We start from the raw sequence: 55,431 nt of genomic DNA, 5'->3' as shown, positions 1-55,431 counted from the left end.
GCGACCTTCTTCGCCAGCCTCGGCGCCGCCGAACCTGCTGTTCCGCGGGGTGCTCGGCTTCCCGGCCTTCGACGCGAACGTGGTGCTCTTCGCGTTCCTGTTCCTCGTGGCGCTGGGCGTCGACTACAACATCTTCCTCGTCACACGGGCCCGGGAGGAGCGGGCGGGCCGCCGCACGCGCGAGGGCATGGTGCGCGCGCTCGCCTCGACCGGCGGCGTCATCACCAGCGCCGGGATCCTCCTCGCCGCGGTGTTCGCGGTGCTCGGAGTGCTGCCGGTGGTCGCGCTGACCCAGATCGGCGTGATCGTCTGCATCGGAGTGCTGCTGGACACCCTGGTGGTGCGCACGGTGCTGGTGCCGGCGCTCGTGTTCCTCACCGGGGACGCGTTCCTGGTGGCCGGGAGTGCGCCGCGGGGAGCACGGGCGCTCGCGAGGCCGCCCTCCAGCACTGGGCGGAAGGCCGCCCAGCGGGAGGCCGCCGCACAGGGAAGCGGACGGTGCGGGGCCGCACGCGACAGCCCGCACCGTCCGCTGATCGTGGTCCGCGGAGGCGGAGGTCAGGTCGACGGCAGCGCGACGGCGCCGGTCCGCAGCGGCCGGCGCTCCCTCGACCGGCGGGGCCGAGGCGGGCTCGACATCGGTGTACCGGCCGACGATCGGCGCGTTCGCCGATCCGCTCGACACGTAGGAGCCCCACAGGGGCGCGGGCACGTACTCTGAAGATCGTTCGGTGGTCATCTCTCGTCTTTCACGGTCGGGTATCTCATCCGGACTCGCGCGGTGCCGGGGTCCAGCCCGGCACCGCGCACTCGTTCGGGCGGCGGGGTCAGGCCCCGATGCCCACTTCCTCCGGGGCCACACCGGCACCCGGCGCGGACGGCTCGAGCGCCTCGGCGACGCGCTGCGACAGCGAGCTGTCGACGTTCGCCCAGTACTGCAGCACCCGCTGGCGGAGCTCGGGGCGCGTGACCTTCGACACGTGCCCGGCGATGTTCGCGACGAGACGCGCACGGGCGGCGTCGTCGAGGACCTCGCGGTAGAGCGTGCCCGCCTGGCCGAAGTCGTCGTCCTCCGGGTGCAGGGTCGCCGCCGCGCGCGTCAGCTCGCCGTCGCTCTCCCAGCCGGTGGACTCCGCCGCACGAGCGGGTCGGCGTGCGCGCCGCCCATCGTGTTGGGCGCGTAGACCGGGACCTCGGACTTCTGGAAGTCGAAGCGCATGGCCCCGTCCTTCGAGTACGAGTGCACCGGCGACTTCGGAGCGTTGACCGGGAGCTGCGCGTGGTTCGCGCCCACGCGGTAGCGGTGCGCGTCGGCGTAGCTGAAGATGCGCGCGAGCAGCATCTTGTCCGGGGCTCGCCGCGATGCCGGGCACGAAGTTCGACGGGGCGAACGCGGCCTGCTCGATCTGCGCGAAGTAGTTCTCGGGGTTGCGGTCGAGGATCATCGTGCCGACCTCGATCAGCGGGTAGTCCGCGTGCGGCCAGACCTTGGTGAGGTCGAACGGGTTGAACCGGTACGACTTCGCGTCCTCGTAGGGCATGACCTGCACGGACAGGGTCCAGGTCGGGTAGTCGCCGCTGTCGATCGCGGTGGACAGGTCGCGGATGTGGAAGTCGGCGTCCTCTCCGGCGATCTGGTCGGCCTGCTCCTGGCTGAGGATCTCGACGCCCTGGTCGGTCTTGAAGTGGTACTTCACCCAGAAGCGCTCGCCGGCCGCGTTGATCCACTGGTAGGTGTGCGATCCGAAGCCGTCCATGTGGCGCCACGAGCTCGGCAGACCGCGGTCGCCCACGAGCCACGTGACCTGGTGGGCCGACTCCGGGGACAGCGTCCAGAAGTCCCACTGCATGTCGTGATCGCGCAGGTGCGTGCCGGGGAGGCGCTTCTGCGAGCGGATGAAGTCGGGGAACTTGATGCCGTCGCGGAGGAAGAACACCGGGGTGTTGTTGCCCACGAGGTCGTAGTTGCCCTCGCTCGTGTAGAACTTCAGCGCGAAGCCGCGGGAGTCGCGCCACGTGTCGGGCGAGCCCTGCTCACCGGCGACGGTGGAGAAGCGCGCGAGCATCTCGGTCTCGACGCCGGGCTGGAAGAGCGCGGCACGGGTGTAGGCGCTGACGTCGGCCGTGGTGATGAAGCGTCCGAACGCTCCGCCGCCCTTGGCGTGGACGACGCGCTCCGGGATGCGCTCGCGGTTGAACTGGGCGAGCTTCTCGAGGAGGTAGTGGTCGTGGAGCGCGAGGGGGCCGTCGGCCCCGACGCTCAGGGAGTGCTGGTCGCTCGCGACCGGCGCTCCGGAGTTCGTCGTCGTGAATCGTTCCTCGGTCATGTTCCTCCTGTCGGCGGCGGGCCTTCCGGCGCGCCGCTGCGGTGATGGTGTCGGGTCAGTTCGCGGATGCCCGGAGGCAGTCGGGGCAGGTGCCCCAGAACGTACCTCGGCCGTGTCGACGGTGAAGCCGCTCGACGTGGACGGGTGCAGGCACGGTGCTGCTCCGACGACGACAGTCGACGTCGGCGACGGCTCCGCACGCGCGGCAGACGACGTGGTGGTGGTTGTCGCCGACGCGCAGCTCGAAGCGGCGCGGATGCCCCTCCGGCTCGATGCGGCGGGTGAGGCCGGCGTCGGTGAAGGCGGACAGCACTCCGTAGACCGCCTGCGCGGACGTGTCGGGGAGCTCGGCACGCACTCGCGCCAGCACCTCGTCGACCCCGGAGTGCGGATGCTCCTCGAGTGCGTGCAGGACGGCCCGCCGCGTGGCGGTGGCCTTGAGCCCAGAGGCTCGGAGGCGGTCGTCCGGTGTCGTCATGCCGGTGACACTACCGGAGTTGTGTTGAGTGAGTCAAAACAACGCGGCGGGTCGAGCGGGGCGGATGTGCGATCTGCAGGTGATCCGGCCGGGAATGCCCCTTCCGCCGCAAGCGCGGAACGCGTGCGGGCCGGATCCCTCCAGATCGCACAAGTGCCTGCAGATCGTGCGGATGCACGAGCGTGCCGGAAGGACGGACGGCCTCCCGCGGAGGTCAGGCGACGGGGCCCTCGGTGAGGATGACGGGGGCGGAGTGGGCGGTGCCGGAGGCGTCGGTCCAGGAGAGGGTGACGGACTCGCCGGGCTCGCGTTCGGCCAGCGCCGCCGAGAGCGCGTCGGCCGAGGCGACCGGAGTGCCGTCGACGGCCGTGACCACGTCGCCGGCGGCGAGGCCGGCCGACGCGGCCGGGGTGCCCTCGATCGCTCCGCCGATCACGGCGCCCGCGGCATCGGACGCGTACGGGCTCGCGCCCGACGAGAGCGCGACTCCGAGGAACGCCGGGTAGCCGATCTCGATGGTGGCGGTGTCGGCTCCGGCCTCGATCTGCGCGACGATGTCGAGCGCGGTGGCGATCGGGATCGCGAAGCCGGTGATGTCCGCCGATCCGCTCGACGCCGCGGTGTCGATCCCGACGACCGCGCCGGAGGCGTCCACCAGGGGTCCGCCGGAGTCGCCCGAGACGATGTCGGCGTCGACCTGGATCAGCCCTGCGAGGGTCTCCCCGCGATGCCGGTCTCGGACTGCGTCGTGATGCTCTGGCCGAGAGCGGTCACGGTGCCGGCGGCGGCGACGAGGTCGCCGGTCCCCTCCGCATTGCCGACCGCGGTCACGGCGTCGCCGATCGCGACGCCGTCGGTGTCGAGGGTCGCGGGAGTGAGGCCGGAGGCGTCCTCCAGCTGCAGCACGGCGACGTCGTTCGTCGCGTCGGTGCCCACCACCCGGGCGGTGTAGGTCTCGCCGGTCGACTCGACGGTGACGGCGATGCTCGTCGAGCCCTCGACGACGTGGTTGTTGGTCAGGATCATGCCGTCCGAGGTGAGGATCACGCCGGTCCCGGCCGAGCGCGCTCCCTCGTAGGTCAGGTCGGACACGATCGTGACGACTCCCGCGGTCTGCGCGGTCGAGGCGGGGACGGCGTCGGTCGAGGTGGCCGCGCCGGCGCTCGACGAGGACCCGGACCCGTAGCCCGACCCGCTGCCGTAAGGGGAGATCGTGGAGCCGCCGCCGAAGGATCCGCGGGAGCCGCCCGGGTAGACGATCGTCGCCGTGCTCGAGGAGGACGACGACGCGGCCTCGGCGGCGCCGGCGTACGAGACCCCGCCCGCCGCGACGGCGATCAGCACGGCGAGCCCGGCGCCGCCGGCGATCAGCGCGCGACGGCGGCGGCGCCGGTCGTCGAGGCGGGAGCGCCGTGCGGTCCTCGACCGGCTCCGGTGCCGGCGCCGTCTCGGGCCCGTGCTCTGCTCCATCGGGTGCGTGCGTCTCGTTCATGGTTCGTCCTCCAGCCGGTGCCGCCCTTCTCGGCGGCAGGACCCAGTGGACGCCCGCGCGTTCGGGGCGGGCTGGACGGATCCGATGAGCCGCCTATGAGACAGACGTCGCGTCGGGGAAATAGTTGTGGCTACAACTGAGTTGGGTCTAGCGTGAACACGATGGACACCGTCTCCCCCGACCTGCTCGCTCCCGACACCACGATGGGCGCGGTCACGCTGCGCGTCGCCGACCTCGACGGCATGGTCGCGTACTACCGCGACGCCGTGACCCTCGACGTCCTCTCGCAGGACGGCTCCGTCGCCGTGCTCGGGCGCGGAGGCACCGCCGCCGTGATCCTGCAGCACGCGCCGGAGCTGCGCCACGCGGGCCCCGCGCCGCCGGGCTCTTCCACACCGCGATCCTCTTCGAGTCGGAGGCGGCACTCGCGGCCGCGGTCTACAGCGTCGCCACCCGCCACCCCGGCTCCTTCACCGGCAGCTCCGACCACCTGGTCAGCAAGGCCTTCTACTTCGACGACCCCGAGCACAACGGCGTCGAGCTCTACTGGGACCGCGACCGCACCCAGTGGTCGTGGACGCACGGACGGATCGAGATGGGCACCGTGTTCCTGGACCCGAACACGTTCCTCCAGGAGCACCTCACCGAGCAGTCGATCGCGCAGCCGCGCCTGGGCGGCGCCTCGGTGGGCCACGTGCACCTCAGCGTCGGCGACGTGGCGACGGCGAAGGAGTTCTACGTCGACCGGCTCGGCTTCGAGACGACGATCGCGTACGGCGGTCAGGCGCTCTTCGTCTCGGCCGGCGGCTACCACCACCACATGGCCATGAACACGTGGAACTCGCTCGGCGCGGGTCGGCGGCAGCTCGCGCTCGGACTCGGGCAGGTCGAGATCGTGGTGCCGGGAGCCGACGACGTCGGAGCGCTCGAGGAGCGGCTCCGTCACGCGCGCGTCGCGACGCAGGACGACGGGCGGACGCTGGGGTTCGAGGACCCGTGGGCGAACGCGATCCGGGTGACGGCCGCTGGTCGCTGACGGCACCGCCTCGGGATTCGACGGGCGGTACCATGGGCGCGCGGACTCCCGCACACTCCCCCGACACTCCGGAGAGACACGATGCCCACGATCGTCGTTGAGGTCATGCCCAAGGCAGAGCTGCTCGACCCCCAGGGGAAGGCCGTCGCCGGCGCCCTCTCGCGCCTCGGCCACTCGTCGGTGAGCGGCGTCCGCGTCGGCAAGCGCTTCGAGATCACGGTCGACGAGGTCACCGACGAGGTGCGCACCGCGATCGCCCGCATCGCCGACGAGATGCTCTCGAACTCGGTCATCGAGGACGTCGTCGGCATCCACTACCCGGAGGTCTGACCGACATGCGGATCGGCGTCATCACGTTCCCCGGCTCCCTCGACGACCGCGACGCGCAGCGCGCGATCCGGTTCGCCGATGCCGAGCCCGTCGCGCTCTGGCACGGCGACCACGACCTGCAGGGCGTCGACGCGATCGTGCTGCCCGGCGGGTTCTCGTACGGCGACTACCTGCGCTGCGGAGCGATCGCCTCGCACTCGCCGATCATGCGCGAGGTCATCGATGCGGCGAACGCCGGCACCCCGGTGCTCGGCATCTGCAACGGCTTCCAGATGCTGACCGAGGCGCACCTGCTGCCCGGCGGCCTCATCCGCAACGACGCCGGATCCTTCGTCTGCCGCGACCAGCGCCTGATGGTCGCGAGCACCGCGACCGCCTGGACCAACGGTTTCGAGCCCGGTCAGGAGATCACGATCCCGCTGAAGAACGGCGAGGGCGGCTACATCGCCTCGGCCGACACGCTGCTGCGGCTCGAGGCGGAGGGGCGCGTCGTCGTCCGCTACCTCGGCGAGAACCCGAACGGCTCGATGAACAACATCGCCGGCATCAGCAACGCCCGCGGCAACGTCGTCGGCCTGATGCCGCACCCCGAGCACGCGGTCGAGGCGGGCTTCGGTCCGGACACCCGCGCCGCGATGCGCTCGGGCGTGGACGGGTTGACGTTCTTCACGTCGGCGGTCCGCGCGCTGGTCGCGGCGGCGTAGCGCTCGACGCTCCACCGGAACGGCCGGGATCCTTCGGGGTCCCGGCCGTTCGTCGTTCCCCGGGGGCGCTGCTGGCCGACGGGGATCTCGATACGCCCGCTGCGCGGGCTACTCGATCAGCAGGAAGGAGCCCTCTCCGAGGGCTGCTCGATCAGCGGAGGCCTACGGGCCGGTCAGGACCTCGGGCTCCGGGGTCATCGAGATGGTGGGGATGGACGCCGTGATGACCGTGCCGTCCGAGCGACGGGTGCCCTCGATGTCGGACGTGGTCGGCGCTCCCGTGAGGCGCGGGCCCTGGTGCCCCAGGGCGACGCGGACGGGGTTGCCGGCCTCGACGTGCACGCGCTCGTCGCGGACGGTGATCGCCGCGGCGTCGCCCTCCTCGACCGTGAGCAGCACCGCGTCCTGCGTGACCTCGACCCGCACGCGCGTGCCGTGCAGCGTGATGCGGAAGGTCAGCCGCTCCCAGTCGCCGGGCAGTCGCGGGTCGAACGTGATCCGTCCGCCGTGGTCGCGCATGCCGCCGAAGCCGTAGACGAGGGCGCTCCAGACGCCGCCGGTCGAGGCGACGTGGATGCCGTCGGCGGTGTTGCGGTGCAGATCGGCCAGGTCGACGAACAGGGCCGACAGGAAGTAGTGCTTCGAGAGCTCGTGGTAGCCGACCTCGGCCGCGATGATCGACTGCACGACCGCCGACAGCGTCGAGTCGCCCGTGGTGAGCGCGTCGTAGTACTCGAAGTCGGCGCGCTTCTGCTCGGCGGTGAACTCGTTGCCCTGCAGGAGGAGCGCCAGCACGACGTCGGCCTGCTTGAGGACCTGGAAGCGGTAGATCACCAGCGGGTGGAAGTGCAGCAGCAGCGGCCGCTTGCTCGCCGGCGTGTTCTCGAGGTCCCACAGCTCCTTCTCGAGGAACGCGGCGTCCTGCGGGTGGATCCCGGCGCGCTGGTCGAACGGGATGTGCATCTTGTCGGCCGCGCGGGCCCACTCGAGGACCTCGTCCTCGTCGAGGGCGAGACGCGACGCCATCCGCTCGAACGCGGCGGGCTCGACCGCCTTGAGCAGCTCCACCGCACGGGCCGCGGCACGCAGGTTCGAGCGCGCCATGACGTTCGTGTAGAGGTTGTCGTTGACGACCGTCGTGTACTCGTCCGGCCCCGTCACTCCGTGGATGTGGAAGTGGTCGTCGCCGTTGCTGCGCCAGAAGCCGAGATCGGCCCACATGCGCGCGGTCTCGACGAGGATGTCGATGGCCCCCCGGGCGAGGAAGTCGTCGTCGCCCGTCGCGGCCACGTACTGCATCAGGGCGTACGAGATGTCGGCGTCGATGTGGTACTGCGCGGTGCCGGCGGCGTAGTACGCCGACGACTCCTGCCCGTTGATGGTGCGCCACGGGAAGAGCGCGCCGCGCTGGTTGAGCTCGGCCGCGCGAGAGCGGGCCGCCTCGAGCATGTTCTGCCGGAAGCGCAGGGCGTTCCGCGCCACCAGCGGGGCGGTGTAGCTGAGGAACGGGAGGACGTAGACCTCGGTGTCCCAGAAGTAGTGGCCGCCGTAGCCCGACCCCGAGACGCCCTTGGCCGCGACTCCGCCGCCGTCGGTGCGCGCGGTGGACTGCGCGAGCTGGAAGAGGTTCCAGCGGGTGGCCTGCTGGATCGCGGCCTGACCGTCGATCTGCACGTCGGAGCGGGCCCAGTAGTCGTCGAGCCACTCGCGCTGCTTGACGAACTGCTCCTCGACCGGGGTCTCGCGGGCGCGGTCGAGCGTGCGGTCGCGGCGGTCGGCGAGCTCGCGCACCGGCACGCCGCGGGACGTGTGATAGGTCAGGGTCTTGACCAGGCGGATCGGACGGCCGGCCTTCGCCTTGACGCGGTAGACGTGCTTGGCCAGGTCGTCGTCGATCTGGGAGGTCTGGTCCCACTCGTTCTCGGTCTCGAGGACGTGCTCGGCGCCGCACGCGACCGTCATCTGCGAGTTGGTGGTGCGGTAGCCCAGCAGGTAGCGGGTGCCGTTCACGCGCTTGAGGCGCGGCTGGAGCACGCGGTCCTCGAAGGACTCGGCCTTGCGCGGGTCGAAGCCGGCCGCCTCGCTGCCGGAGGGCGCGTGGTACTCGTCCACGCCGTCCTGACGGTTGAGGATCTGGCTCGAGATGAGCACGGACGCGTCGCCGTCGAGCAGCTCGACCTCGTAGTCGAGGATCGCGAGGTGGCGGTCGGTGAACGACACGAGCCGACGCGAGCGGATGAGCACCCGCTTGCCCGAGGGCGTGCGCCACTCGGGCTCGCGGTGCAGCACGCCGTTCGCGAAGTCGAGGCGCCGCGAGTACGAGAGGATGTCGGCCTCGCTGAGCACGAACGGCTCGTCGTCGACGTAGAGGCGGATGATCTTGGCGTCCGGCACGTTGACGATCGTCTGGCCGACGCGGGCGAAGCCGAACGCTCCTCGGCGTGGCGGATCGGCCAGGTCTCGTGGAAGCCGTTGATGAAGGAGCCGTAGGCGTAGCCGTCGCGGCCCTCCTCGACGTTCCCGCGGAGGCCGAGGTAGCCGTTGCCGGTCGCGAAGAGCGTCTCGGTGCGGCCCTGCAGCTCGCTCGCGAACTCGGTCTCGACGAGGGCCCACTCGTCGACCGGGAAGCGGTTGCGGTCGAGCGGGTCGGAGGTGATGGGGTTCATGCGGCGTCCTCGGGGATGGAGACGGGGAGGAAGGGGAGGAGCTCGGCGAGGTCGTCGACGACGATGTCGGCTCCGTGCTCGAGGAGGGTCTCGGCGCCGACTCCGCGGTCGACGCCCACGACCAGGCCGAAGGCGCCCGCGCGGCCGGCGGCGACTCCGGAGTGGGCGTCCTCGACGACGGCGCACTCGGCCGCGGTGAGGCCCAGCAGTTCGGCCGCGTAGAGGTAGGTGTCGGGGGCGGGCTTGCCGGCGATGGAGCGCTCGGCGGCGAGGAGTCCGTCGACGACGATCTCGAAGCGGTCGCGGATGCCGGCCGCGACGAGCACGGGCACGCCGTTGCGCGAGGAGGTCACGACGGCGACCTCGACGCCCGCCGCGATGGCGGCGTCGAGGAACGCGAGCGAGCCCGGGTACGGTGCCACTCGTCGGCCGCGAGCACGGCGTTGAAGGCGTCGTTCTTGCGGTTGCCGAGACCGCACACGGTCTCGAGCGCGGGATCGTCGCTCGGATCGCCGTCGGGCAGGACGATGCCGCGCGACGCCAGCAGCGCCCGGACGCCGTCGTAGCGCGGGCGGCCGTCGATGTAGCGGAAGTAGTCGGCGTCGGTGTAGCCCTCGGTGATGCCCTTCGACTCCAGGTACGGAGTGAAGAGCCGCGCCCAGGCGTGCATGTGCGCGTCGGCGGTCGGCGTCAGCACGCCGTCGAGGTCGAACAGGAGCGCACGGAGCCCGCGGAGAGCGGAGGCGTCGGGGCGCGCGGAGGGAGCAGACACGGCGGGGGACCTCTGGTCGGGGGCAGGCTGGCGGGGGCGTCGACCGACGACGGCCATCCGACGCGGACTGGAAAGAATCGTATACGCCGCCCGGGCGCCGTGTGGAACCGTTTACACGTCCGTCATGTGCGCGCCGTCCGGCACGGCGTTCTACACCGGGACCGGCGCGAATCGCCGAGCTCGCGTCACGCGATCCGTCGTCATCGCACCCGGCACCCGTCCGCCGTCCCGAGGCGCACCGCAGGAGAAGGCCGGATCGCTCCCCGAGGCGGTTCTCGGCGCTTCGGGCCGACGGGCCTTACTTCTGCGGGACCGAGGCGTCCTCCCCGTGCGGCGCGAGCCGGTGCCGCCCGAGCGGGAGCATCAGCGGCGTGCCGGAGGTCGGGTCGGTGATGATGCGGCTGTCGAGGCCGAACACGGCGCGCACCGTGTCCTCGGTGAGCACGTCGACCGGGGCGCCCGAGGCGTGCACCGTGCCGCCGGCCAGGGCGACCAGGTGGTCGGCGTACCGAGCGGCGAGGTTGAGGTCGTGCAGCACCATGACGACGGTCGTGCCGCGCGTGCGGTTGAGATCGACGAGGAGGTCGAGCACCTCGACCTGGTGGCTGACGTCGAGGAACGTGGTCGGCTCGTCCAGCAGCAGCAGGTCGGTCTCCTGCGCGAGGGCCATCGCGATCCAGACCCGCTGGCGCTGCCCGCCCGAGAGCTCGTCGACGGCGCGGTCGGCGAGGGCGGCGGTGTCGGTCGCGTCCAGCGCCGTCGCGACGGCCTCGTCGTCGTGCGCGTTCCAGCGGCTCAGGATGCCCTGGTGCGGATGGCGTCCACGACCGACGAGATCGGCGACGGTGATCCCCTCCGGTGCGATCGGCGACTGCGGGAGGAGGCCGAGCGTGCGCGCGAGCTGCTTCGCGGGCATCCGGTGCACGGCCTTGCCGTCGAGCAGCACGGTGCCGGCGCGCGGGGCGAGCAGGCGCGACATCGAGCGCAGGAGCGTCGACTTGCCGCAGGCGTTCGCGCCGACGATCGCGGTGATGCGGCCGGGCGGGACGACGAGGTCGAGGCCGTCGACCACGGTGCGGTCGCCGTAGCCGAGCGTCAGGTGCTCGACGGTCAGGGTGTGCTCGGCGCTCACAGGGAGCCTCCCGATCGGTTGCTGCGGACGATGAGGTAGATCAGGTACGGGGCGCCGAGGACCCCGGTCACGACTCCGACCGGGTAGCGCAGCCCCAGCGCGTACTGGCCGACCAGATCGGCGACGAGCACGAGCAGGGCTCCGACCAGGGCCGACGGCACCAGGAGGGAGGCGCCCGGGCCGATCAGGCGCGCGGCGATGGGTCCGGAGAGGAACGCGACGAAGGCGATCGGCCCGGCGGCCGCGGTGGCGAAGGCGATGAGGCCGACGGCCGCCACGATCACCACGAGGCGCGTTCGGTTCACCCGGATGCCCAGGGCCGAGGCGGTGTCGTCGCCGAGCTGCGTGCCGGCGAGGTCGCGGGAGCTGAGCAGCAGCACCGGGGTCAGCACGACCACGGCGACGAGGACCGGGACGACCTCCTCCCAGCGCGCGCCGTTAAGGCTGCCGGTGAGCCAGCGGCTCGCCTCCTGGAAGTCGAAGGCGGCGGCGCGGGACAGGACGTAGGCGGTGACGCTGTCGAGCATGGCGGCGACGCCGATGCCGATGAGGATGAGCCGGGTGCCCGCGACTCCGCTGCGGTACGCGAGCGCGTAGACGACCAGGGCGACCGCGAGGCCGGCGGTGATCGCGAGGACGGACACCTGTGTGGATCCCAGCGACAGCGTCACGATGGCGAACGCCGCGGCGGCCGAGGCGCCCGCGCTGATGCCGATGATGTCGGGGCTCGCGAGGGGGTTCCGCAGCATGGTCTGGAAGCTGACGCCGCCGAGGCCGAAGCAGAGGCCGACGAGCACGGCGAGCACCGCGCGCGGGAGGCGGAGGCGCCCGACGGTGAAGGAGGCGCCGGGCACCTGCTCCCCGAGGATCACGCGCAGCACCTCGTCGGGGGTGTAGACGGTCTGGCCGAAGACGAGCGAGAGCGCGAAGGCGAGGACGACCGAGACGGCGAGCACGGCGACGACCGTGCGGCGGCGGGCCCCGCGGCGACGGCGGCCGGACGCGACGGCGGCGGCGGTGGCGGAGTGGCTCCGCTCGAGCACGGCGGTCACAGCTCGCGCACCTTCTGGCGGCGGACGATCGCGATGAAGACGGGAGCGCCGATCAGCGCGGTGATGATGCCGACGTCGATCTCGCTCGGGCGGGCGACGATGCGGCCCACGACATCGGCGCCGGTGAGCAGGATCGCGCCGGTGACCGCGGAGAAGGAGCAGCCAGCGGTGGTCGACGCCGACGATCAGGCGGCAGGCATGCGGGACGACCAGGCCGACGAAGCCGATCGGGCCGGTGATCGCGGTGGTCGCTCCGCAGAGGATCACGGCGCCCAGGGCGGCCGCACCGCGCGCCACCGCCACGCGGCTCGCCGAGGCCCGCGGCCAGCTCGTCGCCGAGCGCGAGGGTGTTGAGGCTCTTCGCCGACAGCACGCAGATCGCGAGTCCCGCGGCGAGGAACGGCAGCACCTGGCCCAGGCTCGCGAAGGTGGCGCCGCCCACTCCGCCGATCTGCCACGAGCGGATGCCGCCCGACAGGTCGGCGCGCGGCAGGACGATCGCGCTGATCACCGAGACGAGGGCGGCCGACGTCGCGGCCCCGGCGAGCGCGAGTTTGAGCGGAGTCGCTCCCCCGCGGCCGAGGGATCCGACGACGTAGACGAAGACGGCCGCGACGGCGGCGCCTCCGATCGCGACCCAGATGAAGCCGGTGGCGGTGCTCAGGCCGAAGAAGACGATGCCGGTGACGACGGCGAGCGAGGCGCCGGTGTTGACGCCGAGGATGCCGGGGTCGGCCAGCGGATTGCGGGTGACGCCCTGCATGAGCACGCCGGCGACGCCCAGGGCGGCCCCGGCGATCATCGCGAGCACGGTGCGCGGGAGGCGCTTGGCCACCGCGGCCTGCTCGAAGCCGTCGGTCGATCCTCCGAACGCCGCGACCACGTCGCTCCACGAGACGTCGCGCGAGCCGATCATGACCGAGAGCACGCCCGCGCCGACGAGCGCCGCGATCGCGACGAGCAGCCAGAGCGCGCGAAGACGCCTCGGACGTCGCACGGCGGCGACGCCCGAGGCGGCAGGAGGGGCGGTGAGGGTCACTTCGCCTTGTCGGCGGCCTCGGCCAGGAGGCCCAGGTAGTCGTCGAGGACGTACGAGATCGACAGCGGAGTCGGGTTCGCGGCGGTGCCCAGCGGGGTGGAGGAGGCGGACGATGGCGTCGTTCGCGACGGCCGGGATCTGCGAGAGCAGCGGGTCGGCCTTGAGGGTGTTCACGAGCTCGTCGTCGCCGTAGGTCACGATGACGTCGACGTCGTCGAACGCATCGGCCTGCTCGGCGCTCTGCGTGAGCGAGAACGCGTCGGTGGTCGCCGAGGCGGTCTCGATGCTGCCGGGAGTGATGAGGCCGAGGTCCGCGAAGAACGCGGGACGGGTGTCGTGGGTCGTGTAGAAGCTGACCTGGCTGAGATCGGTCGGGTCGACGTGCGTGAGGAACATCGCCGAGGTGCCCTCCAGCTGCGGGTAGGCGGCGGCGGCCTCCTCGATCTCGCCCTCGAGCTCGGTGACGAGCTCCTCGCCCTCGGCGGCCATGCCCATGGCCTCGCTGTTGAAGGTGATGGTGTCGCGCCATGAGGTGCCCCACGCGGTCTCGGGGTAGGCGACGACGGGAGCGATCTCGCTCAGGGTGTCGTAGTCCTCCTGCGTGAGGCCGGAGTAGGCGGCGAGGATCACGTCGGGCTGCGTGTCGGCCACGGCCTCGAAGTCGATGCCGTCGGTCTCGTCGAAGAGGACGGGGGTCTCGCCGCCGAGCTCCTCGAGCTTCTCGGAGACCCACGGGAGCAGCCCGTCGCCGTCGTCGTCGCCGAAGTTCGCGGCGGCCATGCCCACGGGGACGACGCCCAGTGCGAGCAGGACCTCGTGGTTGGCCCAGTTGACCGTGGCGACGCGCTCGGGCTGCGACTCGATGGTCGTCGTGCCGAGGGCGTGCTCGATGGTGATGGGCGTGAAGTCGCTGTCAGTGCCCTCGGACCCGGTCGCGGCCGACGAGCAGCCGGCGAGGCCGACGGTGAGCAGTGCGGTCGCGAGCAGGGCGATCGGCTGGGTGACGCGGGGCATTGTTCCCTTTCGGAAGACGGATCCTGGAGTGTCGGTCGGGAGGACCGAGAGTAAGGATAGCCTAACCAATATGTGAGGGATTCTTCAGGCGGAGGCGAGCTTCTCGACGGTGCGCAGATTCCGGGTGGTCGTGGTGGAGCGGTAGGCGGCGCGGGCCAGGATCCTCGCGGCGGGGGTGTCGGTCGACGAGCCCCGAGGGCAGCGCCAGTAGAGGACTCCGGCGCCGCGCTGCAGGAGATCGACGGGGCTCTCGCCGACCGCCTCGAGCACGGCGTCGAGGGCGGCGTCGCTCGAGCCGAAGACGACGTACGGATGCGCGACCGCGTCGATCCGCTCGAACGGGTACGCGCGGGCCACCGCGGCGAGCGCCTCCTGCTCGACCAGCACGATCCACGCGTCGTAGCCGAAGCGCTCGCCGAGGGCGGCCTCGAGCGCCGGCTTCAGCTCGGCGGGGGCGCGATCGGAGTCGAAGGCGGCGTTGCCGCTCGCGAGCACGGTCTGGACCCGGGCGCCCCGACGCTCTCGACGACCGCGGCGAGATCCGCGCTGCGGACGGTGCGGCCGTTGACGTTCACCTCGCGCAGCAGCGCCAGGTAGCGGGACATGCCGCGACGGTAGCGTGACGGCATGGTGCTGGGAAGCGGACGACGACGCGCGGAGCCGACTCTCGAGGACGCGATCCTGCAGGCGAGCACGCGCGGGCCGGGGCGCGGACCCGCGCGGAGCTCACCCTCCCTCGGGTCGCCATCTCGTGATGCCGCCCGAGGTCTCGGGAACGGTGCTCGCGATCGACGTCGACGCGCTCGTCGCGCTCGCGGCGCGGGAGGACCTGTTCGTCGCGCTGGAGCGGCGGGCGGGCGAGTTCGCCGTAGCCGCGACTCCGCTGCTCTCGTGGTGGTCGGCCGTCGGGACGGTGCCCGACGAGGCACAGGAGCGGCGGATCGACGCGGCGGCGCTCGCCGCGGTCGCGCTCGGACCGGGGCCCGGTCCGGACATCGACACCCGGTTGAGGGCGCTCGCTGCGGCCGGGAATCTCGACGCGCTGGCCTCGGCCCTCGCGCTGCTCGCGCGGGTGCCGGATCCGCCGGCGGCGTTCCAGGATCCGGAGGGGTTCCTCCGGGTGATCGCGCCGGAGTCGCCGTTCGAGCGACGCCTGTCGGTGCTCTCGCGCGTCGCGGCGCCGGCGGAGGAGCTGCTGCTGGTGCTGCGGGACTGCGCGTTCACGGCGACGCTTCCCCGGCGGCGCACGGCGATCGCGGCGGCGGCGGAGCGGATCCGGGCGGCGGACGGATCGGCGCGCGTGGAGGAGCTGGCCGTCGCGGTGGACGCGGCGCTGGAGAAGCGGTGGGGGGTGCTCTGAGGCGTGGTCGTCGCGCGCCCGCCGAGCGGACCCGCAGGCCGGGTGAATAGGCTGGACGGATGTCCCTCCCCGGTCTCGAGTTCCGCCACTTCCCCGCCGCCCTGACCGCCGAGGGCGGCCCCGACGCCGCCACGGCCGCCTGGGGCGCCGCGATCAACGCGGGGTTCCACGAGAAGGAGTACACGCCCGCTCAGTGGCGCGACTGGGCCGAGCACATGGTCGCCGACCAGCGCTTCCTGACGGCGGTGCACGACTCCTCCTCCCCCGAGGGCCTCGACGGAGCGGCGGTGCCCGTCGCCACGTACGCCGCGTTCCCCGGCACCCTGCAGGTCGGCCGCGGGCGAACGCTCGACGCTCACCTCGTCTCGCAGGTCACGGTGCGGGCGACCCACCGGCGCCGCGGGATCCTGCGCGCCATGATCACCGACGACCTCGATCGCGCCCGCGAGTCGGGAGCCGCCGTCGCGCTGCTCACCGCGAGCGAGGCCTCGATCTACCGCCGCTTCGGCTTCGGCCGCTCGGCGTTCACGCGCTCGATCCGCGTCGACACCGGTCCGCGCTTCGCCCTGCAGGCAGAGCCGGCCGGGCGCGTCGAGGTCGTCACGACCTCGTGGCTGCAGTCGCACGCGGAGGAGGTCTTCGCGGCCTTCCACGCGCGCACCCCCGGCTCGATCACGCGGCAGTCGCGCGCGGCGGGCAACGCGGTGGGCATGGAGACGGGCGAGACCGAGCCCGGACGCTCCGTCCGCTCGGCGGTGCACCTCGACTCCGACGGCGTGCTCGACGGCTACGTCACCTACCGCGCGACCGGTCCGGACGACGACGACCGCACGCTCGCTGTCGTCGACCTCGTCGCCGCGACCGAGGACGCGTACCTCGGGCTCTGGGGCTTCCTCGGCGCCGTCGACCTCGCCTCGACCGTGACGTGGGACATGGCTCCGCTGGACGACCCGCTGACCTGGGCGCTGCGCGACGCGCGCGTGGTGCAGGTCACCACCGTCGGCGACCTCATCTGGACCCGCGTGCTGGACGTGGCCGCGGCGTCTCGGCGCTCGGCCGTGGACGAGCGACGGCGAGCTGGTGATCGCGGTCCGCGACGCGCTCGGACTCGTCGACGGCGGCTACCGCATCACGGTCGAGGGCGGAGAGGGGCGCGTCGAGCGCACCGACGACTCCCCGGTGCTCGAGCTCGACGTGGCCGATCTCGGCACCCTGCTGCTCGGCTCGGCCCGCCCGTCGACGCTCGCCCGCGCGGGCGCCGTCGTCCGGCTCCCGAGGACCGCGAGCGGGTCGACCGCTTCTTCGCGCCGGTCGCGGAGCCGTACTGCATCTCGTTCTTCTGATCCGGAGAGTCGTTCCACCGGAGAGTCGTCTCTCCGGTGGGCGTCTCCGCGCCAGGAGGATCGCCTCCGCGCCCGCGGAAGTGAGGCTGACAGCCCGAACGGGTCGCGATCCGCTCGATCCGCTCGCTGAGCCTTCGTTCCGTGGGCCTCGCGACTCGCAGGCTCCTCCGGGCGTCCGCGCATGCGGCGTCGGTCATGCTGGAGGACCCCCAACCTGGAGGTCCGTGTGGGCGCATCCGTGATCGTCGACGTCATCGTCGTGCTGAGCCTGATCGGCGCGCTCGTCGACGGGCTGCGTCGCGGGTTCCTCCGCACCGCGGGAGGGCTCGCGGGCATCGTCGCCGGCGCGATCGGCGCCTCCTTCGCCGTGCCCGCCGTCTCGAGCTGGGCTGCGGGGAGCGAGTGGCGCCTGCTGGCCGTCATCGGCACCGCGGTGCTGTGCCTGGGCCTCGGCTACGCGATCGGCGCGTCGATCGGCGCCGCGTTCAGCCGCGGAGCCGACAAGGTGAAGCTCGGCCTGCTCGACCGCCTGGCCGGAGGAGTCGCCGGAGTGGCGATCTCGGCCCTCGTCTGGATCGCGATCACCTCGGCCGTCTCGCTGCTGGGCGTGCCGCTCGTGACCACCTCCGTCGCGGGCTCCACCGTCATCCGCACCATCGACGACCTGACCCCCAGCCCGGTCCGCGGGTTCCTCGCGCAGCTGCAGTCGACCGTGGTCGACGAGGGCACGTCGTGGATCGTCGAGGCCATCGACGGGCCGACGCAGGCGCCGAGCATCCCGGACGTGGCGACCGACGACCCCGAGGTCGCGACGGCGTCCGACTCCGTCGTGCGGGTCTCGGGCACGGCCTGGGCCTGCGATGTGGAGTGACCGGCAGCGGCTTCGTCGTCGCGGACGACCGCGTGATCACCAACGCGCACGTGGTCGCGGGAGTGACGGAGCCGGTCGTCGAGGCTCCCGGAGAGCCCCGCGCACCGGCCGGGTCGTCTACGTCGACGCTGCCGCCGATCTGGCGGTCGTCGCGGTCGACGGGCTCTCGGCCGCTCCGCTCCCGCTCGACGACGCGGTCGCCGCGGGCGACGCCGCGGTGGTCGCCGGCTACCCCTTCGGCGGGCCGCTGACTCTGGGATCCGCGCAGGTCTCCTCCGACTCCACCGTCTCGCTGATGGTCGACGGCGCGCCGACCTCGCGCGAGGTGCTCACGCTCGCCGCCGTCGTCAACCAGGGCAACTCGGGCGGCCCGCTGCTGTCGCTCGAGGGCTCGGTCTCGGGAGTGGTGTTCGGCAAGGCGGCCTCGGTCGACAACGTCGGCTACGCGATCCCGCTCTCGGTGCTGTCTCCGGTCGCGGCGCAGGCGCCGTCCCTGACCGCGGCGGTCGACCCGGGGGCCTGCGTCTCGCGCTGAGGTCGGCGAGTCCCGGAGCGCGGGCAGGATCGAGGCACGGCCTCCCGCCCGATCGGAGCGACCTCTCGAGGCGCCGCCTCCCGGCCGGAGCCCGGCGGGCGGCGGCCGGTAGGATCGTCGCGCATCCCCCGCCCCCTCTCCAGGAGCCTCGAGCACATGGCACAGAGCCGCATCGCCGTCCCCGACACCACCGCGAACGCGGAGGCGACTCCCGAGAAGGAGCAGCCGTACGCGGCCCTCGGCCTCAAGCCCGACGAGTACGCGAGCATCCGCGAGATCCTCGGCCGGCGCCCCACGAGCGGCGAGCTGGCGATGTACTCGGTGATGTGGAGCGAGCACTGCTCGTACAAGTCGTCGAAGATGTACCTCCGCCAGTTCGGGCAGAAGGTCTCCCCCGCCATGAAGAAGAACCTCATGGTCGGCATGGGCGAGAACGCCGGAGTGGTCGACGTCGGCGAGGGCTGGGCCGTCACCTTCAAGATCGAGAGCCACAACCACCCCAGCTACATCGAGCCGTTCCAGGGCGCGGCGACCGGAGTGGGCGGCATCGTCCGCGACATCATCTCGATGGGCGCGCGGCCCGTCGCGGTCATGGACGCGCTGCGCTTCGAGAGCGATCGACGACCCCGACACCGCCCGCGTCGTGCACGGCGTGGTCGCCGGCATCTCCTTCTACGGCAACTGCCTCGGCCTGCCGAACATCGGCGGCGAGACCTACTTCGACTCCGTCTACCAGGGCAACCCGCTCGTGAACGCCCTCGCGGTCGGAGTGCTGCGCCACGAGGACCTGCACCTCGCGAACGCCCGCGGAGTCGGCAACAGAGGTCGTGCTCTTCGGGGCGCGCACGGGCGGCGAGCGGCATCGGCGGCGCGTCGATCCTCGCCTCCGACACCTTCGCCGACGGCGGCCCGACCCAAGCGCCCGGCCGTCCAGGTCGGCGACCCGTTCGCCGAGAAGGTGCTCATCGAGTGCTGCCTCGAGCTGTTCCGCGGCGACCTCGTCGAGGGCATCCAGGACCTCGGCGCGGCCGGCATCTCGTGCGCGACCTCCGAGCTCGCGTCCAACGGCGACGGCGGCATGTTCATCGAGCTCGACTCCGTGCTGCTGCGCGACCCCTCGCTCACGGCCGAGGAGATCCTCATGTCGGAGTCGCAGGAGCGCATGATGGCGGTCGTGAAGCCCGAGAAGCTCGACGCGTTCCTCGAGGTCGTCGGCAAGTGGGACGTCGAGACCAGCGTGCTCGGCGAGGTCACCGACTCCGGCCGCCCTGATCATCAACTGGCACGGCGAGGAGATCGTCAACGTCGACCCGCGCACCGTCGCCGTCGACGGACCGGTCTACGAGCGTCCCCTCGAGTACCCCGCGTGGCTCGACGCCCTGCAGGCCGACTCCTCCTCGCGCCTGCCCCGCAAGTCGTCCGGAGACGGGCTGCGCCCGAGACGCTCGCGCTGCTGGGCTCGGCCAACCTCGCCGACAAGAGCTGGATCACCTCCCAGTACGACCGCTACGTGCTCGGCAACACGGCCCTCGGCTACCCCGACGACGGCGGAATGGTCCGCGTCGACGAGGAGTCGGGCCTCGGCTTCGCCGTCGCGACCGACGCCAACGGCCGCTGGTGCCAGCTCGACCCGGCGCAGGGCGCCCGTCTCGCGCTGGCGGAGGCGTACCGCAACGTCGCCGTCACCGGCGCCTCCCCCGTCGCCGTCTCCGACTGCCTCAACTTCGGCAGCCCCGAGAACCCCGAGGTCATGTGGCAGTTCCGCGAGGCGGTCACCGCCCTCGCCGACGCGTGCCTCGGGCTCGAGATCCCCGTCACGGGCGGCAACGTCTCGTTCTACAACCAGACCGGCGACGTGCCGATCTTCCCGACTCCGGTCGTCGGCGTGCTCGGCGTGATCGACGACGTCGCGCGCCGCATCCCGTCGGGCTGGCAGGACGAGGGCGACAACGTCTACCTCCTGGGCACGACCCGCGACGAGCTCGACGGCTCAGCATGGGCCGGCACCGTGCACGACCACCTCGGCGGCCTGCCGCCCCAGCTGAACCTGGGCCAGGAGAAGGCTCTCGCCGAGTTGATCGCGGCGGGCGCTCGGGAGTCGCTCATCGCCTCCGCCCACGACCTCGCCGACGGCGGACTCGTGGTCGCCGTCGCCGAGTCGGCGCTGCGCTTCGGCGTGGGCGTGCGGATCTGGCTCGACGAGCTGATGGAGCGCGACGGGGTCGACGCGACCGCGGCGCTCTTCTCGGAGTCGACCGCCCGCGTGCTGGTGTCGGTGCCCCGCGAGGACGACGTGAAGTTCCGCGGTCTGTGCGAGGGGCGCGGCTACCCCGTGCTGCGCATCGGCGTGACGGATGCGGCGACTCCGGCCGTCGAGGTGCAGGGCCTGTTCTCGCTGCCGCTCGAGGAGCTGCGCGCGGTGAACGGCGCGGTGCTGCCGAAGCACTTCGGCTGAGGCCGCGCGCTTCCGCAGAAGTTGCGGTAACGGCGCGCGCTTCCCGCAGCTTCTGGCGAGTGGCTTGCCGCTAGGGCCGCCGCGCCCGTCGACCGACCAGAAGACTCGAGGGTCGCCGCCCGGCAAGCGGGTTTCAGCGCGCACGCTGTACCAGAAGTTGCGGTAACGGCTCGCGCTTCCCGCAACTTGTGGCGAATGGATCCGCCCACATGGCCGTCGCGCCCGTCGACTGTTCAGAAGTTGTCGTACTGGGGCTCGAGTACGACGAATCATGCGGACTAGGGGTCGCCGCCCGGCAAGCGGATTTCAGCGCGCACGCTGTGCCAGAAGTTGCGGCAACGGCGCGCGTCCCGCAGCTCGTGGAGAGTGCAGCCGCCGACGGCGCCGTCGCGCCCGTCGAGTGTCCAGAAGTTGTCGTGCTCGGGCTCGAGTACGACAACTTCTGCGGACTCGGGGCGCGCGGCGCGAGTGGAGACGCGTGCAGGCTCGCGCGGTTCGCCGGAAGCTGCGGGAAGGGCTCGCGGTCACCGCGACTTCCGGAGGAGGGAGGGCGGAGGCGGCGAGACCGGGTTCCGTCGTTACGGAATTCTTGTAATAGTGGAGAGCATGACCTCCCGCGATCTCGCCGCCGAGCTCGACGAGCTCCGCGCTCGCCTCGATCTGCTCGAAGCGAGCGGAGCCGTCGCGGCTGATCCGGAATCGGCCCGCGACGACCCCTTCTGGGCCCTCACCGCACTCCGCGAGCGGCTCTCCCCACCGGGCGGGGTCGTCTTCGCCGGCTCCGTCGGCACCCCCGCCGGCCCGGTGGAATGGCAGTACGGCCTCACCACCGACGCGTTCTTCGAGCGCGACTGGGGCGCGAGCCCCGGCCCCACCGCCCTGGGCCGCGCTCGGCAGCCCGGTGCGCCTGCGCTTCCTCCAGGCGATCGCCGGCGGAGTCGAGACCGTCGCGCAGCTCGCCGAGAGCGAGGGCGCCGGGACGACCGGGCAGATCTACCACCACGTCAACCAGCTCGTCGCGGCGGGCTGGCTCGAGCCCGCGGGCGAGGCCGCTACGGCATCCCGCCCGAGCGCCTCGTCCCCCTGCTCGTGATCCTGCTCGCCTCCGGAGGCCCCCGATGACCCGCACGAGCACCGCACGCACCCGCACCCGCACCTCGTCGTCGCCGCCTCCGCGGCCGTCGCCGTCCTCACCGCCGGCGTGCTCCTGCGCCCGCCGACGCCGTCCCTCTCACCCCAGACCACGGGAGACGCCGAGCTCACGACCTGGATCGCCGATCACCTCGGCGACGGCGCCCGCGACCAGCTCGTCGCCGCGGTCGTCACTCCCGACGACGTGCGCTTCGCCGGCTTCGGGGCCGACGAGAGCACCGAGGTCGAGATCGGCTCCGTCACCAAGACCATGACCGCGCTGCTGCTCGCGCAGAGCGCCGCCTCCGGCACCGTCTCCCTCGAGGACCGCGCCGCCGATCACGCCGATGTCGGCGGCCTCCCCGCGACGCTCGAGGAGCTCGCGACCCACCGCTCGGGCCTGCCGCGGCTGCCGGGAGACGCCGGCGTGCTCGTGCGGTCGGTGCTCGTCGCAGCTGCGCGGCACCGATCCGTACGCGGGCTACTCCGCTGACGACGTCCTGCGCCACGCGGCCGATGCCACGCGCGGAGACGGCACCGTCCTCTACTCCAACCTCGGGCCGGCCGTGCTCGGGCAGGTGCTCGCCCGGGCCGAGGGCGCCGCGTACGCCGATCTCGTGCAGGAGCGGATCCTCGCCCCGCTCGGCATGACCGCCAGCCGCGTCCCCACGACTGCGGACGGCCTCGGACCCGACGCTCCCACCGGATACTCCGCCGACCGGCCGCGCGGTCGACGCGTGGGCGATGGAGGGCTACGCGCCGGCGGGGAGGCGTCCGCTCGACCGCCGCCGACATGGCCCGCTGCCGCGCAGGCGCTGCTCACCGACGATCCGGCGCTCGGAGTCCCGGCCGCCGAGGTGCTCGCACCGCGGCACGAGGCGGGCGATCTGGGCCGCATCGGCCTCGCCTGGCTCATCGCAGAGCGCGAGGACGGCGGCGAGACGACCTGGCACAACGGCAGGGACCGGGGCTACTCCACGCTGCTCGCCCTGGACCGCGAGCGCGGCGTCGCCGTCTTCGTCACCGGGAACACCGCCGCCTCCGTCGACGAGCTCGGCATGCGGCTGCTCGCCCACGTGCTGGAGGAGGATCGTGATCGTCCCTACACTCGTCGCGCTCGCGATCGGAGTCTGGGTCGTCGGGCGCACCGCTCTCGCCCTGCTCCCGGTGCGCGGGTCCGCGAAGCTGCTCGCCCGCGATCGGCTCCGCGTGCTGTCGCACCTGATCGACTCCGTCGCCGTGCTGGCCCTCGTGCGCGTCTTCGCCGACTGGGGCGCCGTGACGCTCGCGCGCCTGGTTCCTGCTGGTCGCGGTCACGGCGGCGGCCGCGGCGGGGCCGCCCTCCGGTGGAGTCGCTGCCCTGGCCTCGAGGAGGAGCCCGGGTCGGTCGTCGCAGCGCGGGGCTCGCGGCCTCCGCGGCGGTCACCGCGGCCCTGATCGGCCTCGTCGCGGTCTGAACCGGAGCGCGCGGCCCGCTACTCCGCCTGCTCGGGCGGGATCGGGCTCGAGGTTGTCGAGCACCGCGCCGTTCTGATCGCCGACGCTCAGGACGGTCGACGGGGCGAGGTTGAGGGTGTCGCCGCCGGAGGCTGTCGATGCTCACGCCGTCGCGGCGCACCGAGTTCAGCGCGTCGAGGAAGTCGGTGCTGATGCAGAAGCGGTCGGCGATCTGCGCGGTGATGTCGCCCGCGGCGACGGAGGTAGGAGGCGGGGGTGCCGTCGTCCGCGGTCGTCACGGATCCCGTGGCACCGGTGCGCGGATCCGCGGTCGCGCGCGAACTCGATGTCGACGCCGCCGATCGTGCCGGCCTCGGCCGCATCGACGTAGGCGATCTCGCACGGTCCCGTCGAGGGCAGGGGAGTGGATCCGCCCGGGACGACCGACACGGGGGCCGGGGTGAGGACGGCGCTCGGGACGGGGCGCGGGCCCTCCGTCTCGGAAGCGGACTCAGAGGCGGGAGCGGAGGCGGACTCGAGGCTCGACTCGACCGGTGCGCTCGCGACGGGCTCCGCCCGCGGTGCAGCCCGGCAGCCCCGCCAGCCAGGAGGGTCGAGGAGAGGGCGGATCAGGATGCGCTGGGTCGTCGTCTGCCGATGCCACTCGGCGACTCTAACCCGCGGGGGCGGAGCACCGCGTCCCCGCACCGGGGCGCATTGACCTCCGCCGTCGATGGGACCCATGACGAGCCCCTGTTGGACACCGCGGCCCGCGAGGCGTTGGCTGGGAGCATGAAGTACACGCATCTCGGCCGCACCGGCCTGTCCGTCTCCCGCGCCGTCCTCGGCACCATGAACTTCGGCCCCGAGACCAGCGAGCCCGACTCGTTCGCGATCATGGACCGCGCGCAGGAGCTGGGCGTGAACTTCTTCGACACGGCGAACGTCTACGGGGGCGGGGCGAACCGCTGGCGGCACCGAGGAGATCGTCGGCCGCTGGTTCGCCCAGGGCGGCGAGCGCCGCGAGCGCACGGTCCTGGCGACGAAGGTCTACGGAGACATGGAGCAGTACGCGGCGCCCGGCGCCGAGCGCGGCCGCGACTCCTGGCCCAACGGCGGCCGCCTCTCGGCGCTCAGCATCCGCCGGGCCCTCGACGACAGCCTGCGCCGCCTGCAGACCGACCACATCGACCTGTACCAGTTCCACCACGTCGACCGCACGACGCCGTGGGACGAGATCTGGCAGGCGATGGAGGTCGCCGTGCAGCAGGGCAAGGTGCTCTACGTCGGCTCCAGCAACTTCGCGGGCTGGCACATCGCCCAGGCGCAGGAGGCGGCCCGGTCGCGGCACTTCACCGGTCTCGCGTCGGAGCAGTCGATCTACAACCTGCTCACCCGCGACATCGAGCGCGAGGTGCTGCCCGCCGCGCTGCACTACGGACTCGGCGTGATCCCCTGGTCGCCGCTGCAGGGCGGCCTGCTGGGCGGAGTGATCGAGAAGACGGAGTCGGGCAGCCGGCGCAACGCCGGTCGCGCCGCGGAGGCGATCGAGAAGAACCGCCCCGCGCTCGAGCGGTACGAGGCCTTCGCCCGCGAGCGCGGTGTGGCGCCCGGCGAGCTCGCGCTCGCGTGGCTCCTGCACCAGCCCGCGGTGACCGGGCCGATCACCGGCCCGCGCACGATGGAGCAGCTCGAGAGCGCGGTCGCGGCCGTCGACGTGACGCTCGACTCCGACGACCTGGCCCGCCTCGACGAGATCTTCCCCGGGCACCGCACGGCGCCCGAGGACTACGCCTGGTGACCCCCGTCCCCCCACTCCCCCACGAACGAAGAGGACCCATGAAGCAGCGCACTCTCGGCGACGTCTCCGTCGGCGCGATCGGCCTCGGCGGCATGCCGATGTCGATCGAGGGCCGACCCGACCGCGAGCGGTCGATCGCCACCCTCCACGCCGCGCTCGACGCCGGCGTCACCCTGATCGACACCGCCGACGCCTATCACCAGGGCGGCGACGGCGACCTCGGCCACAACGAGCTGCTGATCGCCGAGGCGCTGCGGAGCTACGGGGGCGACACCTCCGAGGTGCTCGTCGCCACCAAGGGCGGGCACCTGCGCCCCGAGCCCGGCGTCTGGACGCAGGACGGACGTCCCGAGTACCTGAAGGAGGCGGCCCGCGCCTCTGCGCAGCGCCTCGGGGTCGAAGCGATCGACCTGTACCAGTACCACCGGCCCGACCCGGAGGTGCCCTACGCCGACTCCCTCGGCGCGCTCGTCGAGCTGCTCGACGAGGGGGTCATCCTGCGCGCCGGCATCTCGAACGCCGATCCGGCGCAGATCCGGGAGGCGCACGGGATCCTGGGCGACCGCCTCGTCTCGGTGCAGAACCAGTTCTCGCCGTCGTTCCGCTCGAGCGAGCCGGAGCTCGAGCTCTGCGCGGAGCTGGGCATCGCGTTCCTGCCGTGGAGCCCGCTCGGCGGCATTTCGTCGGCGGCCGACCTGGGCTCGCGCTACTCCGCGTTCGCCACCGTCGCCGAGGCGCACGGAGTCTCGCCGCAGGTGGTCTGCCTCGCGTGGGAGCTGGCCAAGGCCCCGTGCGTGCTGCCGATCCCGGGCGCCTCGCGTCCCGAGAGCATCCGCGACTCGGCCACGGCGGCCGACCTGGAGCTGACCCCGGAGGAGCTCGCGTCGCTCGACTGAGCGCCGGGCGGTCTCGATACGCCCCTCCGGGGCTACTCGACCAGCAGGGATCGGGACACGCGACCTGCGGCAGCTCCTGCTGATCGAGTAGGCCCGCGCAGCCGGCGTATCGAGATCCACCACGCCGGGCTCGTGGGTCTCGATACGCCCTCCGGGGCTACTCGACCCGCAGCAGGACGGCGCTACTCGACCGGCACCGCCGACGGCGACGGCAGTGCGGCCACGAACGCGCGGGCCGCCGACGTCGCCCGCTCCGGCAGCGCCACCATCGTGCGCCAGACGAGCAGCGGATCCTCGAGGGGCACCGCCGTCAGCGCACCCCGGCCGCTTCTCGGCGAAGTGCGCCGGCACCACCGCGACGCCCATCCCGTACTCGACCAGGTCGAGCAGCGTGTGCACGTCGTTCACCTCGAGCTCGACCTCGAACGGCAGCCCGTGCTCCGCGAAGGCCCGCGCGGCCAGATGGCTCGCACCCCAGTGGTCCTGCAGCCCCACGATCGTCTCGCCGACGAGGTCGGGAACGCGGCACGAGACGCGGTCGGCGAGCGGATGATCGGGGTGCGTCAGGACCGCGAAGCCCTCGCTCGCGAGCGGCAGGGTCCGCACGCCCGCGGGCGTCGCTCCGATGTCGGCGACGAGCGCCAGATCGAGCCGGCCCGCCGCCACGGCCTCGAGCAGCGCGCCGGATCCGTCGTGCGTCAGCCGCAGCGCCACTCCGGGATGCTCCCCGCGGAAGGTCGCGAGCTCGCGCGGCAGGTGCACGCCGCCCAGGCACTCCTCGGTGCCCACCGCGAGGCTCCCCCGCAGCACGCCCTGCACCGCGCGCACGGCGTCGCGGGCGGCGAGCGCGCTGGCGACCGAGCGCTCCGACCTCCTCGAGCATCGCGTGACCGGCGGGCGTCAGCTCCACGCGCCGGGTGCTGCGGGTGAACAGCGGACTGCCGAGCTCGCTCTCGAGCGCGCGGATGGACGCCGACAGGCCCGACTGCGAGATCTGCAGCGCGCTCGCGGCGCGGGTGAAGTGCTGCTCCTTCGCCACGGCGAGGAAGTGTTCGAGCTGACGCAGTTCCATGGGTCCATCTTCGCCGCGCGCGGCGCCGTCGCGGGACCCGGGGCTCAGACGGGCGTCGAGACCGCGATCACGACTCCTGTGAGGGACGAGCGGAGCCGCTCGAGACTCTGGTCGTCGGAGTCGCCGTCGAGGAGGGACTGCTTCACGGCACCCTCGTAGCTCGCCAGCACCAGCCGGACCGCAGCGGTGGGCCTCGAGGTGCGAAGTCCCGGCCGACCTCCCGCAGAGCCGAGCCGATGATGTCGACGAGGGAGGCGTCGAAGCGCGCCCGGAACCCGCTGTAGCGCGTCGCGATGGCGGGGTCACGCAGGGCCAGCAGCTCGAACTCGGCCTGCACGAGGCACCAGCGGCGGTCGTCGTCGAAGGGGCCGTGCAGGAAGTCGAGCACCACCGCGCCGAGCGCCTCGGTGGTCAGCGGCTCCGCGGTGCCGGCGAGCTTGGGCAGCGTGCGGCCCATCTGGTCGACGAGCCCGGCGAGGCGGGCGCCGTTCTCGCGCTCCATCAGGGCGAAGAACAGCTCCTCCTTGCTCGTGAAGTTCGAGTAGAACGCGCCGCGGGTGAAACCGGCCCGCTCCGACACCTGCTCGACCGAGGCCGAGGTGCACTCCGGTCTCGGCGAACACGTCGTAGGCCGCGTCGAGCAGCCGCTCGCGGGTGCGGCTGCGTCGGGAAGACTGCTCGGGAGCGTCGACCACCGTCATTCCTGGATCCTCTCCGAGAGCTGTCAAGGGGCGTTGAGCGGGATCACTGTATCGGATACGTTCCTGTATCGGATACATTCGTGTATCGGGTACACCGTCGTATCGTCCTCCTCTCCCTCGATCATCAGGAGACCGCGTGTCGTCGCTGCTCTACCGACTCGGGCGATGGGTCTACCAGGCCCACCGTCTCGTCGCCGTCCTCTGGCTCGCCGTCGTCGTGCTCGCGGAGGCGGCGCCGTGCTGCTGAACCAGGGCACCGACAACAGCTTCTCGATCCCGGGCACCGAGTCGCAGACCGCGCTCGACCAGCTCGAGCGCACCTTCCGCAGGTCGGCGGCACGTCCGCGCGCTACGTGGTCGTCGCACCCGACGGCGGCAGCGTCGACGACGCGGACATCACCGGACCCGTGGCCGACGCCGTCGCGGCGCTGACCGGCATCGAAGGCGTCGCAGCGGTCACCGACCCCTACTCCGACACCGTCGAGGAGCACGATCTCGGACGAGGGGAACGCCCTCGTCATCACCGCGCAGATGGACGGCTCCGCCACCACGACCTCGGTCGAGTCGCGCGACGCGCTGAAGGCCGAGGCCACGACGCTCGAGGACGCGCTGCCCGCCGGCTCCGTCGTCTCGCTCGGCGGCGACCTCTTCTCGCAGAACCTGCCCGGAGTGACGATCACCGAGGCCATCGGCCTCATCGTCGCGCTGGTGGTCCTCGTGCTGACCTTCGGCTCGTTCCTCGCCGCCGGCATGCCGCTCGTCACCGCCCTGCTCGGCGTCGCCCTCTCGATGTCGGCCATCTTCATCGCGACCCGGTTCGCGTCGATCTCGTCGACGACTCCGCTGCTCGCCCTGATGCTCGGGCTCGCCGTCGGCATCGACTACGCCCTCTTCATCATCAGCCGCCACCAGGACCAGCTGAAGCAGGGCATGCACCCGGAGGAGTCGACCGCCCGCTCGGTCGCGACCGCCGGCTCCGCGGTCGTGTTCGCCGGCCTGACCGTCATCATCGCCCTCGTCGGACTCTCGGTCGCCAACATCCCGTTCCTGACGACCATGGGCATCGCGGCGGCGGGCGGAGTCGCGATCGCGGTGGTCATCGCGCTCACCCTCACTCCGGCGCTGCTCGGCTTCGCCGGCGAGCGTCTGCGCCCGAAGGAGCGCGCGCGCGAAGAAGGCGGCGACCGCGAAGCAGGTCGCCGGCGCCCGCCGACCCCGAGGTCGAGCCCGACACCGCGCCCGCCTCGCCCGGCACCCACGTGCACGCCGAGGTCCCGCGCGGCTTCTTCCGCGGCTGGGTCCGCGCCGTCACCCGGTTCCCGATCGTCACGATCATCGCCGTGGTCGGCGTGCTCGGAGTCGCGAGCATCCCCGCGCTGAGCCTGCGCCTCGCGCTGCCCGGACGCCGGCTACCAGGCCGAGGGCACCCCGCCCGCGACACCTACGACCTCCTCGCCGAGAACTTCGGCGACGGCTACAACGGCCCGCTCATCGTCACGGGAACGATCATCGGCTCGACCGATCCGCTGGGCCTGATGGCCGACCTCAAGACCGAGATCGAGGGCCTGGACGGCGTCGCCTCGGTGCCGCTGGCCACTCCGAACGAGACCGCCGACACCGGGATCATCCAGGTGATCCCCGAGGGCGGCCCGGACTCCGAGGAGACCAAGGCGCTGGTCGCCGAGATCCGCGACAAGCACGACTACTTCCAGGAGGAGTACGGCGTCGACCCTCGCCGTGACCGGCCAGACCGCGGTCGGCATCGACATCTCGGACACGCTGGCGAACGCCCTGCTGCCGTTCGGCATCCTGGTCGTCGGCCTCTCCCTGGTCCTGCTGACGATGGTGTTCCGCTCGCTCTGGGTGCCGCTGAAGGCGACGCTGGGCTACCTGCTGTCGGTCGGCGCCTCGTTCGGCGCGGTCGCCGCGGTGTTCGAGTGGGGCTGGTTCGCCGACGCCCTGCACGTCGACAAGACGGGCCCGATCATCAGCTTCATGCCGATCATCCTGATGGGCGTGCTGTTCGGCCTCGCGATGGACTACGAGGTCTTCCTCGTCTCGCGGATGCGCGAGGACTACGTGCACGGCCGGTCGGCGCGCGCGGCGGTCGAGTCGGGCTTCGTGGGCTCGGCGAAGGTCGTCACCGCGGCCGCGGTCATCATGTTCTCGGTCTTCGCCGCGTTCGTCCCCGAGGGCGACACCAACATCAAGCCGATCGCGCTCGGCCTGGCCGTCGGCGTCTTCGTCGACGCGTTCATCGTGCGGATGACGCTGGTCCCGGCGGTCCTGCACCTGCTCGGCGACCGCGCCTGGCACATGCCGCGCTGGCTCGACCGGATCCTCCCGTCGTTCGACGTGGAGGGCGAGGGCCTGGACGAAGGAGCTCGCGCTCGCCGACTGGCCCGAGCGCGGAGCGACCGACGCGATCGCCGCCGAGGGACTCTCGCCCGACGGGCCCGACGGACCGCTCTACCGCGACGTCGCCGTGCGGGTGCCCGCCGGCGCCGCGCTCGTCGTGCACGGCCCGCACCGCTCGGGCCGCACCGCCCTGCTGCTGACCCTCGCGGGCCGGCTGGCGCCCGACTCCGGACGCCTCAAGGTCGACGGACTCGTGGTGCCGATCCGCGCCTCCGCGGTGCGCGGCCGGGTCGGGCTCGTGCGCCTGGCCGGTGCCGCCGATCCGATCGAGGAGGTGCGCGCGGCGCTCTCCGACGCACCCGGCGCTCCTGGTGCTCGACGACGTAGACACGGTCACCGACCCGCGGCTGCGCGACGGCCTGCGGGTCGAGCTCGACGGCGCCCTGGCCTACGCACTCGAGAACGAGCGCTCCTTCACCGTCGTCGCCTCCGCCGTCGAGCCCGACGCGCTCGACGATCTCCTCCCCTCCGACCGCGACGTGCGCGCGGTCTCGACCGCGGCCGACGGCGCCGATCGCAAAGGTCCTCTGACAGATGGCTCTCTTCTCCCTCGAGCGCCCCGCGGCGCCAAGAAGGTGTCCTGGTTCACCCTCCTCGGGATCGTCCTGGTCCCCCTCGCCATCGGCGGGCTGCTCGTCTGGGCCCTGTGGGACCCGACCCAGCGCCTCGACCAGGTGACGGCCGCGGTCGTGAACGAGGACACCCCGATCGAGCTGAACGGGCAGACCGTGCCGCTCGGGCGCCAGCTCGCGGCGGGGCTCGTGACCCGGAGGGACGGAGGAGTCGACTCCCTCGCCCTCCGCGAGCGCGACGCCCGCCCCCAACGTCTCCGGCTCCGACTCCACCTCGAACTTCACCTGGGTGCTCACCGACAAGGACGACGCGGCCGAGGGCCTGGCCGACGGCTCGTACGCGACCGTCGTCACGATCCCCTCGAACTTCTCGGCCGCGGCCACGTCGTACGCGGGCGACGCCGCCGAGGCGACCAAGGCCACGATCGCGCATCGCCACCAGCGACAAGGCCAAGCTCGTCGACGACGCCATCTCGGCCACCGTCACGAGCACTGCGACCTCGCTCCTGAACACGCAGCTGACCACCTCGTACCTCGAGAACGTCTACGTCGGCTTCAACACGCTCAACGAGCAGATCGGGCAGGCGGCCGAGGGCGCCGGCACCCTCGCCGACGGAGCGACCCAGCTCGGCACCGGCGCGTCCTCGCTCGCCGACGGCACCAGCTCCCTCGCCGACGGCATCGACGAGCTGGCCACCGGCGCGTCGTCGCTGTCGGACGAGGTCGCGCAGCTCGGCACCGGCGCGTCCTCCCTCTCCAGCGGCGTCGCGCAGCTGGGCACGGGCGCCTCCGATCTGTCGGGCGGAGTCGCGCAGCTCGCCACGGGCGCGCGCGACTCGGCGACCGGCGCGGCCCAGCTCGGAACCGGAGCGACCGCCGTCGCCGACGGACTCGACCAGCTGAGCGCCAGCACCGTCACGATCGGCGAGAGCACGCAGCAGATCGCGACGCTCTCGGGCGGCGCCGCGCAGTCGACCGCGGGCACCTTCGCGGCTCTGCAGCAGGCGCTGGCCGGTTGCGAGACTCCGCAGTGCCTGGCCGCGAGCGGCATCGTCGCGAACGCGCTGACCGCTCCCGACGGACCGGTCGTGCTGACCGCGACCGCCGCCGGAGCGACGCAGGCGCTCGACGCGGGCATCCGCGTCGGCACTCCCGAGACGCCGTCGCTCGTCGCGGGCACGCAGCAGGCCGCGGGCGGCGCCCTGCCAGGTCGCGACCGAAGCGACGTCGCTCTCGACCGGGCTCGGGCAGCTCGCCGACGGGGCCGACTCGGCCGCCGCCGGCGCCGCCCAGCTCGACCGGAGCGGGATCCGCCGCCGCCGGAGCCGCGCAGCTCGCCACCGGCGCGACCTCGGCCGCCGAGGGCGCCGAGCAGCTCTCGACCGGAGCGTCCTCCGCCGCCGACGGGGCGGACCAGCTCGCCGAGGGCGCGACCGGCGTCTCGGACGGAGCTCTGCAGCTCGCCGACGGCACCCGCACCCTCGCGACGGGCCTCGACGCGGCGGTCGCCCAGCTGCCGACGTACACCGAGTCGGAGTCGCAGAACCTGGCCGACGTGGTCGCGGACCCGGTCGAGAACGCGAGCAGCGACACCTCGCTGTTCGGCGCCTCCTCCGTGCCGTTCTTCACGACGATCGCCCTCTGGCTCGGCGCCCTGGCGACTTCCTGGTGCTCGCCGCCTTCTCGCACCGCGCGCTTGTCGTCGACCCGCTCCTCCGCGGCGCTCGCGCTCTCGTCCTACGCACCCGCGCTGGTGATCGGGCTCGTGCAGGGCCTCGCCGTCGCGATCGTGATGCAGTTCGTCGCCGACCTCGACGCCGGCTCGTTCGTCGGGTTCGCGCTGCTCTCGATGCTCGTCGGCGCGTCCTTCGCCTCCGTCAGCCAGGGCCTGGTGGCGCTGCTGGGCGGAGTGGGGCGCTTCCTCGCGATGCTGGCCGCGGTCATCGGACTCGGCGCCGGCATCATCTCGACGGTGCCCGGGATCTTCGAGGACGCCCTCGGCTTCCTGCCGCTGTCGGCCGCGCAGAACGCGCTGTCGGGAGTGGTCGAGAGCACGGGAGGCGTCGGCGGCGCAGTCGTCGGCCTCGTGGATCTGGCTGCTGTTCGGCCTGCTGCTGACGGTCGCCGCGATCGCCCGCCGCCGCGTCACCTCGGTGCGCGCGCTGGACCGGCCCGCGGCGGCGTAGGCCCCCCGTTGCTGGTCGAGTAGCCCCGCAGGGCGCGTATCGAGACCCACCACCCCAGCAGACGCGGATCTCGAGACGGCCGCTCCGCGACCTACTCGATCAGCAAGAGCCCTGCTGGTCGAGTAGCCCCGCAGGGGCGTATCGAGACCCACCACCCCAGGAGACGCGGATCTCGAGACGGCCGCTCCGCGACCTACTCGATCAGCAAGCCCGGCGCCCCTCAGCCCTCCGCGCCGCTCGCGATCTGCTCGTGGTGGTGGATGACCTCGGCGACGATGAAGCCGAGGAACTGCTCGGCGAACGCCGGATCCAGGTGCGACTCCTCCGCGAGCGACCGCAGGCGAGCGATCTGGCGCGCCTCGCGGTCGAGGTCGGCGGCCGGAAGTCCGTGCGCCGCCTTCAGCCGTCCGACCTTCTGCGTGAACTTGAAGCGCTCCGGCGAGCAGGTGGATCAGGGCGGCGTCGATGTTGTCGATGCTCTGCCGGATCTGCTCGAGCTCGGCCCGGGCCTCCGACTCCTCGAGCGACGGGTTCTCGGTCATGCGTCCGACCCCTAACGGACCCGGTTCGACGACGAAGGCCCCGCTCCGCGAGGAGCAGGGGCCGTCATCGGAGCCGGTCGTCAGGGAGACGATCGTCAGGAGACGATCGTCAGCTCCACGGGGATGTTGCCGCGGGTCGCGTTCGAGATACGGGCACAGCGTGTGCGCCTTGTCGGCGACGGCCTGCGCCTGCTCGGGCTCGCGTTCGGCACGTGGATGTCGAGCTCGACCGCGAGGCCGAACCCGCCGTCGTCGTTCTTGCCGATCGAGACGCTCGCCGAGACGGCGGCGTCGGTCGTGTCGATCTTCAGCTCGCGTCCGGCGCCGTGCAGCGCGCCGAGGAAGCAGGCCGAGTACCCCGCCGCGAAGAAGCTGCTCGGGGTTGGTGCCGTCCCCAGAGCCGCCGAGCTCCTGGGGCGGGCGGGTGTCGAGGTCGAGGCGGTCGTCCTCGGTGCGGACGTGGCCGTCGCGTCCTCCACCGGAGGCGTGGGCGATAGCGGTGTAGAGAGCTTCCATCCCCCCATCACACCACTCGGCGCCCGTGTGGAGGGTGAACGCCGGATGGCTGTGCTCAGCGCCGCCCGTTCGCCGTCCGGGGACATCCGCTCCAGCAGGGCGTCAACCCCGTGACAGCTCCCGCCCCGCGGTGTGGCCTGGAGGGGCACGACCGGCGAGCGCCGGTCAGAACGGAGCAAGCATGCGCGCACTCACGTGGCAGGGCATCTGAGAAGGTCTCGGTCGAGACCGTTCCCGACCCCCGCATCCAGCAGCCCACGGACGCGATCGTCCGGATCACCTCGACCGCGATCTGCGGCTCGGACCTGCACCTCTACCGCCTCCTGGGCCCGTACCTCGACAAGGGCGACATCCTCGGCCACGAGCCGATGGGCGTCGTCGAGGAGGTGGGCGCCGGAGTGACCTCGCTGTCGGTCGGCGACCGCGTCGTCGTCCCCTTCAACATCGCCTGCGGCGAGTGCTTCATGCGCCGCCGCGGACTGCAGTCGCAGTGCGAGGACGACGCAGGTCACCGAGTACCGAGTCGGGCGCCGCGCTCTTCGGCTACACGAAGATGTACGGCCAGGTCCCGGGCGGCCAGGCGGAGTTCCTCCGCGTGCCGCTCGCCGACTACAACACCGTCAAGGTCGGCACCGACCTGCCCGACGACCGCTACCTCTTCCTCAGCGACATCGTGCCGACCGCCTGGCAGGGCGTCGACTACGCGCAGGTCCCGGAGGAGGCACGCTGGCCGTCTACGGGCTCGGTCCGGTGGGTCAGTTCGCCGCCCGCATCGGGGTGCACAAGGGCTTCCGGGTGCTCGCGATCGACCCGGTCGCCGAGCGCCGCGCCATGGCGGCGCGCCACGGGGTCGAGGTGTTCGACCTCACGGACGACGTGGTCGCCGAGCTGCGCGACCTGACCGAGGGCCGCGGCCCCGACTCCGTCGTCGACGCGGTCGGCATGGAGGCGCACGGCTCGCCGGTCGGCTCGCTCGCGCAGTCGATGGCCGGGCTGCTGCCCGACCCGCTCGCGCGGAAGGCGATGGACACGGTCGGAGTGGACCGGCTCGCCGCGATCCAGGGCGGACTCGAGCTGGTGCGGCGCGGTGGGACCGTGTCACTGAGCGGCGTGTACGGCGGCAGAGGCCGACCCGCTGCCGCTGAAGTCGATGTTCGACAAGCAGGTCACGCTCAAGATGGGCCAGTGCAACGTCAAGCGCTGGATCGACGAGCTGCTGCCGCTGGTCGAGGACCCGAGCGACCCGCTGGGCGTCATGGACCTCGTCACGCACCACGCGCCGCTCGAGGACGCCCCGGGTCTCTACGAGACGTTCCAGAAGAAGGAGGACGGCTGCATCAAGGTCGTGCTGCAGCCGTAGGGACTCCCTCCCGCGTTCGGAACGTCGGCCAGGAGCAGGGCTCAGCCACCATCGTGGCTGACGGGCACTCCTGGCCGACGTTCTGCCCGACCGAGGCCTCCGTGCCCGTTGACGCACGAAGGCGGCGCCCCCGGCGAGGGGGCGCCGCCGACGTGGCGACCGCCTACTTGAAGACGTCCTTGACGTCCTCGCCGACCTTCTTGGTCGATGCGGCGGTCTGGTCCTTCTGGCCTTCGGCCTTCAGGTCCCTGTCGTTGTTGTGGTCGCCGACGGCTTCCTTCGCCTTTCCGGCGATGTCCTGAGCGGCGTTCTTGATCTTGTCATCGAGCCCCATAGGTGGTGCCTCCTTCACTGATCGTTGAGCACGACGTTAGGCACCGAAGCTCTCGGCTACCTGAACAGGGGGAGGGGTTGCGTCCCGCCAGTCGGAGGGCCAAGCTCCTCCCCCGCTCGCGTCACGTGGCCGGCGTCGCCGTCTCGGATGCCGGAGTGTCCGAGGGCGGATTCGTCGGCGTCTGCGTCGAGCCGTCGTCGGCGCTGGTGGGCACCGCGCTGCCCGACTGGTTCGGCGTCTGCGCGTCCCCGGTGCAGCCGGCGAGGAGTCCCAGCATCAGCGCGGAGGCGCCGAGCGCCCCGGCCATCCGTCGGGCGCTCACTTCTTGCTCACCGCGTCCTTCACGGCGCCGGTGACCTTCTCGACGATGTTCGGCTTCGGGTCGGTGCCGTAGAAGCGCGGGTCCGGCTGCGTGGCCGGCGGCATCGGCGCGCTGGTGGTCGGCCCGTCGTGATAGGTGGAACTGCGCCCTTGCCGTCGGGCGTGGGGCCCGAGGCCCAGGTGCCCTCCTTGGCGGCCTGCCCGTCCGAGAAGTTGAGGTACTGGTACGAGACCGAGCGCTCCTCGTTCGCGAGCGGGAAGTTCGAGGGCACCGGCAGGTCCTCCTTGCCCTCGGCGCGCAGCTCGGCCGCAGCCGCCATCCACTGGTTCTGGTGCATGGTGTCGCGGGCCAGGAGGAACGACATCAGGTCGCGCACGCCGTGGTCGTCGGTCATGTGGTACAGCCGCGCCACCTGCAGGCGGCCCTGCATCTCGGCGTTCGCGTTGGCGGGGTGAAGTCGGCGAGCAGGTTGCCGCTCGCGGTGATGTAGGAGCCCTGCCACGGGTTGCCCATGCTGTCGACCGGGCGGGCGCCGGCGCCGGCGACGATCGCGTGCTGGATGTCGGTGCCTCCGATGACCGCCGCGAGGACCGGGTCCTTCTTCATCGCGTCCTCGGACTGCTCGATCGGAGCCTTCTCGAGCAGCTGCGCGATCATCACGGCGATCATCTCGACGTGGCCGAACTCCTCCGCGCCGATGCCGAACAGGAGGTCGCGGTACTTGCCGGGCTCGTGCGAGTTCCACGCCTGGAAGCCGTACTGCATCCGCCACGCTGATCTCGCCGTACTGGCCGCCGAGCACCTCCTGGAACCTCCTCGCGAAGACCGCGTCGGGCTTGGACGGCGACGACGTGAACTGCAATTCCTGCTTGTGGAAGAACATGCTGATGGTTCCCTTTCCTCACAGATACGGGCGGGTGCGACCCCGGTGTCCCTTCGACCGTAGGCAGCCCTGTTCGTGGGCCAGAAGGGGCTTGACGGGGCCGCGCGGCCGGACAGGACCGACACGTTCCACAGGCGTTTCACGGCCTCGCCGCAGTCTGTTCCGAGGCGGCGCGACCCCGACCCTCGAACCGCCGTCGCTGCCGCGGGCGGGGGCGCGATGGTAGCCCCGTTCGAGCCTCGAGCGCTACGCCCTTCCCGCCGCTCCCGCCCCCTGCCCAGACTGGCCACTGCCGCACGAACCGGTCCCACCCGATCGGCGAGGGCGGCACCCACCATCCCCGACTCGATCCTGGAAGGGACTGACGATGTCCACCATCGATCCCGATCACCTCCGTTCGGCAACGGCGCGCAACTACGGCGCGACCGAGGCGAGCTACGACACCACGACGACCACCGGGACCACCTCCGGGAGCACCAGCGGCTCCGGAACCTCCGGGGCGGTCGACACCGCCAAGCAGGCCGCGGGCACCGCGAAGGAGCAGGCCGGCTCCGTCGCCGGCGACGCCAAGCAGGCTGCCGGAGACGTCCTCTCCACCGGCAAGGACGAGGCGGCCAACGTCGCCCACGAGGCGAAGGTCCAGGTCAAGGACCTGCTCGACCAGAGCCGCGGCCAGCTGACCGAGCAAGCGCACGCCCAGAAGGACAACGCCGCCAAGGGCGTCCGCGCCTTCGGTGACGACCTCACGTCGCTCGCCAACGGCGAGGGCGGGAGCAACGCCGCCACGAACCTCGTCTCGCAGCTCGCCGACCGCGCCCAGGGCGTCGCGTCCTGGCTCGAGGACCGCGAGCCCGCCGAGCTGCTCGAGGACGTCAAGTCCTTCGCGCGCCGCCGCCCGGGAGCCTTCATCCTGATCGCCGCGGCCACCGGGCTCGTCGGCGGAGCGCCTCATCCGCGCTCTCACCTCCGAGGCCAAGGACGAGAAGGAGGCCGCCGCCTCCACGTCCGGCCCCGAGCCGCAGCGCCGAGCGCGTCGACCCTCGACACGACCTACCCGGGCAGCGCACCTACACCGGCACCACCGGTGGCAGCTCGCTCGAGCGCGACCACCTGCCGACCGAGCCGATCGCCGACCCGCTCAGCGTGCCGCCGACCTCGACCGGCGGCACCTACTCGAGCGGTGACACCTTCCCGGGCGGAGGCCGGCTGTGAGCGATCCGACCGGGCGCATCGCGCCGGGTTCGGTGAGCCGACCCCCGACGAACGCGCCGCCACCACGTCGCTGGGCGATCTGCTCGGCGAGGTCTCCCGCGATCTCTCCACCCTGATCCGTCAGGAGATGGCCCTCGCCAAGGCCGAGATCAAGGAATCCGCCGGCAAGGCAGGCAAGGGGGCAGGCCTCCTCGGCGGCGCCGGGTACGCCGGCGCGATGGCCGTGCTGTTCCTCTCGATCGCCCTCTGGTGGGGCCTGGGCCACCTGATCGACAACGGCTGGTCCGCCGTCGTCGTCGCGGTGATCTGGGGCATCATCGCCGCGGTCCTCTACTCCATCGGGCGCAAGAGCCTGAAGCAGGTGGAGGGCGCTCCCGAGACGGTCGACTCCCTCAAGAAGATTCCCGAATCACTCAAGCCGAACGGGGCAGGACGATGACGTACGACGCAGCACAGAACAAGACCGCGGACGAGATCCGCGCCGACATCGAGCGCACCCGCGGAGAGCTGGGCACCGACGTGGACGCGCTGGCCGAGAAGGTCAGCCCCCACGCCATCGCGCAGCGCCAGACCGACAAGGTGAAGAACGCCGTCGGCTCGGTCCGCGACCGGGTCATGGGCAGCGTCCACGACGCGACCGACTCCGTGTCGGGCAGCGTCTCGGGCGCGGGCGACTCCGTCAAGGGCGCCGCCGGCTCGGTCAAGGGCAAGGCCGAGGGCAACCCGCTCGCGGTCGGGCTGATCGCGCTCGGCGCCGGCCTCCTCGTCGCCTCCCTCATCCCGGCGTCCAGCGCCGAGAAGCAGGCGGCCTCGAAGGTCAAGGAGTCGGCCCAGCCGGTCGTCGACAAGGTGACCGACGCCGCGAAGGAGGCCGCGAGCGAGCTCCAGGAGCCCGCCAAGCAGGCCTTCGCCTCCGTCAAGGAGACCGCGACCGACGCCGCCGCGAACGTCAAGGGCGCCGGCACCTCGGCGACCGAGGACGTGAAGGACTCGGCCCGCGAGGCCAAGCACGCGGTGCAGGAGAACGGACAGGCCTAGCCTCTCCTCACGCCGGAAGGGCGGCGGATCCTCGGATCCGCCGCCCTTCCGTGTTCCCTCAGCCCCGCAGCGGCGCTGATCCGGCTTTCGTGGTGCGGTCGCCGAGCCCGTCGAGCAGCTCGCGGAACGCGTCCTCGGCCGAGCGCGTCGGCTCCCAGCCGAGCACCTCGCGCGCCCGGTCCGTCGACATCACCGGCACGTTGGTCGCGATGTCGATCCATCCGGCGTCCGTCCGCTGGATGCGCAGGTGCCAGGTGGCGGTGACGAGCGAGCGGATCAGGCCGGTCGGCGCCGGGATCCACCGCGCGCCGACGAGGTCCGCGATCCGCTTCGGCGTGAGCACCGGCTCCGCCGCGATGTTGAACGCCCCGCCTGCCCGCCGGTCGATCGCCCGCCAGAAGGCGTCGGCGACGTCGTCCGCGTGCACGGCCTGGAAGATCATCGTGCGCGGCAGCGGCAGCACCGGCGGCCGGATCGCTCCGAGCCACCGCGTCGGGTAGCGGGTCCCGCGAAGAGACCGGCGATCTCGGTGGCCGCGGCCTTCTGGAACACGATCCCCGGCCGCAGCCGCGTGACGACGATCTCCGGATGCTCCGCCTCGAACACGTCGAGCGCGCGCTCGTTCGCCGCTTTGTGCATGCTGTACGTCGACGTGTGCAGCCCGCCGGTGGGCCAGCTCTCGTCGACCCGCTCCGACTTGGGCGCCGCGCTGTAGGCGCCGACCGAGGAGGCGACCAGCACCTGGCCCACCCCGCTGTCGGCCGCCGCCTCGAGCACCTTCGCGGTCCCTCCCACGTCGACGAGCCGCTGGAACGCCGGGTCGTGGCTGGGCTGGATCGCCAGGCGAGGTGCACCACCGCGTCGACGCCCGCGAACGCCTCGCGCAGCTGCCGCGGGCGCCGCGCTCGACGCCACGTCGATCTCCTTCCACGTCGCTCCCCGGTACTCGGAGGAGTCGGGCCGGGGCGCCCGGCGCGCGATGCCGACGACCTCCACCGACTCCTCCCGCTCGAGCCGCCGCAGCAGTGCCAGTGCCCAGATTGCCCGTCGCTCCGGACGATCGCGATCCGCATGTCGATGTCCTCCCCCGGTCGGCAGGCGCCGCCGTGGTTCGAGGCTGAGGCGAGGTGGTGCTGGAGGGACGCGGCGGCTTGACAGGGGGTGCTCGTGGACCTCGGCTCTGTGACGGTGCAGCCGTCCCGCGCCGCTCACCGGTCGATGCTCGGCCCGGAGCGCCAGGTCGGAGTGCCGCTCCGGCCGGTCGCGGGGCGGAGGCGTGCGCTCGCGCCGCGCACGCCTCCGTCGATCAGCTCGGCTTGACCGCCGCGCTCGTCTTGACGAGGGTCGTGTAGCCGACCTTCGTGCCGGTGACCTTGACGGTGATCGACGCGGCCTTGTCGGCGGTGACGAGCTTGTAGAGTCGCCGCACGTCGCTCCGGTGATCGCGGTCGTGCCGCGGTACCACCTGGTAGCTCAGGGTGACGGGTGACGGCGTCCACGCGCCCGGGGCTGCGGTGAGGGTGTATCCGACCCGCGCGGTGCCCGAGATCGTCGGGGTCGCGCCGGTCAGCGTGCCCTTCGCGACCGTCGCCGTGGCGGCGCTCGTCTTCGTCGCCGGCGCGAAGCCGGGCTTGGTCGAGGTGACCGAGACGGTGATCGTGGCGCCCGCGTCGGTTCGCCTTGAGGACGTAGGTCTTCGAGGTGGCGCCGGTGATGTACGTGCCGCCGTTCTTCTTCCACTGGTACGTGAGCGTGGTCCCCGCGTCCCAGGTGCCGGGATTCGCGGTGAGGGTCGCGCCGACGGTCTTGGTGCCGGTGATGGTCGGGGTGGGCATGAGGGTCTGCAGCGCGGCCTTGACCGTGGTCGCGGTGCTGGTCTTCGTCAGGGCGGAGTAGCCGGTCTTGGTCCCGGTGACGCTCACCGTGATCCGCGGCGCCCGCATCGGCGGCGACGAGCGTGTAGGTGGACGCAGTGGCTCCGCTGATCGCGACTCCAGCGCGCTTCCACTGGTACGCGAGGGTCACCGGCGCGGGAGCCCAGGTTCCGGGAACAGCGGTCAGCTTCTGCCCCACGGTCGCCGTGCCGGTGATCGTCGGGATGGGCCCGGTGAGCACGGCGCCGTTCGTGACGGCCGCGGTCGTGGCGCTCGTCTTCGTGGCGGGCGAGAACCCGGGCTTGGTGCCGGTGACGGACACGGTGAGCGTCGCCCCGGCGTCGGCCGCCTTCAGGACGTAGGTCTTCGCGGTGGCTCCCGAGAGGTAGACCCCGCCGTTCTTCTTCCACTGATACGTGAGCACGGTGCCCGCATCCCAGGTGCCCGGGTTGGCCGTGAGGGTCGAGCCGACGATGGTCGAGCCCGAGATCGTCGGAGTGGGCATCAGCGTCATCAGCGGCAGGCCGACCTGCACCGCGGCACTGGTCCGGGTGGCCGTCGTGTAGCCCTGCTTCAGTTCCCGTCACGCTGACGGTGAGCGCGGTGCCGGAGTCGGCCGACGCGACGACGTAGGTGCTCCTGGTGGCACCGGTGATCGCGGTGCCGTTGCGCTTCCACTGGTACGAGAGGGTGACCGGCGCCGGGCCCCAGTTGCCCGGGTTCGCCGTCAGGGTGCCGCCGACCGAGGAGGAACCGGTGACGGTCGGCACGGAGTTGGTGAGCGAGCCGAGGGTGACGGCGACGGCGGCGCTGGTGCGTGTCGCCTCCGCGTAGCCGGCCTTCGTGCCGGTGACCTCGACGCTCAAGGTGCCGCTGGAGTAGTCGGGGACGACGTACTGCGAGCCGGTCGCACCCTCGATCGGGTAGCCGTTGTTCAGCCACTGGTAGCTCAGCGCGACGGGCTGAGGGCCTCCAGGCGCCGGGCACGGCGGTCAGAGTGTCACCGACAGCACCGGAGCCGGTGATGGTCGGAGTCGGAAGGTGAGGGTGCCGACGTTCGTCAGCTCCAGAACGAACTCACCCTTGTTGAAGTCGAAGTTCGAGACCTGCAGGAAGTAGGTCTTGCCCGCCTGGACGGCGAAGCTCGCGTGAGCTCGGTCGAAGGAGTAGTCGTACTCGCCCCGTGCTGCCCGTCTCCGTGTACTGGAACGGGCACTCGAGCATTGCGCCCGGAGTGACTCCATCGGAGTCGTAGACCCCGAGGTTCACGGGCGAGAAGCTGTCTCCGAGGTCCGCCTCGACGCTTCCGTTGGAGGTCGCGCGGTACCTGTACCAGACGGGAGCCCATGAAGGGGTTGTAGTCGCACCCCGCGTACGGCTCGTACCAGTTGTTGTCGACCTTCGCGGTCGAGCCCTGGATCGTGGCCGGCAGCGTCGAGACGACGGATGCCGTCGAATAGGTCGTGTTCGGGACCGCGGCACTGGCGGTCAGGAAGAACTCGGCGAATCCTGCCGGCTCCTCGGACGAGTAGTACTCGGAGCTGACCTGGAAGAAGTAGGTCTTGCCGGCTTCCGCCTGCACGTGGTTCTCATGGCGGAATCCGACCTCCGTGCAGCTGATCCGGGTGGCGTCCGTCGTCGGCCCGTCGGCGAAGGCGCTGACGATCGACGGTCCGCCCGGCGAGGACCCTCCGAAGGTCAGCGTCTGCCTCTTCGTGGAGACGTACTTGAACCAGATCGAGCCGTTGCCGCTCTCGAAGAACTCCGAGTAGTCCGGATCGGTCGTCCGACACGTCGAGTCCTCACCCTCGGACAGGGTCGCGCCTTCGTACTGCGCGTTGGAGGTCGAGAACGGCAGGCTCGCGACGACCGTCGCGTTCTCGCGCAGGTCGTTCGCAGGAGGCGCGACTGCGGCGAGCGCCTGGGGAGCGGCGGCCTCCGGCGCGGCGAGGCGCGCGCGGCAGGCTCCTCGGTGTGCCATGCACCCGCGACCGCGGTCGGCGGCTCGGCGGCCGCCGCGACGGCGGCCGGAGCCACAGGACGCCGAAGCCGACCGCGAGGGCGGTGGCGAGGGCGAGGACCCGCGAGCGGGCAGGACGGAACGAGGGCATGTCGGGACTCCAGGGCGGTGCGATCGGGTGGTGGTGCTGCGCCTGCAGAGTCCGAGTGCGTCGAGACCGCGTCCATCGGGGAGGCGTCTCATCTTGGTGGATTCGCAGGCAGCCCGAGGGACCCGTTCGGGGGTCCGGTGCACAGCCGACCCGCCTCGAGCCCGCCGCGGCGGGGTTGTCTCGGATCCGAGGAGATCATCGACCGTTCCCGCTCGCGTCCGCGGTGAGCGGAACCACCTACCACCGCGGCTCCGGAGCGAGGCGCTGCGCCCCGCCGCTCCCTACCCCAGCCCACCGCCCCCGCGCATCCCCCCGCGCCGCAGCCACCGGCTGCTAGCCTGGAGCAATGCCCCGCCGCGTCTCCGCCGTCCATCACGAGGTCGACGGCGTGCAGCTGCGCTCGTACGCCGTCGGCTCGCTCGACGCGCCGCACACCTTCGTGCTCCTCCGGCATCGGGATGTCCCACCGCACGTTCTCGCGCCTGGTCGCCCCGCTGCGGCGGCACGGCCGCGTGGTCGCCGTCGACCTCGCGGGCTTCGGAGCCAACCGCTCGCCGCGGCGCCGCGTCGGCATCGCCGACCACGCCCGGTTCGTCGCACGGGTGCTGGAGGATCGCGGTCACCGCGCGCGATCGCCGTCGGGCACTCCATGGGCACCCAGGTCGCCGTCGAGCTCGCCGCCCTCTCCCCCGACCTCGTCGAGGGCGTGGTGCTGATCGGTCCCGTCGTCGATCCGGAACGGCCCGGAGCGGTCCGGCAGGGCCTCGCGCTCGCCCGCGACTGCCTCGGCGAGCCGATCGGGTGGACGCGCTGGTCCTCGGCGACTACCTGCGCGGAGGCATCGGCTGGTACCTCCGCCAGCTCCCCGAGATGCTGCACCACCCGATCGTCGCCCGGGCCGCGGTGCTCGCTCAGCCCGTCCTGATCGTCCGCGGCCACGACGACCCGATCGGCACGCGCGACTGGTGCGCACGGCTCGCCGCCGCCTGCTCCGACGCCCGCGTGCTCGAGGCTCGGCCGCTCCCGCCACGTGGTCCCGCGCACGGAGCCCGAGGAGCTCGCCCGCGAGCTCGGGCGCTTCGCCGCCTCGATCGGCACGTCCCCGCGACCGCCGCCGAGCCTCCGTCGAGCCGCCCGCCGGCACCGCCGTCGTCGAGGTCGCGGTGAACCGGATCGTCCGCGACGGCCTCTGGTGGATCCAGGACTACGCCTACGCCGTCGCCTGGCAGGTGCGCGGCTTCGTCTCGCGACGCGCCCCCGACGACTACCTCGACGGCGATCGCCGACCCGTGCTCGTGCTGCCGGGATCGGGACGTGGTCCTTCCTCCGCCCGATCATCGATCCGCTGCACCGGCGCGGTCACCCGCTGCACGTGCTCGACGACCTCGGCCGGAACGGCCGGCCCGTGGCGCGCACCGCGGAGGACGTCGCCGCCTACCTCGAGCGGCACGACCTCCGCGACGTCGTCATCGTCGCCCACAGCAAGGGCGGCCTGGTCGGCGAGTACGTCATGACCGAGCTCGACCCCGACGCGCCGCGTCGACCGCGCGCTCGGTCGCCGTGTCGACCCCGTTCCGGCGGCTCGCGTTACGCGCCCCCTACCTCGTACTGAAGAGCCTCCGCTTTCGTTCTCGCCCCGCGATGCGGCGACCCTCCTGCTCGCGAGCCGGGCCGGGGCGGACGCCCGCATCACCTCGGTCTTCGGCGTCTTCGACCCGCACATCCCCGAGGGCAGCATGCTCGAAGGGCGCGGTCAACGTGCGGGATGGCGGGTCGGTGGCCGCCGGGATCCTCCGGAACACCGAGAGCCCTCGCGGCCGTGATCACCGCGGTGTCCGCCGGACTGAGACTCAGCCCTCGTCGGCATCGGCGGGGTGATGACGACGGCGTCGGCCGGGCAGTCGATCTCGGCCGCGGCGAAATCGCCCTCGACGGCGCCCGTCGACGCGAAGGGGACCTGCGAAGCAGAAGGCCTCGGGCACGTCGTCGGCCTCGGGGTGCTCGGACGCGTCGACCGGCGTGCGGAACGACAGCGAGCCGAGCGGCTCCTCCGCGCTCGGCGCGTCGTACGACTCGATGCCGATCGGCTCGACCCCTTCGACGGGTGCGGCATCGGCCGCGCGGGCGAGGTCGAACGCGTCGTCCTGCGGGCCGGTGAGCGCGGCGGTCAGGGTGCGCAGCCGCTCGCGGGCGTCGTCGCGGGCACCGAGCAGCGGGCGCTGTCGGTCCGCTCCGGAACGGCGGGAGCGGGAGTCCGTGCAGCCGGCGAGCGCGAGGGCGCCGAGGAGAGGGTCGCCGCCGCCCAGTGCCGTCCGCATCCGAGTCACGAGAACGACCCTAGGGCCTGGTGGGCGGGCGCCTGTAGCGCGCGCTCCGACCCGCCCGCAACTCCCTTCGGGCGTGGGCCGGGAAGCGGAGGGTGGAGTCATGGCCCACGCGAGAACGACCGGACCGACCGAGCTCCTCCTGGTGCGTCACGGCGAGAGCGTCGCCAACGTCGCAGCGAGCGCAGCCGAGGGGCGCAGGGGGCGCTCGAGATCGCCGTCGACCGCCGCGACGCCGACGTCGAGCTCTCGGACGCCGGGCAGGAGCAGGCGCACGCCCTCGGACGCTGGCTGGCCGGCGAGGCTGCACCCGCCTCCGCCTGGAGCTCGCCCTTCGTCCGCGCGTCCTCGACGGCGAGGATCGCCCTGGCCGAGGCCGGGCCGATCTGCCGCTCGGAGTCGACGAGCGGCTCCGCGACCTCGCCGACCTCGGCATCGCCGACCGGCTCACCTCCGCAGGGTTCCGCGAGCGCTTCCCCGAGGAGGCGCAGCGCCGCGAGTGGCACGGCAAGTTCTACTGCCGACCGCCGGGGGGCGAGTCCTGGACCGATCTCGCCCTGCGGATGCGGTCGTTCCTCGACCACCTCGACGCCGCCGCGCCCACCGGTCCCGCCGTGCTGTTCTGCCACGACGCCGTGGTGCTCATCACCCGCTACGTCTGCGAGGGCCTGTCCGAGCGCGAGCTCCTCGACATCGGCGCCTCCACCCCGGTCGCCAACGCGTCGGTGACGCGGCTCCTGCGCGGCGACGACGGCTGGAGCGTCGAGCGCTTCTCGAGCACCGAGCACCTGGAGCGCACGGGCGCGCCCGTCACCCGGCACGACGACCGCGACGAGGAGAGGAGACCCGCATGACTGAGACCATCGACCGTGCCCTGCTGGAGCAGCGCTGGCCGCTGCCCGAGCCGTCCCGGATCCAAGCACGCCCGCGGCGACATCGTCATCGTCGGCGGTGCCCGCAAGACCCCGGAGCCGCTCTGCTCGCGGGCATCGCGGCGCTGCGGGTCGGCGCCGGCCGCATCACGTTGTGCGTCGCCGAGTCCGTCGCCTCCGCCACGGCGGTCGCGCTGCCCGAGTGCGGCGTCGTCCCGCTGCAGGAGTCGCGCACCGGATCCATCACCGGCCGCGGACTCGAGGCGCTCGAGGGCGAGCTGGCCTCGGCCGACGTGGCCCTCGTCGGCCCGGGACTGGACGACCCGAAGGCGACCGCCGCGACCCTCCGGGCGCTCGCACCGCTGCTGCGCGACGTGCCCGCCGTGCACCTGGACGCGTTCCCGCTCGGCGTGCTGCCGGGTCAGAAGCGCGTCGCCCGCTCTCTCGCCGGACGCCTGCTGATCACTCCGGAACACCGCGGAGGCCGAGCGGCTGCTGGGCGCCGAGATCGAGGACGTCGAGACCGCCGCCAGGGCGATCGCCCGCCGCTACGAGGCGGTCGTGAGCCTCTTCAACGTCGTCGCGGATCCGGACGGCGTGCTCGTGCGGCGCCGAGGGCGAGCACCCGGGGCTGGCGACGGCCGGCAGCGGCGACGTGCTCGCCGGTGCGACGCGGCGGGCCTCCGAGCGCGCGGCATCGACGGAGCGGGCGCGGCGGCGTGGGGCGTGCACCTGCACACGGAGGCGGACACCCGCCTCGCGGAGCGCATCGGCCCCGCCGGCTACCTCGCGAGCGAGATCCCCGCCGAGTTCCCGGCGCTGCTGCGCAGCTGACCCTGCGGGTCGAGCAGCCACGCGGGGGCGTGTCGAGACCCACGACTCCCGGAGGACGTGGATCTCGATACGGCCGCCTGCGCGGCCTACCCGATCAGCAGAAAGATGCGCTGCTCGCCGAGCGCTCAGAGCGCGACGTCGGCGACCGAGAACGCGACTCCGGGAGTGATGAGGATCGACGTCTGCCGCGGCTCCCCCTCGCCCTGGTTCGCGACGAGCCAGCGCGAGGCCTCGCCGTCGAGCGCGCGCTCGACGTCGGCCTGCACCGCCTCGGCGGTCGTGTCCGACAGGCTGTACGGCGATCCGCCGTAGGTGATCTCGACGCGCTCACAGGATGGGCTCCTCGCTCGGCCGACCGGCTCCTCTCGGCTCCTCGCTGATGCGCAGACCGTGTGCGGTGTGCGAATCGGCCAGGAGCTGGCGGATCCATTCGGGATTGATCGAGGGCGCGCGGCCCCGTGGTACCTTGAACCGCAGCGGGATCGCGGGGTGCACCCAGATCGAGGTGCGTCCGTCGCCGACCGCCTGCGAGTCCTTCCACGAGAAGCAGAAGGACTCGCTGCGTGCGAGCTTGGACCCGATGACGATCTGCAGGTGCGCCAGCAGGCGGTCGTCGAAGTCGGCCTCCAGGGTGGAGTCGTAGATCAATCGGCCCATCAGGGCACTCTCCGTTCAGCCTGCGGTGCTCGGTGGGGGCCGGGTGACGCCGGGGCAGCGCTCCCGCTCCGGTACCCGCGGCAGGAGCCGATCCTACCGAGAGCACCTCGCGCGGCCATGTCAGCGGCCCTCGTCGTCGTACTCGGGCAGGTCCAGGTCGGGGAGCCGCACGATCTCGTCGTCGGCCTCGGCGACCGGATGCGACACCCCGAGTCGACCGGCCTCGCGGTCCATCCGCTCGACGAGCGCGTCGTCGACGATCTCCTCGGCGTCGCTCTCCTCGGGCTCGCTGAGGAGCTGGCTGGCGGGGCCGATGAGCAGATCGGCGCTGCCGATCCCACCGTCCTCGAGACGCACGGGGATCCGGACCGCCGCGGATCCCTCCGCTGCGCGAGCGCCTCGGCGTAGTGCACCAGCGAGCGGGCGATGGCGCTGCCGGTCAGCACCGAGCTGCCCGCGTAGTGAATCCGTTCCATCCCTCTTTCCTACTCCTCTCCTCCGACAGCGGTCACCGGTTGCGGGAGCGGCGCTGCGGTTGCTAGCGCAGGGCGGTGAGCCGGCGTTCCAGTCCCTCGCGAACCGCCGGCCACTCCTCGCGCAGGATCGAGTGCACCGCCGTGTCGCGCCACGATCCGTCGGCCCTGCGCTGGTCGTGCCGCAGCACCCCCTCGAACGTCGCGCCCAGCCGCAGGATCGCCGCCCGCGATCGGGCGTTGGCCGCGTCGGCCTGCAGCTTCACGCGCGAATAGCCGCTGTCGAAGGCGAGCCCGAGCAGCAGGCGCTTCGTCTCGGGATTCACCGCGGTGCCCCACACCTCGGGGGCGTACGCGGTCCAGCCCAGGTGCGCGGCCTCGCGCGTCTCGTCGAAGTCGGCGAGCGCCGTCGCTCCGACCACGCGCCCGTCGACCAGCACGGCGTACGGCAGACCCGTCCCCCAGGGGTAGTAGCGGAGGAGGAACGCCCGGAACGCGACCGGGTCGGGGTCCAGGCCGGCGGCCCCTCCTCCGTAGCCGCCCGCGAAGACCTCGGGCCGCGCGATCGCGTCGCGCAGTCCGTCGAGGTGCTCGTCGGCGAGCGGCTCGAGGACCACGGTCCTTCCGAGGAGGCGCACAGGGCTCGGCCGGCGGGGGAGGCGGGGGCGGAGTCGGTCACCCGGCCATTCTGGGGTCGCCACCGCCGCCGCGGGTGGTCCAGACCGCGTGCCAGCATGGGGTCCATGGCCGACTCCGCGCTGTTCGAGACCTCCGTCGCCGCCTTCGTCCGCCTGCTCTCGCGGATCGGCGACGATGAGTGGGCGCTCCCCGGACTCGGCGACTGGGACGTCCGCGGGCTCGCCGGGCATACGTCGCGCGCGATCCTCACCGTCGAGACGTACCTCGGCGCCGAGGAGCCCGCCGAAGCGACGGTGCCCGACGCGCTCGCCTACTACGCAGCACTCGCCGGGAACGTCGGCGACCCGGCGGCCGTCGCACGACGAGGAGTGGAGGCGGGAACGGCGCTGGGCGACCGTCCCGAGGAGACCGCTCGCGACGCGCTGCGGCGCGCGACCGCTCTGCTCGCGGAACAGCGGCCCGGTCGCCTGGTCGCGATCGGCCCGCACGCGATCGCCCTCGACGAGTACCTCCGCACGCGCGTGCTCGAGCTGGTCGTGCACACGATCGACCTGTCGCGGGCGACCGGCGTGCCGCACGAGCTGCCCGCTCCCGCCGTCGAGGCGAGCTGTGCGCTGACCGGGTCCCTCGCGGCACGCGGCGGTCGGGCGGAGGAGTTCCTGATGGCGGTCAGCGGGCGCGAGCGGCTGGCGGCCGGGTTCTCGGTGGTGTGACTCCGGCTCCATCGGTCCGTGCACGACGGAGGGCCGCCGCTCGGATCCCTCCGGGGCGACGGCCCTCCTGCAGACCTCGCGTGCCGCTCAGGCCACGGCGAGCGCCGCGACCGGCGAGACGGTCGTCGCGCGTCGGGCGGGCAGCACCGCCGAGACCACCGTGATCAGCACACCGACGACGACCACCGAGACGAGGATCCCCACCGGGATCGTCGGCGGCACGAGGCCGATGCCCTTCATCGAACCGAAGATCGCGATCGCCCCGCTCCATCCGTAGACCACGCCGAGGACCAGGCCCAGCAGGGCCGCGGCGATCACCATCTGCGCCGCTTCGACGACGACCATCCAGCGCACCTGCGAACCCGTGAATCCGAGTGCCCGGAGCAGCCCCAGCTCGCGGCGTCGCTGGAGCACGCTGAGCGAGAGCGTGTTGACCATGCCGACGGCGGCGAGGAGCACCGAGAAGCCGAGCAGGACGCTCATGATCGCGGTGCTGACCGAGACGAACTGGTCGAGCGCCTCGAAGACCTCGGGGCTCATGTCCTCGGACATCCGCATGATGGTGGCGAAGGTCGCCGCGGCGACCGCGAACATCGTGACGAGCGTCACTCCGATCACGAGGCCGATGACGGCCCGCGCGCTGCGGGCGGGGTTCCTGATCGCATTGGCGGAGGCGAGGCGCGCGACCGGTCCGGCGCCGAAGGCCCGACCGACCAGCGACGTCAGCGGAGGCAGCAGCACCGGCGCGCCGAGGATGATGCCGGAGAACGAGACCATGCCGCCGACCAGGCCGATCAGCACCCCGAACGGACTCAGCAGCCCGACCACGACGCCCGCGCCCAGCAGGAGGAATCCGAGCACGACGAACGCGATCGCCAGGGCGTTGCGGCCTCGGCGGCCCCTCAGCTCGTCGTAGCGCGGCTCGGCGGAGGAGCCCGCAGCCTCGGACGGCGAGACCGAGAGCACGCGGCGCGATCCGGCCCAGGAAGGCGATGACGGTCGACGCGATGACGGCCACCGCCGGCAGCAGCAGTCCCGGCGAGACGAGCGGGAGCTCGATTCGGGTGAACGTCCCCGTGGCGAACGCGAGCTCGGCACCGGCCGCGACGAGCACGACCGCGGCGACGAGGCCGATCACCGCGCCGAGCAGGCCCTGCATCAGGCCGTTGCGCACGACCTCGGCGCGCAGCGAGCGACCGGAGGCTCCCAGCAGGCGCAGGAGCGAGATCTCGCGGGTGCGGCCCGCGATCACCGTGGAGACCGCGTTCGAGGTGACGATGCCGCCCACGAACACGGCGATGCCGAAGAACACGACGCCGACCACTCCGAGCGTCGTCGCGGCCTGCTCGATGCCGTCCAGGCCGGCGGCCTCGAACGCGGCGACCATGTCGGCGACGACCATGACGAGCACTCCGCCGAATGCGGCGGACAGGGCGGCGACCGTGACGATCGCGCCTCCGCCCTGCTTCGAGCCCGTGCGCACGCCGCTCACGCCGCGGTCTCCATCTCGAGCATCGTGCGCGAGACCTCTTCCGCGGTCATGCCGCGGCGGTCGTCGACGACCGCCCCGTCGCGGAGGAAGACGATGCGGTCGGCGTAGGCGGCCGCGATCGGGTCGTGGGTGACCATCGCGATCGACTGGCCGTACTCGCGGGTGGAGGCGCGCAGCAGGGTGAGGACCTCGCGGCCGGTGCGGGAGTCGAGGTTGCCGGTGGGCTCGTCGGCGAAGATCAGCTGGGGCCGGGTGGCGAGCGCGCGGGCGATGGCGACGCGCTGCTGCTGGCCGCCCGACAGCTCGTAGGGCCGGTGCGTGAGGCGGTCGCGCAGCCCGAGCGACTCGATGAGGCTCGCGATCCACGCCTCCTCGTCGGCGGTGACGCGGCGTCCGTCGAGCTCGAAGGGCAGACGGATGTTGCCGCGCACGTCGAGCGTGGGGATGAGGTTGAACGCCTGGAAGACGAAGCCGACCTGGCGGCGGCGCAGCAGCGTGAGCTCGGCGTCGCCGAGGCCGCTGATCTCGGTGTCGCCGAGGAACACACGGCCGTCGGTGGCCGTGTCGAGACCGGCGAGGACGTGCATGAGGGTGGACTTGCCGGATCCGCTCGGTCCCATGACGGCGGTGAACTCGCCGCGCTGGATCGAGAGGGTGACGCCGTCGAGGGCGACGACGGGGGCGTGCTGCCGTACAGCTTGCGCACGTTCTCGACGCGCGCCACAACGGTGGAGGTCTGGTTCTGCATGTCCTCGACGCTACGGAGCGGGTCCCGTCGCGGGCGTCGCCCCGGGGTGGTCGGGAGGTCATCCCTGCGGGGGACGGGGAATGGTCCTCTGTGCTCCCGGGCGGGATCAGCGGGGGCTCAGCCCCGCGCGCCGGAGGGCGAGCGCGGCGAGCGCCTGCGTCGCGGCGGGGTCGCCGGTGCGCCAGCCGGGGACGGCGTCGGGGTGGGCCGCGAGGATCTCGCGCGGGGTCGCCTCCGTCAGCGCGCGCAGCGCCAGGAGCTCGCCGCCCGCCGGGGTGGCGCCGAGGGCTCGGAGCTCGGCGGCGCGCCGGGCGAAGCGCAGGCGCGGGCGCAGCCAGAGCACCGCCAGGAGCAGGAGGGGCAGTCCACCGACCGCGAGGCCTGCCACGATCGCGAGGGCTCCCGCGAGCTGCTGCTGGATCGCGTCCCGCGGCGGCCAGCACGGAGGCGGCTCCGCTCGCCTCGTCGAAGGGCGCGCGCACGGCGTCGCCGAGCAGCGGGATGCCGCCGAGCGTGGATCCGGCGTCGGTCATCGTCGAGCCGAAGCCGCTGCCCGCGCTCTTCGAGGCGGCGGCCGATCTCGGCGAGCCCGGCGATCAGGCTGCCGACGGCGATGCCGGCGGCGATCGCGACGGCGGCGACGGCGATCGCCAGGGCGTCGGCCGTGATCTGCCGGGCGCGCACGGCGGGGAGGTCGGCGTAGATCTGCATCCGCCGATCATGCCCCGCCCGGGTCCACTCGTGTTCACAACGAAGGAAGAACTGGTCTGCCGGGCCTGCGAACCCCGCCGCCCCGCCGCCGCCTGCAGATCCTTCCTTCGTTGTGAACGCGACCTCGAGCGCCGGCACTCCTCCCCAGCCCTCCCACCCAGGAGATCCGCGCCGAGGGACCAGGCCGTGCACTCCTGGTCCGGCTCTCCTCCGCGACACTCCGCCCATGGACATCGAAGCGGTACTGCTCCGCCACGGCGGCACCGCCAGTCGGGCGGCACTGGTCGAATCGGGGATGAGCACCCGCCGCTCTCGCCGCCGCCGTCGCCGACGGCGCGCTCGTGCGGGGCCGCCGGGGGCAGTACGCCTCTCCTCGGCTGCCTCCGGAGGTGCTCACGGCCTTCCGGATCGGGGGCAGGCTCGGCGCGACCGATGCGGCGCGGTCCCACGGGCTGTGGGTCCTGCGATCACCGCAGCTCCACGTGCACGTCGTGCCGAACGCTGCCCGGATCGGCGCACCCCGAGGTGTCCGGCTCCACTGGGATCCCGCGTGGCCCGACGACGAGCCCCTGCGCGTCTCTCCCCCGCACTCGCTACTGCAGCTCGGACGTTCCGTGGGAGTCGAGGACATGCTGGTCGCCGTCGAGTCGGCGAGGGAGCAGCGTCTCGTCTCCCGCGACGATCTCGTCGAGCTGCGACGGCTCTGCCCGGTCCGACTCCACGAGGTGCTCGACTTCTGCCGCGACGACGCCCAGAGCGGTCTCGAGTCCCTCGCGCGCTGGCGGCTCCATCTGCTCGGTATCACCGCCGTCGCACAGGCGTGGATCCCCGGCGTCGGACGGGTCGACCTCCTGATCGGCCGCAGCCTCATCGTCGAGCTCGACGGCCGGTCGACGCACGACTTCGAGAACGACCGCCGCCGTGACACGGCCGCCGCGGTCGACGGCTACGTCACCCTCCGCTTCTCCGCAGCGCAGGTGCTGACGCGGTGGCCGGAGGTCGAGCGTGCGATCGTGACCGCGATCTCACGCGGCCTGCACCGCCTCTGACCCGGTCAGTCGAGGAGGTCGTGCAGGACGACGACCTGCTCGCGCTCCGGGCCGACTCCGATGGCCGAGAAACGCGCGCCGCTCATCGCCTCGAGCGCGCGGACGTAGTCCTGCGCGGCCTGCGGGAGATCGGCGAACGTGCGGCAGCCGGTGATGTCCTCCTGCCAGCCGGGGAACTCCTCGTAGATCGGCTTCGCGTGGTGGAAGTCGCTCTGCGAGACCGGGACCTCGTCGTGGCGCACGCCGTCGACGTCGTACGCGACGCAGACGGGGATCGTCCTCGAGGCCCGAGAGCACGTCGAGCTTGGTGAGGACGAAGTCGGTGACGCCGTTGATCCGGGCGGAGTAGCGGGCGATCGGGGCGTCGTACCAGCCGCAGCGGCGCGGGCGGCCGGTCGTGGTGCCGAACTCGAAGCCCTGCTTGCGGAGGTACTCGCCCCACTCGTCGAAGAGCTCGGTCGGGAAGGGGCCCGCACCGACGCGGGTCGTGTACGCCTTGATGACCGCGATGACGCGTTCGATGCGGTTGGGGGCGACTCCGGAGCCGGTGGCCGCTCCTCCGGAGGTCGCGTTCGAGGACGTGACGAACGGGTAGGTGCCGTGGTCGACGTCGAGCATGGTGGCCTGACCCGCCTCGAACAGCACGGTCTTGCCGGCGTCGAGCGCCTGGGCGAGCACGAGCGAGGTGTCGGCGACCATGGGGCGCAGGCGCTCGGTGTACTGCAGCAGGTCCTCCATGACCTGCTCGACCAGGATCGCGCGGCGGTTGTAGACCTTCACCAGCAGGTGGTTCTTCTGGTCGAGGGCGCCCTCGACCTTCTGGCGCAGGATGTTCTCGTCGAAGAGGTCCTGGATCCGGATGCCGACGCGGTTGATCTTGTCGGCGTAGGCGGGGCCGATGCCGCGGCCCGTGGTGCCGATCTGGCGCTTGCCGAGGAACCGCTCCGTCACCTTGGTCGAGGGTGCGGTGGTAGCTCGTGATGACGTGCGCGTTGGCGCTGACGAGCAGCTTCGAGACGTCGACGCCGCGGGCGCTCAGCGCCTCGAGCTCGTGGAAGAGCACCTCGATGTCGACGACGACGCCGTTCGCGATGACGGGGACGACGCCCGGCGTCAGGATGCCCGAGGGGAGCAGGTGCAGCGCGTACTTCTCGTCGCCCACGACGACGGTGTGGCCGGCGTTGTTGCCGCCGTTGAACTTGACGACGTAGTCGACGCGGCTGCCGAGGAGGTCGGTGGCGCGTCCCTTGCCCTCGTCGCCCCACTGGGCGCCGGTGATGACGATTGCTGGCATGGCGTGTCCTTCTCGACGGGGAGGTGGGCGCCCGGCCCGTTTCGGGTCCACCGGGCCTCGGCGGGCCGGCCCGGCATCGAGATGCCGCTTCTGCGCGACCAGCCGCTCGATTCCAGCGGAGCGGCTCCGGCACCGCTCCGGGGACCGCGGGCCGACCGCATTGCCGAGCAATGCTCTCGAACACGTAATGACGCGTTCACACATCCGGCCTAGGTTCGAAGACGTTCACTCTCCACCCATCACGCGAACAGGACACCGATGCGCCGATACCGCGCTGCCAGCCTCCTCGTCGTCGCCGCCCTCGGAGCGGCCACCGTCGCCCCCTCGGCGACCGCGGCCACCACCGACGACGGCCTCGAGCTCACGCTCGTGTCGACGACCGACACCCACGGCCACGTCTACAACTGGGACTACTTCGCGAACGCGCCGTACGAGGGCGAGGGACACCCTCGGACTCACGCGCGTCGCGACCGAGGTCGACCGCCTCCGCGCCGAGAAGGGCGACGAGTCCGTCCTGGTCTTCGACAACGGCGACGCGATCCAGGGCACTCCCCTCACCTACTACTACGGACTCGGCGACGGAGCCGCGGGCGTCCTCGCGGACGAGACGACG

At 72.4% G+C, this 55,431-nt stretch carries 51 protein-coding genes and 18 pseudogenes (1 of these 69 cut by a window edge); 34 read left to right on the top strand and 35 right to left on the bottom strand.

Annotated elements, in window-relative coordinates:
* The first annotated feature begins 49 nt into the window (after positions 1 to 49).
* On the top strand, positions 50 to 721 hold the full coding sequence (locus AC0CII_RS17150; RefSeq protein ID WP_465230132.1) for an MMPL family transporter: 672 nt from the start codon (positions 50 to 52) through the stop codon (positions 719 to 721).
* Positions 722 to 827: 106 nt separating this feature from the next.
* On the opposite strand, the pseudogene AC0CII_RS17145 reads toward AC0CII_RS17150, so the two are convergent.
* The 4 genes and pseudogenes from AC0CII_RS17145 to AC0CII_RS17130 form a co-directional block, all read right to left on the bottom strand.
* A pseudogene (locus AC0CII_RS17145) lies at positions 828 to 2,327 on the bottom strand (catalase).
* Positions 2,328 to 2,382: 55 nt separating this feature from the next.
* On the bottom strand, positions 2,383 to 2,805 hold the full coding sequence (locus tag AC0CII_RS17140) for a Fur family transcriptional regulator (RefSeq protein ID WP_465230131.1): 423 nt from the start codon (positions 2,803 to 2,805) through the stop codon (positions 2,383 to 2,385).
* 214 nt (positions 2,806 to 3,019) lie between these two features.
* Positions 3,020 to 3,490, bottom strand: a complete 471-nt coding sequence (locus AC0CII_RS17135) for a S1C family serine protease (protein ID WP_465230971.1) — start codon at positions 3,488 to 3,490, stop codon at positions 3,020 to 3,022.
* Positions 3,491 to 3,507: 17 nt separating this feature from the next.
* A complete protein-coding gene (locus AC0CII_RS17130; protein WP_465230130.1) occupies positions 3,508 to 4,275 on the bottom strand; it encodes a S1C family serine protease in 768 nt (255 codons plus the stop codon).
* Between the two features lie 183 nt (positions 4,276 to 4,458).
* Here AC0CII_RS17130 and AC0CII_RS17125 point away from each other — a divergent pair.
* From AC0CII_RS17125 to purQ, 3 genes and pseudogenes are all read left to right on the top strand, one after another.
* Positions 4,459 to 5,333 (top strand): annotated as a pseudogene (locus AC0CII_RS17125) (VOC family protein).
* A gap of 81 nt (positions 5,334 to 5,414) precedes the next feature.
* Positions 5,415 to 5,663 carry a phosphoribosylformylglycinamidine synthase subunit PurS gene (gene purS / locus AC0CII_RS17120; RefSeq protein WP_465226999.1) on the top strand — a complete coding sequence of 83 codons (249 nt, stop codon included), beginning with the start codon at positions 5,415 to 5,417 and terminating at the stop codon, positions 5,661 to 5,663.
* 5 nt (positions 5,664 to 5,668) lie between these two features.
* Complete coding sequence (gene purQ / locus AC0CII_RS17115; RefSeq protein ID WP_207403431.1) at positions 5,669 to 6,367, top strand: phosphoribosylformylglycinamidine synthase subunit PurQ; 699 nt, start codon at positions 5,669 to 5,671, stop codon at positions 6,365 to 6,367.
* A 162-nt stretch (positions 6,368 to 6,529) separates the two neighbouring features.
* On the opposite strand, the pseudogene AC0CII_RS17110 reads toward purQ, so the two are convergent.
* From AC0CII_RS17110 to AC0CII_RS17075, 8 genes and pseudogenes are all read right to left on the bottom strand, one after another.
* Positions 6,530 to 9,033, bottom strand: a pseudogene (locus tag AC0CII_RS17110) (glycoside hydrolase family 65 protein).
* Positions 9,030 to 9,512, bottom strand: a complete 483-nt coding sequence (locus AC0CII_RS17105; protein WP_465230129.1) for an HAD family hydrolase — start codon at positions 9,510 to 9,512, stop codon at positions 9,030 to 9,032. The pseudogene AC0CII_RS17110 and the gene AC0CII_RS17105 overlap by 4 nt, the downstream one beginning before the upstream one ends.
* A gap of 591 nt (positions 9,513 to 10,103) precedes the next feature.
* Positions 10,104 to 10,937, bottom strand: coding sequence for an ABC transporter ATP-binding protein (locus AC0CII_RS17100; protein WP_207403428.1), 834 nt, complete (start codon positions 10,935 to 10,937; stop codon positions 10,104 to 10,106).
* A complete protein-coding gene (locus AC0CII_RS17095) occupies positions 10,934 to 11,989 on the bottom strand; it encodes a FecCD family ABC transporter permease (RefSeq protein ID WP_207403427.1) in 1,056 nt (351 codons plus the stop codon). The genes AC0CII_RS17100 and AC0CII_RS17095 overlap by 4 nt, the downstream gene beginning before the upstream one ends.
* A pseudogene (locus tag AC0CII_RS17090) lies at positions 11,986 to 12,256 on the bottom strand (iron chelate uptake ABC transporter family permease subunit). Before AC0CII_RS17090 ends, AC0CII_RS17095 begins: the two are co-directional and overlap by 4 nt.
* Before the next feature lie 103 nt (positions 12,257 to 12,359).
* Positions 12,360 to 14,042, bottom strand: a pseudogene (locus tag AC0CII_RS17085) (iron chelate uptake ABC transporter family permease subunit); the annotation flags it as partial.
* An 84-nt stretch (positions 14,043 to 14,126) separates the two neighbouring features.
* Complete coding sequence (locus AC0CII_RS17080) at positions 14,127 to 14,537, bottom strand: DUF1697 domain-containing protein (protein ID WP_465230128.1); 411 nt, start codon at positions 14,535 to 14,537, stop codon at positions 14,127 to 14,129.
* A complete protein-coding gene (locus tag AC0CII_RS17075; protein WP_465230127.1) occupies positions 14,483 to 14,647 on the bottom strand; it encodes a DUF1697 domain-containing protein in 165 nt (54 codons plus the stop codon). The genes AC0CII_RS17080 and AC0CII_RS17075 overlap by 55 nt, the downstream gene beginning before the upstream one ends.
* Before the next feature lie 14 nt (positions 14,648 to 14,661).
* Between AC0CII_RS17075 and AC0CII_RS17070 the strand changes: the two genes are divergently transcribed.
* From AC0CII_RS17070 to AC0CII_RS17030, 9 genes and pseudogenes are all read left to right on the top strand, one after another.
* Complete coding sequence (locus tag AC0CII_RS17070) at positions 14,662 to 15,402, top strand: DUF2254 family protein (RefSeq protein WP_465230126.1); 741 nt, start codon at positions 14,662 to 14,664, stop codon at positions 15,400 to 15,402.
* 59 nt (positions 15,403 to 15,461) lie between these two features.
* Positions 15,462 to 16,391, top strand: a pseudogene (locus tag AC0CII_RS17065) (GNAT family N-acetyltransferase); the annotation flags it as partial.
* Positions 16,392 to 16,482: 91 nt separating this feature from the next.
* Positions 16,483 to 16,875, top strand: a complete 393-nt coding sequence (locus tag AC0CII_RS17060) for a sterol carrier protein domain-containing protein (RefSeq protein ID WP_465230125.1) — start codon at positions 16,483 to 16,485, stop codon at positions 16,873 to 16,875.
* A gap of 96 nt (positions 16,876 to 16,971) precedes the next feature.
* A complete protein-coding gene (locus tag AC0CII_RS17055; protein ID WP_465230124.1) occupies positions 16,972 to 17,616 on the top strand; it encodes a CvpA family protein in 645 nt (214 codons plus the stop codon).
* Positions 17,606 to 18,151 (top strand): trypsin-like peptidase domain-containing protein, encoded by a 546-nt coding sequence (locus AC0CII_RS17050; protein ID WP_465230123.1) that lies wholly within the window; start codon positions 17,606 to 17,608, stop codon positions 18,149 to 18,151. The genes AC0CII_RS17055 and AC0CII_RS17050 overlap by 11 nt, the downstream gene beginning before the upstream one ends.
* A gap of 156 nt (positions 18,152 to 18,307) precedes the next feature.
* Positions 18,308 to 20,606 (top strand): annotated as a pseudogene (purL, locus tag AC0CII_RS17045) (phosphoribosylformylglycinamidine synthase subunit PurL).
* Between the two features lie 901 nt (positions 20,607 to 21,507).
* On the top strand, positions 21,508 to 21,699 hold the full coding sequence (locus AC0CII_RS17040; protein WP_465230122.1) for a hypothetical protein: 192 nt from the start codon (positions 21,508 to 21,510) through the stop codon (positions 21,697 to 21,699).
* Between the two features lie 108 nt (positions 21,700 to 21,807).
* On the top strand, positions 21,808 to 22,230 hold the full coding sequence (locus AC0CII_RS17035) for a serine hydrolase (protein ID WP_465230121.1): 423 nt from the start codon (positions 21,808 to 21,810) through the stop codon (positions 22,228 to 22,230).
* Positions 22,193 to 23,194 carry a serine hydrolase domain-containing protein gene (locus AC0CII_RS17030; RefSeq protein ID WP_465230970.1) on the top strand — a complete coding sequence of 334 codons (1,002 nt, stop codon included), beginning with the start codon at positions 22,193 to 22,195 and terminating at the stop codon, positions 23,192 to 23,194. The genes AC0CII_RS17035 and AC0CII_RS17030 overlap by 38 nt, the downstream gene beginning before the upstream one ends.
* A 166-nt stretch (positions 23,195 to 23,360) precedes the next feature.
* Here AC0CII_RS17030 and AC0CII_RS17025 read toward each other — a convergent pair whose 3' ends face one another.
* Positions 23,361 to 23,918 carry a hypothetical protein gene (locus AC0CII_RS17025; RefSeq protein WP_465230120.1) on the bottom strand — a complete coding sequence of 186 codons (558 nt, stop codon included), beginning with the start codon at positions 23,916 to 23,918 and terminating at the stop codon, positions 23,361 to 23,363.
* A gap of 48 nt (positions 23,919 to 23,966) precedes the next feature.
* Between AC0CII_RS17025 and AC0CII_RS17020 the strand changes: the two are divergent.
* Together AC0CII_RS17020 and AC0CII_RS17015 are read left to right on the top strand one after the other, a co-directional pair.
* Positions 23,967 to 24,975 (top strand): annotated as a pseudogene (locus AC0CII_RS17020) (aldo/keto reductase).
* Positions 24,976 to 25,013: 38 nt separating this feature from the next.
* The gene (locus tag AC0CII_RS17015) at positions 25,014 to 25,871 is read left to right on the top strand and encodes an aldo/keto reductase (protein ID WP_465230119.1); all 858 of its coding nucleotides are present in this window, start codon (positions 25,014 to 25,016) and stop codon (positions 25,869 to 25,871) included.
* A gap of 182 nt (positions 25,872 to 26,053) precedes the next feature.
* Here the strand turns inward: AC0CII_RS17015 and AC0CII_RS17010 are convergent, their stop codons facing one another.
* The 4 genes and pseudogenes from AC0CII_RS17010 to AC0CII_RS16995 all read right to left on the bottom strand — a co-directional run bounded on the left by AC0CII_RS17010 (position 26,054) and on the right by AC0CII_RS16995 (position 27,523).
* Positions 26,054 to 26,176, bottom strand: a complete 123-nt coding sequence (locus tag AC0CII_RS17010) for a hypothetical protein (protein WP_465230118.1) — start codon at positions 26,174 to 26,176, stop codon at positions 26,054 to 26,056.
* Positions 26,177 to 26,258: 82 nt separating this feature from the next.
* A pseudogene (locus AC0CII_RS17005) lies at positions 26,259 to 26,633 on the bottom strand (LysR substrate-binding domain-containing protein); the annotation flags it as partial.
* A gap of 184 nt (positions 26,634 to 26,817) precedes the next feature.
* A pseudogene (locus tag AC0CII_RS17000) lies at positions 26,818 to 26,943 on the bottom strand (LysR family transcriptional regulator); the annotation flags it as partial.
* A 142-nt stretch (positions 26,944 to 27,085) separates the two neighbouring features.
* Entirely contained in the window at positions 27,086 to 27,523 is a 438-nt protein-coding gene (locus AC0CII_RS16995; RefSeq protein ID WP_465230117.1) for a TetR/AcrR family transcriptional regulator, read from the bottom strand.
* Between the two features lie 358 nt (positions 27,524 to 27,881).
* Here AC0CII_RS16995 and AC0CII_RS16990 point away from each other — a divergent pair, with 358 nt between their 5' ends.
* The 6 genes from AC0CII_RS16990 to AC0CII_RS16965 all read left to right on the top strand — a co-directional run bounded on the left by AC0CII_RS16990 (position 27,882) and on the right by AC0CII_RS16965 (position 32,843).
* Positions 27,882 to 28,076: a hypothetical protein gene (locus AC0CII_RS16990; protein ID WP_465230116.1), complete on the top strand. Its 195-nt coding sequence runs from the start codon at positions 27,882 to 27,884 to the stop codon at positions 28,074 to 28,076.
* 99 nt (positions 28,077 to 28,175) lie between these two features.
* Positions 28,176 to 29,024, top strand: a complete 849-nt coding sequence (locus tag AC0CII_RS16985; protein WP_465230115.1) for an MMPL family transporter — start codon at positions 28,176 to 28,178, stop codon at positions 29,022 to 29,024.
* Between the two features lie 357 nt (positions 29,025 to 29,381).
* A complete protein-coding gene (locus AC0CII_RS16980; protein ID WP_465230114.1) occupies positions 29,382 to 30,389 on the top strand; it encodes an MMPL family transporter in 1,008 nt (335 codons plus the stop codon).
* Positions 30,374 to 31,144 carry a YhgE/Pip domain-containing protein gene (locus tag AC0CII_RS16975; RefSeq protein WP_465231123.1) on the top strand — a complete coding sequence of 257 codons (771 nt, stop codon included), beginning with the start codon at positions 30,374 to 30,376 and terminating at the stop codon, positions 31,142 to 31,144. Before AC0CII_RS16980 ends, AC0CII_RS16975 begins: the two co-directional genes overlap by 16 nt.
* Positions 31,066 to 32,391 carry a hypothetical protein gene (locus AC0CII_RS16970; RefSeq protein ID WP_465230969.1) on the top strand — a complete coding sequence of 442 codons (1,326 nt, stop codon included), beginning with the start codon at positions 31,066 to 31,068 and terminating at the stop codon, positions 32,389 to 32,391. The genes AC0CII_RS16975 and AC0CII_RS16970 overlap by 79 nt, the downstream gene beginning before the upstream one ends.
* A complete protein-coding gene (locus AC0CII_RS16965) occupies positions 32,388 to 32,843 on the top strand; it encodes a hypothetical protein (RefSeq protein ID WP_465230113.1) in 456 nt (151 codons plus the stop codon). The genes AC0CII_RS16970 and AC0CII_RS16965 overlap by 4 nt, the downstream gene beginning before the upstream one ends.
* Positions 32,844 to 33,040: 197 nt before the next feature.
* On the opposite strand, the pseudogene AC0CII_RS16960 reads toward AC0CII_RS16965, so the two are convergent.
* Positions 33,041 to 33,362: pseudogene (locus tag AC0CII_RS16960) on the bottom strand (chorismate mutase).
* A gap of 95 nt (positions 33,363 to 33,457) precedes the next feature.
* Positions 33,458 to 33,878 (bottom strand): annotated as a pseudogene (locus AC0CII_RS16955) (organic hydroperoxide resistance protein).
* 181 nt (positions 33,879 to 34,059) lie between these two features.
* On the opposite strand from AC0CII_RS16955, the pseudogene AC0CII_RS16950 reads away from it, so the two are divergent.
* Positions 34,060 to 35,238, top strand: a pseudogene (locus AC0CII_RS16950) (zinc-dependent alcohol dehydrogenase).
* Positions 35,239 to 35,401: 163 nt separating this feature from the next.
* Here AC0CII_RS16950 and AC0CII_RS16945 read toward each other — a convergent pair.
* A complete protein-coding gene (locus tag AC0CII_RS16945) occupies positions 35,402 to 35,572 on the bottom strand; it encodes a CsbD family protein (RefSeq protein WP_077222734.1) in 171 nt (56 codons plus the stop codon).
* 125 nt (positions 35,573 to 35,697) lie between these two features.
* On the opposite strand from AC0CII_RS16945, the gene AC0CII_RS16940 reads away from it, so the two are divergent.
* Positions 35,698 to 35,928, top strand: coding sequence for a hypothetical protein (locus tag AC0CII_RS16940; RefSeq protein ID WP_465231122.1), 231 nt, complete (start codon positions 35,698 to 35,700; stop codon positions 35,926 to 35,928).
* Here the strand turns inward: AC0CII_RS16940 and AC0CII_RS16935 are convergent.
* Positions 35,891 to 36,777 (bottom strand): annotated as a pseudogene (locus tag AC0CII_RS16935) (manganese catalase). The gene AC0CII_RS16940 and the pseudogene AC0CII_RS16935 overlap by 38 nt on opposite strands.
* 1,282 nt (positions 36,778 to 38,059) lie before the next feature.
* Here AC0CII_RS16935 and AC0CII_RS16930 point away from each other — a divergent pair.
* Positions 38,060 to 38,428, top strand: coding sequence for a phage holin family protein (locus AC0CII_RS16930; protein ID WP_242682984.1), 369 nt, complete (start codon positions 38,060 to 38,062; stop codon positions 38,426 to 38,428).
* The gene (locus tag AC0CII_RS16925; RefSeq protein WP_465227020.1) at positions 38,425 to 39,027 is read left to right on the top strand and encodes a DUF3618 domain-containing protein; all 603 of its coding nucleotides are present in this window, start codon (positions 38,425 to 38,427) and stop codon (positions 39,025 to 39,027) included. The genes AC0CII_RS16930 and AC0CII_RS16925 overlap by 4 nt, the downstream gene beginning before the upstream one ends.
* A 58-nt stretch (positions 39,028 to 39,085) precedes the next feature.
* Here AC0CII_RS16925 and AC0CII_RS16920 read toward each other — a convergent pair whose 3' ends face one another.
* The 5 genes from AC0CII_RS16920 to AC0CII_RS16900 form a co-directional block, all read right to left on the bottom strand.
* Positions 39,086 to 39,490, bottom strand: a complete 405-nt coding sequence (locus AC0CII_RS16920) for a Rossmann-fold NAD(P)-binding domain-containing protein (RefSeq protein ID WP_465230112.1) — start codon at positions 39,488 to 39,490, stop codon at positions 39,086 to 39,088.
* Positions 39,466 to 40,023 carry an NAD-dependent epimerase/dehydratase family protein gene (locus AC0CII_RS16915; RefSeq protein WP_465230111.1) on the bottom strand — a complete coding sequence of 186 codons (558 nt, stop codon included), beginning with the start codon at positions 40,021 to 40,023 and terminating at the stop codon, positions 39,466 to 39,468. The genes AC0CII_RS16920 and AC0CII_RS16915 overlap by 25 nt, the downstream gene beginning before the upstream one ends.
* Positions 40,024 to 40,235: 212 nt before the next feature.
* A complete protein-coding gene (locus AC0CII_RS16910; protein ID WP_465230110.1) occupies positions 40,236 to 40,949 on the bottom strand; it encodes a hypothetical protein in 714 nt (237 codons plus the stop codon).
* Positions 40,946 to 41,767, bottom strand: a complete 822-nt coding sequence (locus tag AC0CII_RS16905) for a hypothetical protein (protein ID WP_465230109.1) — start codon at positions 41,765 to 41,767, stop codon at positions 40,946 to 40,948. Before AC0CII_RS16905 ends, AC0CII_RS16910 begins: the two co-directional genes overlap by 4 nt.
* A gap of 194 nt (positions 41,768 to 41,961) precedes the next feature.
* Positions 41,962 to 42,882 (bottom strand): hypothetical protein, encoded by a 921-nt coding sequence (locus tag AC0CII_RS16900; protein ID WP_465230108.1) that lies wholly within the window; start codon positions 42,880 to 42,882, stop codon positions 41,962 to 41,964.
* A gap of 588 nt (positions 42,883 to 43,470) precedes the next feature.
* Between AC0CII_RS16900 and AC0CII_RS16895 the strand changes: the two genes are divergently transcribed.
* From AC0CII_RS16895 to AC0CII_RS16885, 3 genes are all read left to right on the top strand, one after another.
* Positions 43,471 to 43,728: an alpha/beta fold hydrolase gene (locus tag AC0CII_RS16895; protein WP_465230107.1), complete on the top strand. Its 258-nt coding sequence runs from the start codon at positions 43,471 to 43,473 to the stop codon at positions 43,726 to 43,728.
* A gap of 85 nt (positions 43,729 to 43,813) precedes the next feature.
* The gene (locus AC0CII_RS16890; RefSeq protein ID WP_465230106.1) at positions 43,814 to 44,179 is read left to right on the top strand and encodes a hypothetical protein; all 366 of its coding nucleotides are present in this window, start codon (positions 43,814 to 43,816) and stop codon (positions 44,177 to 44,179) included.
* Positions 44,180 to 44,204: 25 nt separating this feature from the next.
* Positions 44,205 to 44,624: an esterase/lipase family protein gene (locus tag AC0CII_RS16885; protein ID WP_465230105.1), complete on the top strand. Its 420-nt coding sequence runs from the start codon at positions 44,205 to 44,207 to the stop codon at positions 44,622 to 44,624.
* 238 nt (positions 44,625 to 44,862) lie between these two features.
* On the opposite strand, the gene AC0CII_RS16880 is transcribed toward AC0CII_RS16885, so the two are convergent.
* Positions 44,863 to 45,339: a hypothetical protein gene (locus tag AC0CII_RS16880; RefSeq protein ID WP_465230104.1), complete on the bottom strand. Its 477-nt coding sequence runs from the start codon at positions 45,337 to 45,339 to the stop codon at positions 44,863 to 44,865.
* Between AC0CII_RS16880 and AC0CII_RS16875 the strand changes: the two are divergent.
* The 3 genes and pseudogenes from AC0CII_RS16875 to AC0CII_RS16865 form a co-directional block, all read left to right on the top strand.
* Positions 45,232 to 45,657, top strand: a pseudogene (locus AC0CII_RS16875) (hypothetical protein); the annotation flags it as partial. The gene AC0CII_RS16880 and the pseudogene AC0CII_RS16875 overlap by 108 nt on opposite strands.
* Positions 45,624 to 46,190 (top strand): histidine phosphatase family protein, encoded by a 567-nt coding sequence (locus tag AC0CII_RS16870; protein ID WP_465230968.1) that lies wholly within the window; start codon positions 45,624 to 45,626, stop codon positions 46,188 to 46,190. The pseudogene AC0CII_RS16875 and the gene AC0CII_RS16870, both read left to right, overlap by 34 nt.
* Complete coding sequence (locus AC0CII_RS16865) at positions 46,187 to 47,422, top strand: NAD(P)H-hydrate dehydratase (protein WP_465230103.1); 1,236 nt, start codon at positions 46,187 to 46,189, stop codon at positions 47,420 to 47,422. The genes AC0CII_RS16870 and AC0CII_RS16865 overlap by 4 nt, the downstream gene beginning before the upstream one ends.
* Here the strand turns inward: AC0CII_RS16865 and AC0CII_RS16860 are convergent.
* The 3 genes from AC0CII_RS16860 to AC0CII_RS16850 form a co-directional block, all read right to left on the bottom strand.
* Entirely contained in the window at positions 47,370 to 47,699 is a 330-nt protein-coding gene (locus AC0CII_RS16860; protein WP_465230102.1) for a DUF7882 family protein, read from the bottom strand. The two genes, AC0CII_RS16865 and AC0CII_RS16860, sit on opposite strands and share 53 nt — an antisense overlap.
* Positions 47,700 to 47,819: 120 nt before the next feature.
* Positions 47,820 to 48,056 carry a hypothetical protein gene (locus tag AC0CII_RS16855; RefSeq protein WP_465230101.1) on the bottom strand — a complete coding sequence of 79 codons (237 nt, stop codon included), beginning with the start codon at positions 48,054 to 48,056 and terminating at the stop codon, positions 47,820 to 47,822.
* A 181-nt stretch (positions 48,057 to 48,237) separates the two neighbouring features.
* Positions 48,238 to 48,789, bottom strand: a complete 552-nt coding sequence (locus AC0CII_RS16850) for a GNAT family N-acetyltransferase (RefSeq protein ID WP_465230100.1) — start codon at positions 48,787 to 48,789, stop codon at positions 48,238 to 48,240.
* Between the two features lie 126 nt (positions 48,790 to 48,915).
* Here AC0CII_RS16850 and AC0CII_RS16845 point away from each other — a divergent pair, with 126 nt between their 5' ends.
* On the top strand, positions 48,916 to 49,524 hold the full coding sequence (locus AC0CII_RS16845) for a maleylpyruvate isomerase family mycothiol-dependent enzyme (RefSeq protein WP_465227029.1): 609 nt from the start codon (positions 48,916 to 48,918) through the stop codon (positions 49,522 to 49,524).
* A gap of 87 nt (positions 49,525 to 49,611) precedes the next feature.
* Here the strand turns inward: AC0CII_RS16845 and AC0CII_RS16840 are convergent, their stop codons facing one another.
* The 4 genes and pseudogenes from AC0CII_RS16840 to AC0CII_RS16825 form a co-directional block, all read right to left on the bottom strand.
* Positions 49,612 to 50,490 (bottom strand): ABC transporter permease, encoded by an 879-nt coding sequence (locus AC0CII_RS16840; protein ID WP_465230099.1) that lies wholly within the window; start codon positions 50,488 to 50,490, stop codon positions 49,612 to 49,614.
* 34 nt (positions 50,491 to 50,524) lie between these two features.
* Positions 50,525 to 50,911 (bottom strand): annotated as a pseudogene (locus AC0CII_RS16835) (FtsX-like permease family protein); the annotation flags it as partial.
* Positions 50,912 to 51,012: 101 nt separating this feature from the next.
* A pseudogene (locus tag AC0CII_RS16830) lies at positions 51,013 to 51,764 on the bottom strand (ABC transporter ATP-binding protein).
* Positions 51,765 to 52,001: 237 nt separating this feature from the next.
* Positions 52,002 to 52,475 carry a hypothetical protein gene (locus AC0CII_RS16825; RefSeq protein WP_465230098.1) on the bottom strand — a complete coding sequence of 158 codons (474 nt, stop codon included), beginning with the start codon at positions 52,473 to 52,475 and terminating at the stop codon, positions 52,002 to 52,004.
* A gap of 629 nt (positions 52,476 to 53,104) precedes the next feature.
* Between AC0CII_RS16825 and AC0CII_RS16820 the strand changes: the two genes are divergently transcribed.
* Positions 53,105 to 53,524, top strand: a complete 420-nt coding sequence (locus AC0CII_RS16820) for a DUF559 domain-containing protein (RefSeq protein WP_465230097.1) — start codon at positions 53,105 to 53,107, stop codon at positions 53,522 to 53,524.
* Between the two features lie 5 nt (positions 53,525 to 53,529).
* Here the strand turns inward: AC0CII_RS16820 and AC0CII_RS16815 are convergent.
* Positions 53,530 to 54,818: pseudogene (locus AC0CII_RS16815) on the bottom strand (adenylosuccinate synthase).
* A 187-nt stretch (positions 54,819 to 55,005) separates the two neighbouring features.
* Between AC0CII_RS16815 and AC0CII_RS16810 the strand changes: the two are divergent.
* Positions 55,006 to 55,431: the 5' portion of a metallophosphoesterase family protein gene (locus AC0CII_RS16810; protein ID WP_465230096.1), read on the top strand. 180 nt of this gene lie beyond the right edge of the window; 426 of the gene's 606 nt are visible here — the first part of the coding sequence; the start codon lies at positions 55,006 to 55,008; the stop codon falls past the right edge of the window.

The sequence above is a fragment of the Rathayibacter sp. AC182 genome (genome assembly GCF_979253875.1).
This window is presented reverse-complemented; position numbering and strand designations above follow the sequence as displayed.

Bases quoted from the DNA above. Each gene is read 5' to 3' on its own strand.
- purQ (WP_207403431.1), top strand. From the start codon at position 5,669: ATGCGGATCGGCGTCATCACGTTCCCCGGCTCCCTCGACGACCGCGAC.
- AC0CII_RS16985 (WP_465230115.1), top strand. From the start codon at position 28,176: ATGGACGGCTCCGCCACCACGACCTCGGTCGAGTCGCGCGACGCGCTG.
- AC0CII_RS16845 (WP_465227029.1), top strand. From the start codon at position 48,916: ATGGCCGACTCCGCGCTGTTCGAGACCTCCGTCGCCGCCTTCGTCCGC.
- AC0CII_RS16865 (WP_465230103.1), top strand. From the start codon at position 46,187: ATGACTGAGACCATCGACCGTGCCCTGCTGGAGCAGCGCTGGCCGCTG.
- AC0CII_RS17075 (WP_465230127.1), bottom strand. From the start codon at position 14,647: ATGTCCCGCTACCTGGCGCTGCTGCGCGAGGTGAACGTCAACGGCCGC.
- AC0CII_RS17130 (WP_465230130.1), bottom strand. From the start codon at position 4,275: ATGGAGCAGAGCACGGGCCCGAGACGGCGCCGGCACCGGAGCCGGTCG.
- AC0CII_RS16820 (WP_465230097.1), top strand. From the start codon at position 53,105: ATGCTGGTCGCCGTCGAGTCGGCGAGGGAGCAGCGTCTCGTCTCCCGC.
- AC0CII_RS17015 (WP_465230119.1), top strand. From the start codon at position 25,014: ATGAAGCAGCGCACTCTCGGCGACGTCTCCGTCGGCGCGATCGGCCTC.
- AC0CII_RS17140 (WP_465230131.1), bottom strand. From the start codon at position 2,805: ATGACGACACCGGACGACCGCCTCCGAGCCTCTGGGCTCAAGGCCACC.
- AC0CII_RS17025 (WP_465230120.1), bottom strand. From the start codon at position 23,918: ATGGGTCCCATCGACGGCGGAGGTCAATGCGCCCCGGTGCGGGGACGC.
- AC0CII_RS16945 (WP_077222734.1), bottom strand. From the start codon at position 35,572: ATGGGGCTCGATGACAAGATCAAGAACGCCGCTCAGGACATCGCCGGA.
- AC0CII_RS16860 (WP_465230102.1), bottom strand. From the start codon at position 47,699: ATGGGCCGATTGATCTACGACTCCACCCTGGAGGCCGACTTCGACGAC.
- AC0CII_RS16895 (WP_465230107.1), top strand. From the start codon at position 43,471: ATGTCCCACCGCACGTTCTCGCGCCTGGTCGCCCCGCTGCGGCGGCAC.
- AC0CII_RS16900 (WP_465230108.1), bottom strand. From the start codon at position 42,882: ATGGCACACCGAGGAGCCTGCCGCGCGCGCCTCGCCGCGCCGGAGGCC.
- AC0CII_RS16825 (WP_465230098.1), bottom strand. From the start codon at position 52,475: ATGCAGATCTACGCCGACCTCCCCGCCGTGCGCGCCCGGCAGATCACG.
- AC0CII_RS16925 (WP_465227020.1), top strand. From the start codon at position 38,425: ATGACGTACGACGCAGCACAGAACAAGACCGCGGACGAGATCCGCGCC.
- purS (WP_465226999.1), top strand. From the start codon at position 5,415: ATGCCCACGATCGTCGTTGAGGTCATGCCCAAGGCAGAGCTGCTCGAC.
- AC0CII_RS17050 (WP_465230123.1), top strand. From the start codon at position 17,606: ATGTGGAGTGACCGGCAGCGGCTTCGTCGTCGCGGACGACCGCGTGAT.